The organism is Pseudomonas palleroniana, from assembly GCF_022836895.1.
GTDB lineage: Bacteria > Pseudomonadota > Gammaproteobacteria > Pseudomonadales > Pseudomonadaceae > Aquipseudomonas > Aquipseudomonas palleroniana.
This window is the reverse complement of the sequence record NZ_CP092411.1, coordinates 1,342,110-1,398,475: the sequence shown is the minus strand read 5'-3', so window position 1 is coordinate 1,398,475 and position 56,366 is coordinate 1,342,110. Positions and strand designations below refer to the sequence as shown.

Sequence of the window (56,366 nt, the reverse complement as noted above, 5' to 3'; positions counted from 1 at the left end):
CTCCCGATAGCAGTGTGTCAGTCACTGGCTACTTGACTGATGCCATGCCCCCTCCCACATTTCGGCTCGCGTATATTCAGCTACATCGCATCGCCCGCCCATTCAGGAGCTCAACCAACATGGCTGTTACCTGCACCACCCTCGAAGAAGTCAGAACCCACATCGACCACCTCGACCAACAAATCGTCACCCTGCTGGCCGAGCGCGGCCGCTACGTCTCCCAGGCCGCACGCTTCAAAAAAGACACCGATGGCGTCAAGGCGCCCCAGCGGGTTGAACAGGTGATCGCCAAGGTAAGAGGTTTATCGCAGACCGTGGGCGCCAACCCTGAAGTCACTGAACAGGTGTATCGCGCGATGATTGGGGCGTTTATCGAGCAGGAATTGGCGGAGCATGCGGCGCTGACGAGCAACCCTACACAATAAACTTCTGTGGCGAGGGAGCTTGCTCCCGCTGGACTGCGCAGTAGTCCCAATCTTTTGGGGCCGCTTCGCGCCCCAGCGGGAGCAAGCTCCCTCGCCACACGGGCAGTGCAGGTCTTTAACCCAACGCCCTTTAACCCAACACCGTTCTCACACCCCTTTCACGCCGCCCCGACAAATTCCCTTCTAGACTTCCCCTATCAGCCGTGAAACGGCCAGGGAGCAAGCGATGTGGCGGTATGCGGTAATGCTGTGTGCGGCAGTATGGTTGTCGGGTTGCCAGTCCACCCATCAAGAGTTGCTGGCCAAGGGTTATCCACCGGCCTTTGCCGATGGCTTCGATGATGGCTGCAGCAGCGGGCGCCAGGCTGCCGGGGTGATCACCGGGGAGTTTCGCAAGAACGTGCCGCGTTATCTGAAAGACCGCGAATACGCCGCGGGCTGGGAAGATGGCTTTCGCCAGTGCAAGGCCATGCGTGAGAACGAAGAGCTGCGTGACTACAAGGACAACCACTGGGACGAGCGTGAGCGCGCCTGGCAGCAGGAAAAGGACCGCGACGCCGCCCGGGCTTATCGCTCGCAATAGGTCGCTTTCAGACATCCGCCGAAACTAAAGCGCGGCGAACATGGCCCAAGCTCCATAGAGGGAGAATGTCATGAGCCGAGCTTTTGTTAATGAAGACAGCGCCGCCGCCCAGGCCGACCAGCCGGTGGAGCGTCAGGTCAGCGGCCAGCCCAATCGCCTTACCGCCCAAGGGCTGGCGCAGTTGCAGGCCAGGGTTGCGCAATTGCAGCACGCGTACAGCGCCGAAGCCGCCAAGGGCGAGCAGGCCGACAAACAGCGCCAGGCCGACCTTGAGCGGGATTTGCGTTACTTCAACCAACGCGTCCAGAGCGCTCAGGTGGTGCCTCCCGCCTTGTCGACCGACAAGGTGCAGATCGGCAGTTGGGTGACCTTTGCCAATGAGCAAGACGAGCAGCAACGCATTCAACTGGTCGGAGAAGACCAGGCCGATGCCCACGCCCATTTGATCAACTGGGGCTCGCCGCTGGGCCGCGCATTGCTGGGCGCCCAAGTGGGCGACGAGGTGCTGTGGAAACGCCCCGTCGGCGATCAGTTGATCGAAGTGATGCGTATCGAGCCCGAGGCTTAGACGATGCCTTGGGCCAGCATCGCGTCGGCCACTTTCACGAAGCCTGCGATGTTCGCGCCCTTCACGTAGTTGACCCGGCCGTTTTCTTCGCCGTAGTGCACGCAGGCGTGATGGATCGACTGCATGATGTTGTGCAGCTTGCTGTCCACCTCACCGGCGGTCCACAACAGGCGCATGGCGTTCTGCGACATTTCCAGGCCACTCACGGCCACCCCACCAGCATTGGACGCCTTGCCCGGCGCAAACAGGATGCCCGCGTCGATGAAGATATCCACTGCCTCCAGCGTGGTTGGCATGTTGGCACCTTCGGCCACGCAGAGGCAGCCGTTGCGCAGCAGGGTACGGGCGGCCTCGGCGTCGAGTTCGTTCTGGGTGGCACACGGCAGGGCAATATCGCAGGCCAGTTCCCAAGGGGTTTTGCCCTTACGGAATTCCAGGCCGAAGCGTTCAGCCAGCTCACTGATGCGACCGCGCTGCACGTTTTTCAGCTCCAGCAGCGCCGACCATTGCGTCTCGCTCAAACCGCTTTCGGCGTACAGGGTGCCCTCGGAGTCGGACAGGGAAATCACCTTGCCGCCCAGGTCCATCACCTTACGCGCCGCGTATTGCGCGACGTTGCCGGAACCCGAGATGGCCACGCGCTTGCCTTCAACGCGCTGGCCGTCGCGCTTGAGCATTTCTTCGGCGAAGTACACGCAACCGAAACCGGTGGCTTCAGGTCGGATCAGGCTGCCGCCGTAGGTCATGCCCTTGCCGGTCAGCACGGAGGTGAACTGGTTGCTCAGGCGCTTGTACTGGCCGAACAGGAAGCCGATTTCACGCGCACCCACGCCGATATCGCCGGCGGGTACGTCCACGTCAGCGCCGATATGGCGGTACAACTCGCTCATGAAGGCCTGGCAGAAACGCATGACTTCGGCATCGCTCTTACCTTTCGGGTCGAAGTCCGAGCCGCCTTTGCCGCCGCCCATGGGCAACGAGGTCAGGGAGTTTTTGAAGGTCTGTTCGAAGGCGAGGAATTTCAGTACGCCGAGGTTCACCGACGGGTGAAAACGCAAGCCGCCTTTATAGGGGCCGATGGCACTGTTCATCTGGATGCGGAACCCGCGATTGACCTGGACCTTGCCGTGATCATCCACCCAAGACACCCGGAAGGTAATGGCGCGTTCCGGCTCACAGATGCGCTCGAGAATGCCCGACGTCAGGTAGTGGGGATTGGCTTCAAGAAACGGCCACAGGCTGCGTAGGACCTCTTCCACGGCTTGGTGAAATTCCGGCTGGTCGGGGTCGCGTTTCTTGAGGCGAGCGAGGAAGGATTCGACGGATTCGATCATGAAAAGTCTCGGCAATTTTATTGTAATCAGGGTCGATTTGACCCGGACCTTAACAATTCATATCGCACCTGAAAAGCGCAAAATGTCGCCTTTGTGAATTTAAATGGTGCATTGGATATAAATAACTGGGCTTATTTGCACCAAAAAAGTGATTTCAACCTGGAGCACGCACCAACAGTTGGAGCGCTATCGGGAGCAAGCCCCCTCCCACATTTGATTGGGTTCCAGCCTTTGGAATGCGGTCGAATGTGGGAGCGGGCTTGCTCGCGAACGAATCCACCTCAGTCCCCCTGGAAAAAAGCAAAAAAAAACGGAGCCCGAAGGCTCCGTTCCTTTATCCACCCGCCGAATCAGGCCAGTTTCTTGTGCCGCACACGGTGCGGCTGGGCAGCTGCTTCGCCCAGGCGCTTTTTACGGTCCGCTTCATACTCGGTGTAGTTGCCTTCGAAGAACACCGCTTGGGAGTCATCTTCGTACGCCAGGATGTGGGTCGCGACGCGGTCAAGGAACCACCGGTCGTGAGAGATCACAATGGCGGCGCCCGGGAAGTCCAGCAGGGCTTCTTCCAGGGAACGCAGGGTTTCAACGTCGAGGTCGTTGGACGGTTCGTCGAGCAGCAGCACGTTGCCGCCCTCTTTCAGGGTCAGGGCCAGGTGCAAGCGACCGCGCTCACCACCCGACAGGTCCTTGACGAACTTCTGCTGGTCACCGCCCTTGAAGTTGAAGCGCCCCACGTAGGTACGCGACGGGATTTCATAGTTGCCGATGCGGATCTGGTCGGAACCGTCGGAGATCTGCTGGAACACGGTCTTGCTGCCGTCGAGGTCGTCGCGGCTTTGGTCCACACAGGCAAGCTGCACGGTTTCGCCGATCTCGATGCTCCCGGAGTCCGGTGTCTCCTTGCCCATCAGCATGCGGAACAGCGTTGACTTACCCGCACCGTTACCACCAATAACGCCGACGATCGCGCCTTTTGGCATGGAGAACGACAGGTTGTCGATCAACACGCGGTCGCCATAGCCTTTGGTGACGTTCTTGAATTCGATGACCTTGTCACCCAGGCGCGGGCCGGCCGGGATGTAGATCTCGTTGGTCTCGCTGCGCTTCTGGAATTCCTGCGATTGCATTTCTTCAAAGCGTTGCAGACGTGCCTTGGATTTGGACTGGCGGGCCTTGGCGCCTTTGCGCACCCATTCCAGTTCTTCCTTCATGGCTTTTTCGTGGGCCGATTGCTGCTTGGATTCGGCGGCCAGACGCTCGGACTTGGCTTCCAGCCAACCGGAATAGTTGCCCTCGTAAGGAATACCGGCGCCGCGGTCGAGTTCCAGAATCCAGCCGGCAACGTTGTCCAGGAAGTAGCGGTCGTGCGTGATCGCAACCACGGTGCCCGGGAAATCGTGAAGGAAGTGTTCCAGCCAGGCGACGGAGTCGGCATCCAGGTGGTTGGTCGGTTCGTCGAGCAGCAGCATGTCGGGAGCCGACAGCAGCAGGCGGCACAGGGCCACGCGACGCTTTTCACCACCGGACAGGTGTTCGACCTTGGCGTCCCACGCCGGCAGGCGCAGCGCATCGGCGGCGACTTCCAGCTGGCGCTCCAGGTTATGGCCATCGCCCGCCTGCAAGATGGCTTCGAGCTTGGCCTGTTCGGCGGCAAGCTTGTCGAAGTCGGCATCCGGTTCGGCGTAAGCGGCGTAGACCTCGTCCAGGCGCGCCTGGGCGTCCTTGATCACGCTGACGGCCTCTTCGACCACTTCACGCACGGTCTTGGCCGGGTCCAGTTGCGGCTCCTGCGGCAGGTAGCCAATGTTCAGTTCCGGCATCGGGCGGGCTTCGCCTTCGAACTCGGTGTCGACGCCGGCCATGATTTTCAGCAGCGTGGACTTACCCGAACCGTTGAGGCCGAGCACGCCGATCTTGGCGCCAGGGAAGAAGGACAGCGAAATGTTTTTCAGGATTTCCCGCTTCGGCGGAACAACTTTTCCCAGCCGATGCATGGTGAAGACGTATTGAGCCATGGTAAACCTAGCGTCAGTGACTGATGGATTAAGCGGGCGAAGCCCGTGCAGGCCATGCGCCACGCGGGCCGTTGACGGAAATCAATGCCTGCGTGCGGAAAAAGCCTGAATGTCTGGGGCTGGAACGCCCCCGCGTAACCGGCAAAGCTACCTCAATGCGCTTGGTCAGTCCAGCCAAGCGGGACTGGCACTTTGCCACAACTCAAGGCATGCTAGCCGCCCTTCGGGCGTCCGGCTTATAGTGCACGTCGCGCGCCAGTCCAGCCAAACCGCAGGATCACAGCTTGTCCAAAGTCACGCCGCCAACTCCCTTGCGCGCCGCTCATATTGCGCCGGGAGCGCCCCTGCACGGCACCCTCAAAGGCGCGTTGGCGACGCTTGTCCTCATGCTGCTCGCCCTATTGTTCTGGCAGTTGCTGGACCAACTGCAGCAAAACCAGAAAAACCAGCAGCAGTACACCATCGACTACAGTGCCGACCTGGCTGAACAGATCAGCCTGAACATGGCCCTGAGCGCGCAGATCGCCCTCAACCTGCTGCCCATCGTCGAGCCGCCAAGCACTCCCGAGCAGCAACAGGTCTTGATGCGCAGCTTGCAGCGCTCCTTGCCGGAGCTGCGCAGCTTCGCCCTGCTCGCGCCCAGCGGCGTGATGATCAGCGATACCGCCAGTGACAGCCAGGACAGTGCCTGGCTGGAAGAACTGGTCAAGCGCAGCCATTCCCAGTCCTATTACCTGAGCAACAACAAGGACGGCACCCTCATCTATCTGCTGCTGCACCAGCCCAGCGGCGGCTCGAAGGTGTATTGGGCCTTGCGCCTTGCCCCCGGCTACCTGACCAACCTCACGCCCCAGGACGGCCAGGGGCCGCGCCCGATGTGGGCGATCGAGAATCGCCTGAACCAGCGTGTGGTCAGCCGTGACAGTGGAATGCCGGCTCACTGGCCTGCTGCGCTGACCCCGGACGAGTTGGATAAAAGCGTGCTGGTCACGCCCTTGAGCAAAAGCGACTGGCAATTGCGCGGGCTGTTCGACCGCAGTGCGGTGCTGGAGCAACTGCTGCCGGCGTTTATCGGCAAATGCCTGCTGGGCCTGGCCTTCTCGCTGGTGCCGGTGATCGTGCTGCTGAACATGCGTCGCCGCCAACGCCAGGTGCATGAAGGCCGGCGGCGCTATCAGGACATTTTCGAAGGCACCGGCGTGGCCCTGTGCGTGCTGGACTTGTCGGGCCTCAACAGCTTTTTTGACAAACCCTACCTGCAGACCCGCGAGCAACTGAATCTTTGGTTGCAGGACAACCCCCACGGGCACAAGCAGTTGCTCAAAGAGTTACGCATCACCGAGGTCAACCAGGTTGCGGTGCGCCTGCTCAACGTGTCGTCCTGCGAGGAAGCCTGGCAGCGGTTGATCAATGACTGCCCGGACAACGCCACGTCCATCGGCCACCAGATACTCGAAGCGTTGCGCACTCACCAGAACCAGCTGGAGCTGGAAATCCGCTGCAAGGACCTGGCCGGCAACGAGCAATACCTGTGGCTGGTCATGCGCCTGCCGGAGCAGCAGGACGATTTTAATGCGGTGATCCTGAGCATCAGCGATATCACCAGCCGCAAGCTGATCGAGCTGTCGCTGGTGGAGCGCGAAAGCTTCTGGTCGGACGTGGTGCGCACCGTGCCCGACCACCTGTATGTGCAGGACGTCATCAGCCAGCGCATGATCTTCAGCAACCACCATTTAGGCCACACCCTGGGCTACAACAAGGCCGAACTGCAGCAAATGGGTGAGTATTTCTGGGAAATCCTGCTGAACCCCGAAGACGCCGAGTACTACCACGACCTGCGCCAGCAACAGCGCCAGGCCGGTTATTCGACCCAATTGCAATGCCAGCTGCGCTTTCGCCATCGCAATAACCAATGGCGGCGCTTCGATATCCGCGAGCAAGCCCTGGCACGCGACAAGAGCGCAGTGGTCACGCGGATCATCGGCGTGGCCAAGGACATTACCGACCAGATCGAAGCCAGCGAATCCCTGCGCGACAGCGAGCAACGCTACCGCATGCTGGCCGAGAGCATCAGTGACGTGATCTGCTCCACCGACAGCCAACTGGCCCTCAACTACATCAGCCCGTCGGTCAACGCCGTGCTCGGGTATGACGTGGACTGGGTGTTCAAGAACGGCTGGCAGTCGATTATCGCCAACCCGCAGCAATTGACCGGCATTTATACCCTGATGGAGCAAGTCAGCCGTGCCCTGGGTGATGCCGACGCCCTGAATACCCTGCGCGATGAAGTACAGACCCAGTTGTTCCTGTTCGACTGCCTGCGCGCCGATGGCCGCAAGGTGCCGATCGAGTTGCGCCTGGTGCTGGTGTGGGATGAGCACGGCGCGTTCGAAGGCATCCTCGGCGTGGGCCGCGATATCAGCCAGCAACGCCGCGCGGAGAAAGACCTGCGCATGGCGGCCACGGTATTCGAACACTCGACGTCGGCGATCCTGATTACCGACCCGGCGGGTTATATCGTGCAGGCCAACGAGGCGTTCAGCCGGGTCAGCGGGTATGACGTGGCGGATGTGCTCGACCAGTTGCCCAACATGCTCACCGTCGACGAACAACAGGAAGCTCACCTGCGCTACGTGCTCAAGCAGTTGCACCAGCACAGCACCTGGGAAGGCGAAGTGTGGCTCAAGCGTCGCAACGGCGAACATTATCCGGCCTGGGTAGGCATTACCGCCGTGTTCGACGATGAAGGCGACCTGGCCAGCTACGTGTGCTTCTTCAGTGATATCAGCGAGCGCAAGGCCAGCGAACAACGCATCCACCGCCTGGCGTATTACGACGCCCTGACCCACCTGCCCAACCGCACGCTGTTCCAGGACCGCCTGCATACCGCGTTGCAGTCGGCCGAGCGGCAAAAGTCGTGGGTGGTGCTGATGTTCCTCGACCTCGACCGTTTCAAGCCGATCAACGACTCCCTGGGCCACGCCGCCGGCGACCGCATGCTCAAGGAAATGGCCACCCGCCTGCTGGGCTGTGTCGCCGAGGACGACACCGTGGCACGCATGGGCGGCGACGAGTTCACCTTGCTCCTGCAACCGCGGGTCAGCCGTGAGATGGCGTTGAACCGTGCGATCACGGTGGCCGAGCAGATTCTCGCCAGCCTGGTGCGGCCTTTTGTACTGGAAGGCCGTGAGTTTTTCGTGACCGCCAGTATCGGCATCGCCTTGAGCCCGCAGGACGGCAACGAGCTGAGCCAGCTGATGAAAAATGCCGACACCGCGATGTATCACGCCAAGGAGCGCGGCAAGAACAACTTCCAGTTCTACCAGGCCGACATGAACGCCAGCGCCCTGGAGCGCCTGGAGCTGGAAAGCGACTTGCGCCACGCGCTGGAGCAGAACGAATTCGTACTTTATTACCAACCGCAATTCAGCGGCGACGGCAAACGCCTGACGGGCGCCGAAGCCCTGTTGCGCTGGCGCCACCCCCGTCGCGGCCTGGTGCCACCGGGGGACTTCATCCCGGTGCTGGAAGAGTTGGGCCTGGTGGTGGATGTGGGCGACTGGGTGCTCAGTGAAGCCTGCCGTCAACTCAAGACCTGGCACCACAACAAGGTACGGGTGCCCAAAGTCTCGGTGAACATCTCGGCGCGGCAGTTCTCGGATGGCCAGTTGGGTGAACGCATCGCCACCATCCTCAAGGACACGGGCCTGCCGCCGGCGTGCCTGGAGCTGGAGCTGACCGAAAGTATCCTGATGCGCGAGGTCAACGAAGCCCTGCAAATCCTCGCCGGCCTGAAAAACCTGGGCCTGAGCATTGCGGTGGATGACTTTGGCACCGGCTATTCGTCGCTCAATTACCTCAAGCAGTTTCCCATCGACGTACTGAAGATCGACCGTACCTTTGTCGACGGCCTGCCGTCAGGCGAACAGGATGCCCAGATCGCCCGCGCCATTATCGCCATGGCCCACAGCCTGAACCTGGCGGTGATCGCCGAAGGCGTGGAAACCCACGAGCAACTGGACTTCCTGCGTGAGCATGGCTGTGATGAGGTGCAGGGTTATCTGTTTGGGCGGCCGATGCCGGCCAACCGGTTCGAGGCGCAGTTCAGCAATGATGCGCTGTTCATGTTCGACTGAACTGGCCTCATCGCGAGCAAGCCCCCTCCCACACAATGGCACCGCTGATCCGTGGATGAGCCCCACTTGTCCGCGACATGATGTCCTTTCATATGCCATCTAAAACCCATTGAGTTAGAATGCCTTCCTTTTCTGCCCCCCGATCCTTGAGGACCGCCATGTTCAGCCGTGATTTGACTATTGCCAAGTACGACGCCGATCTCTTCGCCGCCATGGAGCAAGAAGCTCAGCGCCAGGAAGAGCACATTGAGCTGATCGCTTCGGAAAACTACACCAGCCCTGCGGTGATGGAGGCTCAAGGTTCGGTTCTGACCAACAAATACGCCGAAGGCTACCCAGGCAAGCGCTACTACGGTGGTTGCGAGTACGTCGACGTGGTCGAGCAGTTGGCGATTGATCGCGCCAAAGAACTGTTCGGTGCCGATTACGCCAACGTCCAGCCGCACGCCGGCTCCCAAGCCAACAGCGCGGTGTACCTGGCCCTGCTGCAAGGCGGCGACACCATCCTGGGCATGAGCCTGGCCCACGGCGGTCACCTGACCCACGGCGCCAGCGTTTCCTCCTCCGGCAAGCTGTACAACGCCGTTCAATACGGTATCGATGCCAACGGCCTGATCGACTACGACGAAGTCGAGCGCCTGGCGGTTGAACACAAGCCGAAAATGATCGTGGCCGGTTTCTCTGCCTACTCGCAGATCCTGGATTTCCCACGCTTCCGCGCTATCGCTGACAAAGTCGGCGCTTACCTGTTCGTCGACATGGCCCACGTGGCGGGCCTGGTCGCCGCAGGCGTCTACCCGAACCCGGTGCCTTACGCTGATGTGGTCACCACCACCACCCACAAGACCCTGCGCGGTCCACGTGGCGGCCTGATCCTGGCTCGCGCCAACGCCGACATCGAGAAGAAGCTGAACTCCGCCGTCTTCCCAGGCGCCCAGGGTGGCCCGCTGGAGCACGTGATCGCGGCCAAGGCGATCTGCTTCAAGGAAGCCCTGCAGCCTGAGTTCAAGGCTTACCAGCAACAAGTGGTGAAAAACGCCCAGGCCATGGCCAAAGTGTTTATCGACCGCGGCTTTGACGTGGTATCCGGCGGTACTGAAAACCACCTGTTCCTGCTGTCGCTGATCAAGCAGGACATTTCCGGTAAAGATGCTGACGCTGCCCTGGGCAAAGCCTTCATCACCGTGAACAAGAACTCGGTACCGAACGACCCACGTTCGCCGTTCGTCACCTCCGGCCTGCGCTTCGGCACCCCGGCTGTGACCACTCGTGGCTTCAAGGAAGCAGAGTGCAAGGAACTGGCCGGCTGGATCTGCGACATCCTGGCTGACCTGAACAACGAAGCCGTGATCGACGCGGTCCGTGAGAAGGTCAAGGCCATCTGCAAAAAGCTGCCGGTATACGGCGCTTGATTGCAGTGGTTTGAATAAGAAGCCCGGCTCCAGAGCCGGGCTTTTTTATGCCAATTTGAATATGAAATGCCATCAACTGTGGGAGGGGGCTTGCTCCCGATTGGCGGTATGTCAGTGATAGATAACTGCCTGGCACCCCGTCATCGGGAGCAAGCCCCCTCCCACAGTTGCCTGTATTTCAAGTCAGGATTGGTAAACCTGCTGGAACCCGTCGCGAATTTTCTGTTCCGGCAACTCATCGGCAATGAACACGATCACACTCTCCCGCGCCTCGTCCTCGGCCCATTCGGTATCCCAATCGAACCCGTACAGCTTGAGCACGCCCTGGAACACCAGGCGTCGATCCTCCCCGGCAATGTTCAGCACGCCTTTGTAGCGCAGCAGTTGCTTGCCGTGATCTTCGAGCAATTCGTTCATGAACGCGCTGAGACGATCGATATCCAGCGGCTGGTCGGTGCGCAGCACCAGGCTTGAGATGCGGTCGATGGAAGGCGCGGCACTCACCGGGCGCAGTGTCATGCCGGCGTTGAGGTTGAAACCGCGAACATCGAGCAGTTCGGCCAGATCGATGGCGCCATGGTCTACCACACGAATCGGCGCACGGCGGTTGATGCGGGTCAGGCGCTGGCTCAGGGCGTCAAACGTCGCGTCATCCACCAAATCACGCTTGCTCACCAGCAGGCGGTCGGCGAAACCGATCTGGGCCTGGGCGATGGTCTGGGTCAGGTGATGTTCGGCGTGGGCGGCGTCCACCAGGGTGATGATGCCGTCGAGGATGTAGCGCTCGCGCAGTTCTTCGTCGATGAAAAACGTCTGGGCGACGGGCGCGGGGTCGGCCAGGCCGGTGCATTCGATCACCAGGCGGTCGAAGGCGATCTCACCGCTGTCCAGACGTTCCAGCAGCAGGTACAGGGCTTTGGTCAGGTCGGTGTGGATGGTGCAGCACACGCAGCCGTTCGACAGGGTCATGACTTGCACCGGCTCATCACCCAGGAGTTGGGTGTCGATACCGGCGTCGCTGAATTCGTTTTCGATCACGGCGATTTTCAGGCCGTGCTCGGCTTTTAGCAGGTGCCGCAGCAAGGTGGTCTTGCCGGCGCCCAGGAAACCGCTGAGGACCGTGACTGGAATGGGAGAGGACAAGCGCAATTCTCCTGAAGCAATACATAAACAAATGTGGGAGGGGGCTTGCTCCCGATAGCAGTGCTTCAGTTAACACATTCGTCGACTGTCACACCGCTATCGGGAGCAAGCCCCCTCCCACAGTAGAATCACCGCCAACCCGAATTAACGGGTCAGCAGCACTTGGGCCCACCCTTGCCGCCGTAACGGGCCTCCTGGCGTTCCCGGAAGAACGCCTTGTAGTCCATCACCGGTTTGTCCGGGTGTTTGGTTTGCATATGCTCGACGTAAGTGTCGTAGTCGGGCATGCCGACCATCAGGCGCGCGGCCTGACCGAGGTATTTACCGAGGCGACTGATGTCATTGAACATGGTTGCAACCCTCGATTACGCGTCTGGTACAGCCTGGAATGGGGCTTCTTTATCCGTACGTTCCTTGTTGCCCCAGGCGGCGACACCCACCTTGAGCGCATAGAACAGGATACTGAACACCACAAACAGGAACAGCGCCGTCAGCGTTGCGTTGGTGTAGGCGTTGTAGATCACGTGCTGCATCTGGTCGATGCTCTTGGCCGGGGCCAGGATCTGGCCGTTCGCCAGGGCATCGCTGTACTTCTTGGCCAGCGACAGGAAACCGATCGCCGGGTTCGCGTCGAACAGCTTGATGAAGCCTGCGGTGGTCGTGCAGATCAGCAGCCATACCGCCGGCAGTAGGGTGACCCAGATGTAGCGTTGGCGTTTCATCTTGATCAGCACCACGGTGCCCAGCATCAGCGCGATACCCGCGAGCATCTGGTTGGAGATACCGAACAGCGGCCACAAGGTGTTGATGCCGCCCAGTGGGTCGATCACGCCTTGGTACAGCAAGTAACCCCACATCGCTACGCACCCTGCGGTGGCGATCAGGTTGGCGGTCCAGGATTCGGTGCGTTTGAGCGCCGGCACGAAGGAACCCAGCAGGTCCTGCAGCATGAAGCGACCGGCACGGGTGCCCGCGTCGACGGCCGTGAGGATGAACAACGCTTCGAACAGGATCGCAAAGTGGTACCAGAACGCCATGGTGTTTTCACCCGGCAGTACGCTGTGCAGGATCTGCGCGATACCCACCGCCAGGGTCGGCGCACCACCGGCACGGGCCAGGATGGTGGTTTCACCAATGTCGTGGGCCACGGCCTGCAGCGCCTCGGGCGTAATCGCAAAGCCCCAGCTGCTGACGGTTTGCGCCACGGCCATCACATCACCACCGACCACGGCAGCCGGGCTGTTCATGGCGAAGTACACGCCTGGCTCGATCACCGAGGCGGCAACCATGGCCATGATCGCCACGAACGACTCCATCAACATGCCGCCGTAACCGATGTAGCGGGCGTTGGTTTCGTTATCCAGCAGCTTGGGCGTGGTGCCCGAGGAAATCAGTGCGTGGAAACCCGACACTGCGCCACAGGCAATGGTGATGAACAGGAACGGAAACAGGCCGCCCTTCCAGACCGGGCCGGTGCCGTCGATGAATTGGGTCAGGGCCGGCATTTTCAGCTCTGGCATGGTGACCAGGATGCCGATTGCCAGGGCGATGATGGTGCCGATTTTCAGGAAGGTCGACAGGTAGTCACGTGGCGCGAGGATCAGCCACACCGGCAGCACTGCGGCGACGAAACCGTAGCCGATCAGCATCCAGGTGATCTGGATACCGGTGAAGGTAAAGGCTTTGGCCCAGACCGGGTCGGCCGCAATTTGCCCGCCCAGCCAGATCGAACCCAGCAGCAGCAACACCCCGAGGATCGAGATCTCACCAATGCGGCCCGGGCGGATGTAGCGCATGTACACACCCATGAACATCGCGATCGGGATGGTCGCCATCACCGTGAAGATGCCCCATGGGCTCTCGGCCAGTGCCTTGACGACGATCAGCGCCAGCACCGCGAGGATGATGATCATGATCAGGAAGCAGCCGAACAGCGCGATGGTTCCCGGGATGCGGCCCATCTCTTCGCGGACCATGTCGCCCAGCGAACGGCCATTGCGACGGGTGGACAGGAACAGCACCATGAAGTCCTGCACCGCACCGGCCAGTACCACACCGGCAATCAGCCACAGGGTGCCGGGCAGGTAGCCCATTTGCGCCGCCAACACCGGGCCGACCAGCGGGCCTGCACCGGCAATCGCCGCAAAGTGGTGACCGAACAGAATATGTTTGTTGGTCGGCACATAGTCCAGACCGTCATTGTTGAGCACTGCGGGGGTGGCCCGCCGAGGATCGAGTTGCATCACGTTGTTAGCGATGAACAAGCTGTAGTAGCGATAGGCAACCAGATAAATGGCCACCGCCGCGACCACAATCCACAAGGCGTTGATCGCCTCGCCGCGGCGCAAGGCCACTACGCCCAGGGCGCACGCTCCTACAATTGCCAGCACCAGCCAGGGTAGGTGGCGTAGCAGGCTATTATTATTTTTCATTTTTATATTCCAGCCAGGGTGGACAGAAGGACAGCCACCCCGAGTTTAGCGCTGTTGGCTTCAAAGACCACCCCCCTACGTTGGTCTAGAGCCTTGCGATGGCAAAAAAAGCAGAAAACCACGCCCGATGATGGCGCAGGGCTACACTGCTTCTATCCACAGAGGGATTCACCATGACCGAACACCCGCCTGAACGTCGCTGCTTCCGCCGGATCGCAATGGACGCTGTGACCGAACTTCGGCAAAACGGCCACGAATGGCCGGTTAAATTAGTGGACTTGTCGCTGAAGGGTTTGGCAATAAAACGACCCGAAGCCTGGAAGGGTAACAAGGCATTACCGTTCGAGGTCGATATCCGCCTGGACCCAAAGGCGCACATCAAGATGCAGGTGAAACTGGCCCACGATGGCGACGACCAATTAGGGTTTGTGTGCAAGGAAATCGACCTGGAGTCGATCAGCCATCTGCGCCGGCTGATCGAGCTGAACCTGGGTGACCCGGAAGAACTCGAGCGCGAACTCGGCGCCTTACTGGAAGTGTGATCCCTCAGGGAAATGCGGTTCGTGCCGGGAAGTCGCTTTCCGTGTCCCAGTAACCCTGTTTCTGGCTTGAAGTGCTCTGCCATTGCCCGTCGACAAAGCGATAAGTCTGATAACGGGTGGTGAAATCATCCTCTTCACCTTCACCCTCGCCCTCCATGAAGCATGACACCTGCAGCAGCTCATCCGGCCCGCCGCTGGCCGGATGAGCCACTTTCCAGGCCGCCTTGCCCGTGTGGGCCAGGGTCAACGGCTGGACTTTGCCCTCGGCATTCTTGTAGCTCATCGGCTTGAGTTGCTGTGTAGCCGGCTGCAACAGTTGGGTGGCCGGGCCGCTGTAGGTGCCCATCGGCGCGGTTTGATCAACGATCAAAAAATACACAGGTTCGGGCAGCCCGTTGAGCGCAGCTTTCTTGACCTTGGCCAACGGGTAGCCCAGGTCCTGCTGCGCGATCTCCTCACCGGCAGCCGACACCAGCCGCACGCGGGCTTCAAGCAGCGGGTTGTCGACCAGATCGCCAGGCTCGTCAAACGAGTCTTCAAGCTGCCCGTTGCCCCAACTGTCCTTATGCAGCTGCGGGCTGATGCGCTGGTCTTCCAGCACCTGCAACTGACGGCCCTCTTCGATCGTCAGCGTCTGCGCCAGGCGGTAACCGGCCGGTAGCTCCACAGCCCAGGCCATGGCGGGTGCGCCGACCAGCAGGACAAACAGGGCCGCGAGGCCCGGGTAACTGAATCGTTGCATAGCGTCCCTTCCCGATTTATTCGAACAGTGCGTCCAACGCCTGCTCCAGGCGCGTGACAGCAATAATTTGCAAGCCTGCCGGCGACTCTTTCGGCGCGTTGCCCTTGGGCACGATAGCGCGCTTGAAACCATGCTTGGCGGCTTCCTTCAAGCGCTCCTGGCCACTGGGCACCGGGCGTACTTCGCCAGACAGGCCGACTTCGCCAAACACCAGCAGGTCATGGGGCAATGGCCGGTTGCGCAGGCTGGACATCACCGCCGCCATCAACGCAAGGTCGGAGGCGGTTTCCAGTACCTTGACCCCGCCGACCACGTTGAGGAACACGTCCTGGTCATGGGTGGGAATACCGCCGTGACGGTGCAATACCGCCAGGAGCATCGCCAGGCGATTCTGATCCAGGCCGAGGGTGACCCGTCGCGGGTTGGCCAAGTGGCTGTCATCCACCAGCGCCTGGACCTCCACCAGCATCGGGCGGGTGCCCTCCCACGTTGCCATCACCACGCTTCCCGGGACTTCTTCCTGGGCACGCGTCAGAAAAATTGCCGACGGGTTGGAGACTTCTTTCAACCCCCTGTCGGTCATCGCGAACACACCGAGTTCGTTGACCGCGCCAAAGCGGTTCTTCACCGCCCGTAACAAACGCAGACGACCATCGGATTCGCCTTCGAAATACAGCACGGTGTCGACCATGTGCTCAAGTACTCGTGGCCCCGCCAGCGCCCCTTCCTTGGTCACATGGCCGACCAGGAAGATCGCCGTGCCGCTCTGCTTGGCATAACGCACCAGCAGCGCCGCGCTTTCGCGCACCTGGGACACACCGCCCGGCGCCGATTGCAGTTGTTCGGTGAAAATGGTCTGGATCGAGTCGATCACCATGACCTTGGGCTTTTCGATACGGGCCGTGGCGATGATGCTTTCGATGCAGGTCTCGGTCATCACCCGCAGTTGGTCCTGGGGCAAACCGAGCCGTCTAGCGCGCATGGCCACTTGCTGTTGGGACTCTTCACCGGTGACGTACAGCGCCGGCATGCGGCTGGCGATGCTGCACAGGGTTTGCAGCAGGATGGTCGACTTGCCGATGCCCGGGTCGCCACCGATCAACACCACCGAGCCATCCACCAGGCCGCCACCGAGCACGCGGTCCAGCTCACCGGACGCCGTGGAGAAACGCGGGATCTCCTCGACACTGACCTCGGCCAGCGTCTTGATCTGCGCCTGTTGCCCGGTCCAGCCGGCACGCCCGGCAGGCGCCGCCGCACCGCCGCTTTCGATCATGGTTTCAGTCAGGGTATTCCACGCGCCGCACTCGCTGCACTGGCCGGCCCACTTGGGAAAGGTCGCGCCGCACTCCGTGCAGCCGTACATGCGCTTGGCCTTTGCCATTTGAGAACCTCCAACCGAAAAACCGCGATGATAGCTCAGCGCGGCGCCGGGGTCCGGATTTCACCACTGGCCAATCGTGAAGCACTGTTGCCGATCGGGTCCTCGGCGTTGAGATCGGCGCCTTTGGCTTTCAACGCATCCAGCAACTCGACGCGCTTGAACAAGCCGGCGTACATGGCCGCGGTCTGCCCGGCGCCATTGCGTTGGTCGGGGTTGCAGTCGGTGGCCAGCAGGCGCTGGGCGATTTTAAGTTCGCCTTTGAAGATCGCGCCCATCAGCGCGGTGTTGCCGCGTTTGTCCTGCACACAGGCGTCGGCGCCGGCGTTGAGCAAACGTTCCACGAAAGGACCCTGGCCGTGGTAGGCGGCGAGGATCAGCGCGGTGTAACCCTTGTCGTCCTGCGTATTGAGGCTGTAGCCGGACTCGATAAAGGTATTGAGCATGTCGAGGTCGCCACGGCGGGCGGCGTCAAAGTAATAATCCTGAAGCTGCGCCTTGAGTGCCGCAGGTTCTGGGGACTCGGCATGGGCGACAAACGCCAGCATGGCCATCAGCAAACCGATGGAAATTCGCATAGGGTTCTCCTGTCAGAGATCGACGCCCCAGGGAGCGTCGATCGGAACCAACGGATCAGTCAGTCAGTTTTTCAGCCAGCGCCTTCACACGCGCCAAGTCACCCTTGGCGACCTTGGCCACGCCGGTGCCGTACTCCGGGTCGGCTTTGTAGAGGAACGACAGGATGATGTGCTTGCTCTCCTCATCGGTGGTGGCCAGGGAGCCGCCAAAGTTTTCGATCAAGTCCTGACGTTCTTTCTTGCTGTAGGAGCGGTACAGATCACCGGCCTGCTTGAAGTTCTGTTCACGCTGGATCTTCGCCTGCTGAGTGCTGCCCGATAGCGCCAACTGGCTGTAGCGCGCAGTTTGCGGCTCTTCCCGCGGCATCAGGCGGCTCGGCTGGTAGTTCACACCGGTGGTGGTCTTGCCGATATTCATCGCGCCATCCTGGTTACCGTTGTTGACGGTCACCCGGGGGGCGTTGATCGGCAGTTGCAGGGCGTTCGGCCCCAGGCGGTACATTTGTGTGTCGGCATAGGAAAACACCCGACCTTGCAGCAAGCGGTCTTCCGACGGTTCGATGCCCGGTACCAGGTTGGCCGGGGCCATGGCGACTTGCTCGGTTTCCTGGAACACGTTGGCCGGGTTGCGGTTCAGCACCATTTGCCCGACTTTGCGCTCCGGCACATTCGGCCAGATCTTGGTGGCGTCCAGCGGGTCGAAATCAAACTTGGCCAGGTCTTCGGGCTTGAGCACTTGCACATACAAATCCCACTTGGGGAAATCGCCCTTATTGATATGGGTGACCAAGTCATTGGTCATATGGCTGTAATCACGGCCCTGTACTTCGGTGACTTGCTTGGGATCAAGGTTCTTGATGCCTTGCAGGCTCTTCCAGTGGAACTTGACGTAGTGCACTTCACCCTTGGCGTTAATCAACTTGTAGGCATGTACGCCATTACCGTCCATTTCCCGGTAACTGGCCGGGGTGCCGGAGTCAGAGTACAACTCGGTCAACGTACGGGTGGACTCTGGAACATGGGAGAAGAAGTCAAAACGGCGTGAGTCGTCGTCCAGGTTAGTGCGTGGGTCCGGTTTGAAGGCGTGGACCATATCCGGGAACTTGATGGCGTCACGAATGAAGAACGTCGGGAAGTTATTGCCCACCAGGTCCCAATTACCCTCGGCGGTATAGAACTTAGTGGCGAAGCCACGTGGGTCACGCAGGGTTTCCGGGGAATGGTTGCCGTGAACCACCGCAGAGAAGCGCACAAACACGGGGGTGGTTTCACCGGCGGCGAACACCTTGGCCTTGGTCAGGTCGCTGAGGTTATCCGTGACCGTGAAGGTGCCATGGGCGCCGGTGCCACGGGCGTGTACCACACGCTCCGGAATGCGCTCGCGGTCGAAGCGTTGCAGTTTCTGAATCAATTGCACGTCTTGCAGCAGTACCGGGCCGTTGGCGCCGGCGGTTTGTGAGTTCTGGTTGTCACCGACGGCTGCACCGTTGTCACGGGTCAGGTTGGCGGCTTGCACGGAGAGGGAAAGCAGGCTGGCGGTCACCAGTGCCAGCGCACTGCGCGCCGATACCGGCTTGCGGCGAATGAGAGTGTTCATCAAGGTTTCCTCTGGTTTTTTTAGTGCACATTCAGTTGTGCTTGCCAGAGGCTAGTGACCTGGGAGTCAGAAGATAAATAGAAAAACGCCACAGGGCCGATTAAGAAAATAATGTGGTAAACCACTGAATTCAGGCGTATTTCGCGCGCGATTGATGGCACTTTGCAAACTAATTACGATTTAATGTGTCGATAAAAGCCGTCAGTGTTAACAGTTGTGTCAAGCAAGCCTGCTGTGACTGACTTACACTGACCTCCACCCTTCTCATCTGTAACAAGGAATAACCTATGGGCGTGATCAGTGAGTTCAAGGCCTTCGCGGTCAAAGGCAATGTCGTCGACATGGCCGTCGGTATCATCATCGGTGCCGCCTTCGGTAAAATTGTTTCCTCGTTTGTAGGCGACGTGGTGATGCCTCCTATCGGCCTGCTGATCGGTGGCGTGGACTTCGCGGACCTGGCGGTGCAACTCAAGGCCGCACAAGGCGGCGCTCCGGCGGTGGTACTGGCCTATGGCAAGTTCATCCAGAGCATCATCGACTTTGTGATCATCGCGTTCGCGATCTTCATGGGGGTGAAGGCCATCAATCGTCTCAAGCGCGAAGAGGCGGTGGCTCCAACCTTGCCACCGACGCCGACCAAAGAAGAAGAGTTGCTCACCGAGATCCGCGACTTGCTCAAGGCTCAGAACAACAAGCCGCTTTAACCGGTGGAATCCAAAAGGCGCCCTTCAAGGCGCCTTTTTTCTACCAGTAGTTTTCCACGGCCACCTGGCCCGGACGACGGCTCAGGCTCAGTTGCAGATCACGCTGCTTGAGCAATTGGCGTGTGTCGTCGACCATTTGCGGGTTACCGCAGATCAGTACGCGAGAGTGTTCCGGGGTTAACTCGACACCGGCCGCACGCTCCAGCTCACCATTTTCGATCAAGGTGGTGATGCGCCCATTCAGCGCGCCCGGGTGCTGTTCACGGGTGACAATGGGGATATAAGTCAACTTGTGGGCGTGCTCAGCCAGGTACTCCCGCTCGCCCAGGGTGTGGATCAACGATTGGTAGGCCAACTCCTTGGCCTCGCGGGCGCTGTACACCAGCACGATACGCTCAAATTTCTCCCAGACTTCGAAGTCCTGCAGCATCGACAGGAAGGGTGCAACACCGGTCCCCGTGCCCAGCAGCCAGAGATCACGCCCATCCACAAAGCGGTTTAGGGTCAGGAAGCCGGTGGCCTGACGCTCCACCATCAGCGTATCCCCCACCTGCAGGCGGCTCAGCTCGCTGGTGAATTCGCCCCCCGGGACGACAATCGAAAAAAAGTCCAAGTGCTCGTCAAAGGGCGCAGACACGATGGAATAGGCGCGCCATACGGTGCTGCCATCCGCCTTGGTCACCCCCAAGCGCACGAACTGGCCGGCGGTAAACCGAAAGCCGGAGTCGCGCGTGGTGCGCAGGGTAAACAGACTGGGGGTCAGCGACTGCACGTCGAGCAAGGTCTGGCGGGTAAATTTCTCAGCACTGGCCGTCATGGGGAACTCCGTTTTGCACAGAGCCCTAGTGTCCCTCAAAGCAGCCTGCGCAAACACCGCTGATTTGTACTGGCATTGCCGAAGGGGTCGCAATGCGCACCGGTACAGATTTTGTCAATATCAAAAACAGTTGCCGATAACGGCACATTAGTTCAAACAAACTATTTAGCTATTAGCCCAGCGACCTTCTAACGACAGATGGAACAGCGCCCCAACGCGCCATCAGTCTGACACTATCCACAACTCATTAAATTCCATAAAGAAGTTATTGGGGAGAAAAATTCTTGTACACGCCAGCAATAGCCGTACAAGACAATACTCAACTCACGTCTAGTTAAACAGAACATTTTTTCCACGGCCCTGTAGGCGATGTCCTACACTAATTTTCGTGCAGCGTAGGGATGAGGACGTACCCACGCCACGCAAAATCCATGGAGAGTTACAAATGGTGAAATGGCGCAATACCCGGCTCCCCAAACTGGAAGGTGAAAACGAGATTACCAGTGTATTTGACATGGTCCTTAACCGTACCAATGAACTCGGCTTCCAATTCTGTTCCTTTACTATGAGTACCCAACTCGCTGACGACCAAACAAAACCCATTCAAGTCAATAACTACCCAGAGAAATGGAACGAGCTGTATCAACAGGCGCACTTCTTCCCCATCGACCCTGTTGTTGCGCACTGTAAACGCTGTGTACTGCCTTTCGTCTGGGGCGAAAAAGCATTCGACTCCTCACCCAACTTATGGTCGTTGGCCCAGACGTATGGTGTGGACTGTGCCTGGACACAGCCGGTGCACGACTTCCAGGGTGTCTACAGCATGCTGACCCTCGCACGCAGCAGTGGTGAAGTGAGCCCGCAGGAGCTGTATGAAAAAGCCGGCCAGGTGTTATGGCTTTGCCATGCAATGCACTCGGTGGTCGCACGCAAGTACACCGATGAGCCCAGTGCATCGCCCTGCTGCAAACTGACCCCTCGGGAGACGGAAATCCTCAAATGGTCAGCCTTGGGCAAGACCGCCGGGGATATTGCGACCATTCTGTGCCTGTCAGAGCGCACCGTAGGCTTTCACATCAAAAGCACGTTCAACAAACTGGGGGTCAACAACAAGATCGCCGCCGTCCTCAGAGCCTCCAAAGCGGGGTTGTTTTAGCCAGCACGGAAACACCGCATGTCATCAGGCTCAAAAAAAAGTACCATTTACGACCCATTCTGAGTGTTGAGCGGCGCCTTCAGGTGTCACCTCGTAGTTCACTCAGACGGTTCCGCCGATGATCACCCAGAGCCTCCCCCGCCATGCCCCTGCTCCACAGCCCGTTCGCCCAGCTCGATCTGATCCGCCAACCCGAGCAACATAACGATCCGCTGCAAGCCTTCGATGCCGCCGACGAGTACCTGCTCGACTATCTGGCGCAGCAGCAGCCGGCGGCAGCCACTCGCGTGCTGGTGCTCAATGACAGCTTTGGCGCCTTGGCTGCCAGCCTCCAGGGGCAGGTGGAAGTGACCTCCAGCGGTGATTCGTTTCTTGCAGCCTTGGGGTTGGAAAAAAACCTGGTGCGCAACGGCAAGACGTTTGATGCGGTGCCGTTCATCCCGGCCAGCCAGGTGCCCACGGGGCCGTTCGACCGGGTGCTGATCCGCGTGCCGAAAACCCTGGCCTTACTGGAGGAACAATTGATCCGCCTGCAGGGTCAGCTGGCACCGGGTGCCGAAGTGATCGCCGGGGCGATGGTCAAGCACCTGCCACGGGCTGCGGGGGAATTGCTGGAGCGCTACATCGGGCCAATGCACGCCTCACTGGCGGTCAAGAAGGCACGCTTGTTGATCGCGACCGTCGACCAACGGCCCACCGCCCTCTCGCCCTACCCCACCCTCTACGCCCTCGACGCCCCGGCCATCGAACTGCTCAACCACGCCAACGTATTCTGCCGTGAAGGCCTGGATATCGGCACCCGCGCCTTCCTGCCCCATCTGCCGAAAAACCTCGGCAACGCCCACGTGGCGGACCTGGGCTGTGGCAACGGTGTATTGGCAATCGCCAGCGCCTTGCAAAACCCCGTTGCGCACTACACCTTGGTGGACGAGTCCTTTATGGCGGTGCAATCGGCCGCCGAGAACTGGCGCGCCGCGCTGGGTGAGCGCGACGTGGTGATACGCGCGGGCGACGGCCTGGCCGGCCAGGAGGCACAGTCGCTGGACGTGGTGCTCTGCAACCCGCCTTTTCATCAGCAACAGGTAGTCGGCGATTTCCTCGCGTGGCGCATGTTCCAGCAGGCGCGGGAAACCCTGGTCGTCGGCGGTGCTCTTTACATCGTCGGCAACCGTCACTTGGGCTACCACACCAAACTGGCCCGGTTGTTCCGGGGTGTCGAGCAAATCGCCACCACGCCAAAATTCGTGATTATCAAAGCGCGCAAATAAAAAAACCCTGCCACTCGTGCAAATGGCAGGGCTGAAAGCCGGGCCGTGAGGCCCGGATTGGGATGTCAGTGCGTGGTCAAGCCGGCCGCGTTCATGAACAGGCGCATCAGGCTGGCCACGATGAACAGGGCCAGCACGCTGCCGGTCCAGATCATCGCCAACCACCCCAGGCGCCGCCACAACGGCTGTTTCTCGGCCTGTTCAATCTCGTGCAACGTCGGTTTGCCGGACATGGGACGACCCTCCTAGTGGTAACCGTCTTCATGGGTGACCTTGCCGCGGAACACGTAGTAGCTCCAGAAGGTGTAGCCCAGGATGAACGGAATGATGAACAACGTGCCCACCAGCATGAAACCCTGGCTCTGCGGCGGTGCGGCGGCATCCCAGATCGAAACTGATGGCGGGATGATATTTGGCCACAGGCTGATCCCCAGGCCGCTGTAGCCGAGGAAGATCAACACCAGCGTCAGCAGGAACGGCGTGTAATGGGCATTACGTGCCACTGCGCGAATCAGCCCGTACATGGTCACCAACACCAGGATCGGCACCGGCAGGAACCAGAACAGGTTCGGCAAGGTGAACCAGCGCGAGGCGATTTCCGGGTGCGACAGAGGTGTCCACAGGCTGACGATACCGATCACCGCCAACACCACGAAGGCCAATGGCCGCGCCAGGTTGTGCATCTGCTCCTGCAACTTGCCTTCGGTTTTCATGATCAGCCAGGTGCAACCCAGCAGGGCATACGCAACCACCAGGGCGACACCGCAGAACATCGTGAACGGCGTCAACCAGTCCAGCGAGCCGCCGGCGAACTGACGATTCACCACCGGGATGCCGTCAATGAACGCCCCCAGCGCCACGCCCTGGAAGAACGTCGCGGCAATCGAGCCGCCGATAAACGCTTTGTCCCACAGGTGGCGCTTGTGGTCCTTGGCCTTGAAGCGGAACTCGAACGCCACGCCACGGAAGATCAGCCCGACCAGCATCAGGATCAGCGGCAGGTACAGCGCCGACAACACCACCGAATAGGCCAGCGGGAAAGCGCCGAACAACGCCGCGCCGCCCAGTACCAGCCAGGTCTCGTTGCCGTCCCATACCGGGGCGACGGTGTTCATCATGACGTCACGGTCGACTTTGCCCGGAATAAACGGGAAGAGGATGCCGATACCCAGGTCGAAGCCGTCCATCACCACGTACATCATGATGCCGAAGATGATGATCACGGCCCAGATCAGCGGAAGATCAATACCCATCTCAATTCCCCTTGTGCTGGATGTCGGCGTGTTGGTCATCACTGCCGTCATCGGCCGCCGACAACGGACGCGCCGGTGTACGTTTCTGGCCAGGGCCACCGTGGGTTGGCTCGGTACTTTCGTGGGTAACCGGACCTTTGCGTACCAGACGCATCATGTAACCCAGACCTGCGCCAAACAGCGCGAAGTACACCACCACGAACAACACCAGAGTGATCGTCATCTGCGCCAAGCTGTGTCCGGAGGACGCATCCGCCGTGCGCATCAAACCGTACACCACCCACGGCTGACGGCCGATTTCGGTGGTGAACCAGCCGGCGAGAATCGCGATCAACCCGGACGGGCCCATCCACAACGCCAGGTACAGGAACGGTTTGCACGAGTACATTTTGTCGCCCTTGCGCAGCCAGAGGCTGAACAAGCCGGTGAAGATCATCAGGAAGCCCAGGCCAACCATGACCCGGAACGACCAGAACACGATGGTCGAGTTGGGGCGGTCCTCAGGCGGGAACTCCTTGAGCGCCGGCACCTGCTTGTCCAGGGAGTGGGTCAGGATCAGGCTGCCCAGGTACGGAATTTCCACCGCGTACTTGGTTTTTTCGGCCTTCATGTCCGGCCAGCCGAACAGGATCAGCGGCGTCGGTTCGTTGCCGACGTTTTCCCAGTGGCCTTCAATCGCGGCAATCTTTGCCGGTTGGTGCTTGAGGGTGTTGAGGCCATGGAAGTCGCCGATGACCGCCTGGATAGGCGCGACGATCAGGGCCATCCACATGGCCATCGACAACATGGTGCGGATTGCCGGGTTGTCCTTGCCGCGCAACAAGTGCCAGGCCGCCGAGGAGCCGACGAAGAACGCGGTGGCCACGAAGGCCGCCGTGGCCATGTGTGCCAGGCGGTAAGGGAACGACGGGTTGAAGACCACCGCGAACCAATCGGTCGGGATCACGCGTCCGTCAACGATCTCAAAGCCCTGAGGCGTCTGCATCCAGCTGTTGGACGACAGGATCCAGAAGGTGGAGATCAACGTACCGACGGCCACCATCACCGTGGCGAAGAAGTGCAGCTTGCGCCCCACTTTGTTCCAGCCGAACAGCATCACCCCCAGGAAGCCTGCTTCCAGGAAGAACGCCGTGAGCACTTCATACGTCAACAGCGGGCCGGTAACGGAGCCGGCGAAGTCCGAGAAGCGGCTCCAGTTGGTGCCGAACTGGTAGGCCATGACCAACCCGGAGACCACGCCCATGCCGAAGTTGACGGCAAAGATCTTCGACCAGAAGTGGTAGAGGTCACGGTAGGTGTCGTTGTGGGTCTTGAGCCACAAACCTTCCAGCACCGCAAGGTAACTGGCCAGGCCGATGGTGATCGCCGGGAACAGGATGTGAAACGAGATGGTGAACGCAAATTGAATTCGGGCGAGATCTAGCGCCTCCAAACCGAACATAAGTTTTCCTCTGTCAGGTAATACCGGCTGCTGGCGGGAGCCTGCACCCACTGCCCCCACGGATATGGAGCCTGGCGAATTTCAATTCGTTTCTTTTTTTTACCCACCACGCGGGGAATCTGGCCTTGCGGCCGCCAGAACAATTCCGGGGCCGGTTTTGATCTGGATCAAGCATTGCTGAAAGAGTAGTCCCATTTTCGTTGCAGGACGGCGTGGTCTTTTGCCGCGTGACAGACTGCCTCAGCTCAGTTCCTGCAACCATCTGTTACAACTTGATGATAATCTCGGCCTTTCTCCGGCCCTGACCTGAACTCCCGATGCCAAGCGAACCCGTGTTGCTGTTGCGCCATCACCGCCCTTTCATCGCGTTCTGGCTGGCGCGGATCTTTACCGCCAGCGGCTTCCAGATGCTCACCGTGGCGATTGGCTGGAACCTCTACCAATTGACCGGCAACGTGCTGGACCTGGGCTTGGTAGGTCTGGTCGAATTTGTGCCACGCGTACTGTTCATGCTGCATACCGGGCATGTGGCCGACCGTTACGAGCGCCGCAAGGTGGCCGCCATCTGCCAGACCGTGCAGGCATTGATTGCCCTGAGCCTGGCCATCGGCGGCCTGACCGGCCACGTGACCCGCGAGATGATCTTCATCCTCGCGTTCCTGTTGGGCGCCGCACGCTCTTTTGAAATGCCCACCACCCAGGCGCTGCTGCCAAGCATCGTGCCCAGCGCATTGTTCCCACGGGCGGTGGCGTCATCCCAGTCGGCCCAGCAACTGGCGACCATCGTCGCGCCGGCGCTTGGCGGTTTGCTGTATGCATTCGGCAGCGTGTGGGTCTACGGGCCTACCGTGGTGCTTTACCTGATTGCCTGCACGCTGACCCTCAACCTGCCCGCCCGCCAGACCCCACTCAATAAAGGCAAGGCCACCCTGGATTCGCTGCTGGCCGGCATCCGTTTCATCCGCAGCCGCCCGGACATCCTCGGCGCCATTTCCCTGGACCTGTTCGCCGTGCTGCTGGGCGGCGCCACCGCGTTGCTGCCGGTGTTCGCCAAGGACATCCTGCTGACCGGTGCCTGGGGCCTGGGCCTGCTGCGCTCGGCACCGGCGGTGGGTGCGTTGTTGATGTCGTTGTGGCTGGCGCGGTTTGCCGTGGACCGGCACGTGGGACGCGTGATGTTCACCGCCGTAGGCGTATTCGGCGTGGCGACTATCGCCTTCGGCCTGTCGACCTCGTTCTGGTTCTCCCTGGGGGTGCTAGTGGTGTTGGGCGCGGCGGACATGATCAGCATGGTGATCCGCGCCTCGTTCGTGCAACTGGAGACGCCGGATGAAATGCGCGGGCGCGTCAGTGCGGTCAACGGCCTGTTCATCGGCGCGTCCAATCAACTCGGCGAGTTCGAGTCCGGGATCACCGCCCACTGGTTCGGCACGGTTCCCGCCGTGGTCATGGGCGGGGTCGGGACATTGCTGGTCACCGGGGTTTGGATCAAGCTGTTCCCGACCCTGGCCAACCGCGACCGGATGCATGTTCCGGTCGAAGAGGCCAAGGTTTAAAGCACCTTATCCAGGGTGATCGGGAAGTCCCTGACCCGCTTGCCGGTGGCGTGGTAGACCGCATTCGCGACGGCTGCCGCCACCCCGACAATGCCGATTTCACCGACCCCCTTGGAACCCAGGGCATTGACGATCTCGTCGTGTTCTTCGACGAACAGCACGTCAATGTCACCGATATCGGCGTTTACCGGAATGTGGTACTCGGCCAGGCTGTGGTTCATGTAACGACCCAGCTGGTGGTCGACCTGGGTTTCTTCATGCAGCGCCATGCCGATGCCCCACACCACCCCACCGAGAATCTGGCTGCGGGCCATCTTGGGGTTGACCACACGCCCGGCCGCAACGGCGCTGACCACCCGGCTGACGTGGACAGTGCCGAGGTCTTCGTCCACCCGCACTTCCACGAACACCGCTGAATGGGTGGCGGTGGCGTAGCCTTCGCGCTTTTTGTCGGGCTCGCTGTCGACCTGGACTTCCAACGCCTCTTCACCGCTGTCCTTGACCAACTGGGCCAGTGAAACACTGACATCCCCGCAGTGCAGTTGGCCGTCTTCGAAGCGCACCGCTTCAGCCCCTTTAAAAACCGGGTAAGTCTGCCGGGCGATTTTCAGCAACTTGGCGTTCAACGCTTCGCACGCTTGCTGAACGGCGGTCCCGACGGAAGACACAGTAAACGAGCCCCCTTGCAGCGGCGCCGTAGGCAACGATGAATCCCCCAACAGAAACGCCACGTCCTTGACCGCCACCCCACTGGCCTGCGCCGCGATCTGGGTCATCACGGTATAAGTTCCGGTGCCGATATCCGTGGTGGCGCTGCTCACCGTCAGCTTGCCTTGCGCGTCGATCCGCGCCTTGGCGCTGGCCTTCATCTGCATGGCCTCCCACACACCGCCGGCCATGCCCCAGCCGATCAACTGCCGCCCCTCCCGCATGCTGCGCGGCTCCGGGTTGCGCCGCTGCCAGCCGAAACGTTCGGCGCCTTCGCGGTAGCATTCACGCAGCGCTTTACTCGACCAGGGTTTGTCTTCGTTCTGGTTGCGCTCGGCGTAATTGATCAGGCGCAGTTGCACCGGGTCCATGCCCAAGGCACACGCCAGTTCATCCATGGCGCATTCCAGGCCGATCACACCCAGGGCGGCGCCGGGTGCGCGCATGTCCAGCGGGGTAAATACATCGAGCGGCACCAGTTTGTACGTCAGTTGCACGTTGTCGCAGTGGTAAAGCATGCCGCTCCATTCGACCACGTGCTCACTGAAGTCCTCGAAACGCGAAGTCTGGCCGATTGCGGTATGCCCAAGTGCCAGCAATTGCCCGTTGGCGGCGGCGCCCATTTGCAGGCGCTGCAAGGTGCGCGGGCGGTAGCCGAACGTGAACATCTGCTGACGCGTCAGGGTCACCCGTACCGAACGCTTGAGCGCCAGCGACGCCATCACCGCCAGCGGCAATTGATATTGCGGACGCAAGCCCGAGCCGAACGCCCCGCCGACGAAAGCGGCAAAGATGCGCACCTGGCTTTTATCCAGGCCGAACACCTTTTGCACATAGGCCTGGCAGTTCTGGGGCCCTTGGGTTTTGTCATGGATATGCAGGGTGCCATCCGCCTGATACAGCACCGTACTGGCATGTGGCTCCATAGGGTTGTGATGCTCGATGGGCGTGCTGTAGTGCAGATCCAGGCTGACGGCGGCGGCGCTCCACTGCGCCTGAAAGTTGCCACGCGGCTTGGGCGGCGTTTGCGGCGAAGCGTGGGCCTGCTCCTGCATCGCCAGCAAATCGGTGTCGAAAGCCTCGCGCTCGTACTCGATATGCACCAGCGAACCGGCATGCCGCGCCAGCTCCAGGTTATCGGCGATCACCAGGGCCAATGGCTGGCCGCTATAGAGCACGCGGTCGTTGTACAACGGGCGAAACGGCGAACCGTCCGCGGCATCGGCATCGGCAAACGCGTCGTCGTAACTGGCGAGTTTCGGCCGGTTGAGGTGATCGAGCACCATGACCACGCCGGGCAATGCCAGGGCCCTGGACGCATCAATCCTGACCACTCGCCCCTTGGCAATAGTGCTGGACACCACGCTGCCGTGGAGCAGGTCCTGACCGGCAAACTCACCGGCATAACGTGCCTGACCCGTCACCTTGAGCAGACCCTCGACGCGGTCCAGGGGTTTTCCGATAGCGGTCATGAGCGTTCTCCTGCGACAGCGGCATCACTCAGGGCGCGGATAATCGCCCGACGCGCCAGCTTGATCTTGAAGGCGTTGTGTTCCAGCGGCTCGGCATCCTGCAACAAGGCGTCAGCGGCACTGCTGAAGGTTTCGCGGCTGACCGTACGGCCGGTCAGCGCGGTTTCCACCGCACGGTCCCGCCAGGGTTTGTGCGCCACGCCGCCGAGGGCCAGGCGGGCGTCGACGATGGTGTCACCGTCCAGCTCCAATGCGGCGGCAACCGACACCAGGGCAAACGCGTATGACGCACGGTCGCGCACTTTCAAATAATGACTGTGGCCCGCCAGACGGTCGGCCGGTAACTCAATGGCCGTGATCAGCTCGTCATCGGCCAACAGGTTGTCGCGCTGCGGCGTGTCGCCCGGCAAGCGATGGAAATCGGCAAACTCAATCACACGCGAACCGCCACGCCCCTCCACATGCACCCGTGCCTCCAGGGCGGCCAGGGCGACACACATGTCAGACGGATGGGTCGCCACGCACTGCTCGCTGGCACCGAGAATGGCATGAATGCGGTTCAAGCCGGTTCGCGCCGGGCAGCCACTGCCCGGCTCGCGCTTGTTGCAGGGCACGCCGGTGTCATAGAAGTAATAGCAACGGGTGCGCTGCAACAGGTTGCCGCCGGTACTGGCCATGTTGCGCAACTGCGGTGACGCACCGGCGAGGATCGCCTGGGACAGCAAAGGGTAACGGGCTTCGATCAACGGGTGCCAGGCCAGGTCAGCGTTGCTGACCAAGGCGCCGATCATCATGCCACCACTGGCCGTAGGTTCAACGCCATGCAGTGGCAGGCCGGTGATATCGATCAAGTGTTCGGGCCGGCTGATGTTCTCTTTCATCAGGTCCAGTAAATTGGTGCCGCCGGCAATAAAGCGCGAGGCGGCGCTACTCAGCCGCACCGCTTCATGTACGTCGGTCGGCTTGCTGTACTGGAAAGGGTTCATGGTTTGTCTCCCAGCACGACCGCTTCAATCGCATCGCGGATGTTGCTGTAGGCACCACAGCGGCACAGATTGCCGCTCATCAGTTCCTGGATCTGCGCGGGGTCCTGGGCCCGCCCCTCATTGGCCAGGCCAACGGCAGAGCAAATCTGCCCGGGCGTGCAATAGCCACACTGGAACGCGTCATGCTTGATAAACGCCTGCTGCATCGGATGCAACTCGTCGCCGTCAGCCAAGCCCTCGATGGTGGTCAACTCGGCACCGTCGCACATCACCGCCAGGGTCAGGCAGGCATTCACGCGTTTGCCGTCACGCAACACGGTGCAGGCACCACATTGGCCGTGGTCGCAGCCCTTTTTGCTGCCGACCAGGTCAAGTTGTTCGCGCAGCAGGTCGAGCAAGGTGGTCCAGGGCAACACGTTCAGCTGACGCTGCTGGCCGTTCAGGGTCAGGCGTATCGGGTGGCTGACGAACGGTTGAGCCGCCGCGTCATTGGGGGTTGCGCTCATAAACACCTCACGGGTTGAAGTCCGTTCGCGGCGTTCGGGAAAGTCGCCGTCTCTGGGGTACGACTACCCGTGGTTATGAGCGTTCAAGAGGATTGATCAGCGGATATTGAGCATCACCTTCAAGGTATTTTGCGGGCCGTTGATCGACGTATTGCTGAACTCGAACCACCCCTGGGCTTCGACATTCAAGTCAAACACATAGATGTAGCCCATCAGCGTGCCCACGCCATTGCACGCCTCGCTGATATTGCCGACCTGGCACACCGGCGTGCGCCGCCCGTCCAGCTCGGCGCCATTGAAGCGACCCATGGGGCTGTTACCCAGGCCGACTTCCATCACCGAAACCTGGGTCGGGCCACGGTGCTCGCACATCTGGGTACTCTGGGCGCCTTCCGCGACTTTCTCGCTGCAACGCGCCGACTCGACCTTGAACACCCGCACCTCGCTCAAGGGCGGTGCAGCTGCGCCCCACGCTGGTGCCGCGCCCCACCACAGGCTGAGACTGGCGATCAGAGCTAGACTCCACGCGTTGGCTTTTTTCATGCTGTTAACGACCCTGCCTTGAACGTCGGCGCAGTATGCCTCAAGGCCATGATCCACAGCCATGCATCGCCAAGCCAACCCCGTGCGCCACACGGCCTCGGCTGCTGGTATGATGCGCCGCTTTTTCCGATCCTCTCTGAAACCACAGGCGCTTGGCGCAGTTTGTGCTTTGACTTAGAGGTCAACAAATAACGACGCAAGATAGCGTCACAGGGAGCCGGCATGCTGGAAAAGCTGTTTCAACTCAAAGCACACAACACCAACGTGCGCACCGAGATTCTCGCGGGTATCACCACGTTCCTGGCGATGGCCTACATCCTGTTCGTGAACCCGAGCATCCTCGGCGAAACCGGCATGGACAAGGGCGCCGTGTTCGTCGCGACCTGCCTGGCGGCCGCCATCGGTTCGACCGTGATGGGCCTGATCGCCAACTACCCGATCGCCCTGGCACCGGGCATGGGCCTCAACGCCTTCTTTACCTACACCGTGGTGCTGCACATGGGCCACACCTGGCAGGTTGCCCTGGGTGCGGTATTCATTTCGGCAGTGCTGTTCTTCCTGCTGTCGATCTTCCGTATCCGTGAGTGGATCATCAACAGCATCCCGCTGCCGCTGCGCTCGGCGATTGCCGCCGGTATCGGCCTGTTCCTGGCGCTGATCGCCCTGCATAACGCCGGTATCGTGGTCAGCAACCCGGCCACCATGGTCGGCCTGGGCGACCTGAAACAACCGGCGCCGATCCTCGCCACCCTCGGTTTCGCGCTGATCGTGGCGCTGGAAGCCCTGGCCGTGCGCGGCGCGGTGCTGATCGGCATCCTGGCGGTGACCATCGTCTCCATCGTCATGGGCTTCACCCCGTTCGGCGGCGTGACCTCGATGCCACCCTCGCTGGCCCCGACCTTCCTGCAACTGGATATTAAAGGCGCGTTGGATATCGGCCTGGTCAGCGTGATCTTCGCGTTCCTGTTCGTCGACCTGTTCGACAACTCCGGCACCCTGATCGGCGTCGCCAAGCGCGCCGGGCTGATGGGCAAGGATGGCCACATGCCGAAAATGGGCCGTGCGCTGATCGCCGACAGCACCGCCGCCATGGCCGGTTCCCTGCTGGGCACCTCGACCACCACCAGCTACATCGAGTCCGCCGCAGGCGTAAGCGCCGGTGGCCGTACCGGCTTGACCGCCATCGTGGTGGCGATCCTGTTCCTGCTGGCGCTGTTCTTCTCGCCACTGGCCGCCAGCGTACCGGCCTTCGCCACCGCACCGGCGCTGCTGTTCGTGGCCGTGTTGATGACGTCGGGCCTGGCGGAAATCGACTGGGATGACATTACCGTGGCAGCACCGGTGGTGATCACCGCCCTGGCGATGCCTTTCACTTACTCCATCGCCAACGGCATCGCCTTCGGTTTCATCGCCTGGACCGCCATCAAGCTGCTTTCGGGCCGCTACCGTGAGCTGAACCCGGCACTGGTGATCCTGTCGATTCTGTTCGTGATCAAGCTGGGCTGGTTCAACGCATGACTTTTGACGCCGCACGCTACACCGCTCAACTGCAAGACAAGGTCACGCGCTTGCGTGACCTGCTGGCACCGTTCGACGCACCCGAGCCACAGGTCTTCGATTCGCCGCTGCAGAACTTCCGCCTGCGGGCGGAGTTCCGCCTGTGGCGCGAAGGTGGTGAACGCCACTACGCGATGTTCTCCCAGGACGACAAGCGCACGCCGATCCTGATCGAAGAGTTCCCCATCGCCAGCCACCGCATCAACCAGTTGATGCCGCAACTCAAGGCCGCCTGGCAAGCCAGCGCCGCCCTGAGCCACAAGCTGTTCCAGGTGGAGTTCCTCACCACACTGGCTGGCGACGCGATGATCACCCTGTGCTATCACCGCCCACTGGATGAGCATTGGCACACCGCCGCCAAACAGCTGGCCGCCGACTTGAATGTCAGCATCATCGGCCGCTCCAAGGGCAAGCGCGATGTGATCGGCCATGACTACGTGGTGGAAAAACTCGAAGTCGGCGGCCGTACCTTCAGCTATCGCCAACCCGAAGGCGCGTTCACCCAGCCCAACGGCACGGTGAACCAGAAGATGCTCAATTGGGCGTATGAAGCCTTGGGCGATCGCCCGGATGACTTGCTGGAACTGTACTGCGGCAACGGCAACTTCACCCTGCCGCTGGCCACCCGCGTGCGTAAGGTGCTGGCCACCGAGATCAGCAAAACCTCCGTGAACGCAGCGCTGGCCAACCTCGATGAAAACGCTGTGGATAACGTCACCCTGGTGCGCCTGTCTGCCGAAGAACTCACCGAGGCGCTCAATGAAGTGCGTCCGTTCCGTCGCTTGCAAGGTATAGACCTGAAGAGCTATGAATTCGGCAGCGTGTTCGTCGACCCGCCCCGCGCCGGCATGGACCCGGACACCTGCGAGCTGACCCGGCGCTTCGACAACATCCTGTACATCTCCTGCAACCCGGAGACCCTGGCCGCGAACATTGCGCAACTGCATGACACGCACCGCATTACCCGCTGTGCAATGTTTGACCAGTTCCCGTGGACGCACCACATGGAATCCGGCGTGTTGTTGACCCGACGCTGACCCGTGCGCCGCCCGTATTCGGGCGGCGCACCTTCTGCAGCGACTACCCTGGATTAATGGTTCGATAATCGAACACATGCCAACTCGGGCACACTGCCGTCGATTGACCAAATTAACCATTCAGTACATTTTACCTCCACAACGAACAATAATTGTGGAGACACCCCATGCCGCCCCTCATCCTGGTGCTCAACGGCCCCAATCTCAATCTGCTCGGCACCCGTGAGCCGGCCACCTACGGGCATGAAACCCTGGCCGACATCGCTGCCCTATGTGGCCGCAGCGCTGAACAACTGGGGTTGAAACTGGAGTTTCGCCAGACCAACCACGAAGGCGAACTGCTCGACTGGATCCACGGCGCCCGCGCCCGTTGCGCCGGGATCGTGATCAACCCGGCCGCCTGGACCCACACCTCGGTCGCGATTCGCGACGCACTGGTGGCCAGTGAAGTGCCGGTGATCGAAGTGCACTTATCCAATGTGCATGCGCGTGAGGCGTTTCGGCATCACTCCTTTGTATCGCCCGTCGCCACCGCAGTGCTGGCCGGCTTCGGCAGCCACGGCTACCACTTGGCCCTGAGCCACTTCAGCCAGTTGCTAAAAGGATCGACCCGATGAAACCGCGCATCCTAGCCGGCCTGATCGGCTCGGGCATCCAGGCCTCCCGCACCCCGGCGCTGCATGAGCAGGAAGGCGACGCCCAAGGCCTGCGTTACCTGTATCGCCTGATCGATCTTGCACCGTTGCACCTGGACATCAACGCCCTGCCCGACCTGCTGCGCGCCGCCGAGTTGATGCACTTCACAGGGCTGAACATTACCTACCCGTGCAAGCAGGCGATCCTGCCGTTGCTCGATGAACTCTCCGACGAAGCCCGAGGCATAGGCGCGGTCAACACCGTGGTATTCAAGGCCGGCAAGCGCATCGGCCACAACACCGACTGCCTGGGGTTTGCCGAAGGGTTTCGGCGCAACTTCAATGATGTCGCGCGCCAACGCGTGGTCCAGATGGGCGCCGGCGGTGCGGGAGCGGCAGTGGCCCACGCACTGTTGGCCGAAGGCGTACAGCACTTGAGTATTTTTGACGTTGAGATCAGCCGCGCCCGCGACCTTGTCGATAACCTTGCGCAGCGTTTCGGCAGCGGGCGTGCCCAGGTCGGCAGCCACCTGGAAAGCGCCATGGCCGAAGCCGATGGGTTGGTCAACACCACACCGATGGGCATGGCCAAACTGCCGGGCACGCCAGTGCCGCCCGCGCTGTTGCGGGCTGAGTTATGGGTCGCGGAAATTGTGTACTTCCCCCCTGGAAACCGAACTGCTGCGCGACGCCCGCGCCTTGGGTTGCCGCACCCTGGATGGCGGCAACATGGCGGTGTTTCAGGCGGTGAAGGCGTTTGAGTTGTTCAGTGGCAAGGCGCCAGACGCCGACCGCATGCTGGCGCACTTCCAGAGCATGAATACCTGACTGGCAAAAAAATCCCAATGTGGGAGCGGCTTGCCCTAATGCCAGTCAGTTAAGCGATAGAGCGGACGATGGTTAAACTGTGGGAGGGGGCTTGCTCCCGATAGCGGCAAGTCAGTCGATAAATTGCTGACTGGCACAACGCTATCGGGAGCAAGCCCCCTCCCACATGGGTCCTGTTTCAGCCTTAAGCCTGCAAGTAACGCATCACCGAATCACAAATCATCTCGCGGTGGCGCTGCTTGATCGCCTCGTCCGACAGCTCGATCTGAAAAATCTCACTGAACGTATGGCGGTTGGACACCCGGTAAAAGCTGAAAGAGTTGATCAGCAGGTGCACGTCCAACGGCTCCAGCCCCTCGCGGAACAGCCCCATCTCGGCCCCCCGACGCAAAGTGGCGCCCAGCGCTTCAAGGATGTTGCTGTTCATCGCCTTGATCGCATCCGAACGCTTCACGTATTCGGCGTTGTGGATATTCTCGATGCTGACGATACGCACGAAATCCACGTTTTGGTCGTGGTGATCAAAGGTGAACTCCACCAGGCGCCGGATCGCTTCACGAGGCTCCAGCGCGGTGAGATTCATACGGGTTTCGGTATTACGGATGTCGCCGTAGAGCTTCTCCAGTACTTCGACGTAGAGCTGCTCCTTACTGCCAAAGTAGTAATAGATCATACGTTTGGAAGTGTGGATGCGCTCGGCGATCGCATCCACGCGAGCGCCGGACAGGCCCTGTTGAACGAACTCGACGATGGCTTCCTGAAGGATGTTTTCGCGGGTCTTTTCCGGATTGTTCTTACGACTCTTGCGCGGTGCTTCGGAGGTCATGGTGCGCTCACGGCCAGTGTTATGCAGGCGGTGATTATGGGCCGCGCCGCCCGCCGAAGGAAGCACCTGACACGCCGTTATAAACGTGCCTGCCGCGCCGCGCCGCTACGGGATTTGGCCATCGCCGCCAGACGTACCGCCACGTTGGCCGCGCCATAGCCGGCGTAACCGTTCTTGCGCTGGATAATCTCGAAGAAAAACCGCCCTTCGAACGCCTCGGTGTACACATGAAACAACTCACCGCCCTGGGCGTCGCGGTCGTACAACACGTTGTAGTACGCCAACTCGCTGAGGAACTCATCGTCGAAATCAAACCGCGCCGCCAGGTCGTCATAGTAGTTGAGCGGGATATCCAGCAACGGCACACCCACCGCCTTCGCCCGGCTGACCTCGGCGAAAATATCCGCGCAGTCGAACGCAATGTGGTGCACCCCCGAGCCTCGATAGCTCGATAGTGCGTGGGAAATGGCGGTGTTGCGGTTCTCGGAAATATTCAACGGCAGGCGGATCGAGCTGCAACGGCTGCGCAGTGCACGGCTTTTCACCAGGCCGTAAGGGTCGGGCAATACCACTTCGTCATCGGCCTCGAAATCCAGCAGGCTCTTGTAGAACAGCACCCAACTGTCGAGGCTGTCGGCCGGCAAGGCCATCGCCATATGGTCAATGCGCAACAGGCCGCCGCTGGAAAGTGCTGCCGGCTGCAAGTTGAAATCAGTGTCGTACAAATCGCCTTCGCTTGGGTCCACCAGGTAGATCAGGCTGCCATCCGGTGCGCGCACCGCGCCCAGTTCCAGCTCGTTGGGCCCCACCAATCCGCGATACGGCTGGCCTTTGTAGGCCACTGCCCGTGCCATCGCCTTGGCACTGTCCTTGACCCGAATCGCCGTGGCACACAACGATGGCCCATGGGCCTCGAAAAAATTGTGCGCAAAGGAATACGGCTCACAGTTGAGGATCAGGTTGATATCCCCCTGGCGCAACAGGCTCACACTCTTGGAACGGTGCTGTCCAGCCTTGACGAAGCCCAGGCGCTCCAGCCATTGAGTGAGCCTGGCCCCGAGGTTTTCATCCACGGCGAACTCCAGGAACTCGATGCCACCGTATTCGCTGGCGGGCGGAGTATCGAACAGGATATCGACGGGTTGAGCAGGCGCTTGCTGCTGGAGGCGTTCACGGGTTTTCTCTTCCAGGTACAGCAGCGAGCGCAAGCCGTCCGCCGCATTCGCCCGGGTGGGTGCCGCGCGGAAACCATCGTTGAAGATCTCCAGGGATAACGGCCCGGTGTAGCCGCTCTGGATGATCGGTGCGAGGAACCCCGCCAGGTCGAATTCGCCCTGCCCGGGGAAGCAACGGAAGTGCCGGCTCCACTCCAGCACATCCATGGCCAGGATCGGCGCGTCAGCCATTTGCACAAAGAAGATCTTGTCGCCGGGGATCTGCGCGATCGCGCTCGGGTCGCCCTTGAGCGACAAGGTGTGGAAGCTGTCGAGCAGCACGCCGAGGCTGGGGTGATCGACCTGGCGCACCAGGTTCCACACCTGCTGCCAGGTGTTGACATGCTTGCCCCAGGCCAGCGCTTCATAACCAATGCGCAGTCCACGGCGCCCGGCGTGTTCGGCCAGCAGGCTCAAGTCGTCGAGCAAAATGCGTTCATCGCCCACGCAATCGGCCGAAGCATTACTGCACACCAGCACCAGGTCGGTGCCCAGCTCCTGCATCAAATCGAACTTGCGCTCGGCCCGCTCAAGGTTGCGCGCCAGGCGGTCGCGGCGGCAGCCTTCGAAGTCGCGGAAGGGCTGGAACAAGGTGATGGCAATGCCCAGGTCGGCACACATTTGCCTGACTTCCCGCGGGCTGCCGTCGTAATACAACAAGTCGTTCTCGAAGATCTCGACCCCGTCAAACCCGGCGGCGGCAATGGCTTCAAGCTTTTCCGGCAGAGTACCGCTCAAGGAAACGGTGGCAATTGAACGTTGCATGGGGCGACTCCCGGCAATTGTTGTTTGTGGCAAATTATTCGCCCCCAGCCTACACGCAGCAATTAAAATGTACGAACCGGTTAGTTTTTGGTGCGATTATCGAACACTAAGCCCCTTTGGCGAATTGACGATTTTTTAACCGCTACGCACCATCGTTCTCGCAGCTACACCCGAAAAAGAAGCCCAGCACACACCATAACAATTTCAAAAACGGGTACCACCTCATGCCTTCGCAAAACTCCGTCCTGGCCGCGCGCCCGGGCAACCCGCACGCCGGCATCGGCGACAAGATCCGCGGCGCCCTGGCCGTGGGTAAAACCCGCTGGGGCATGCTGGCCCTGGTGTTCTTCGCCACCACACTGAACTACATCGACCGCGCCGCCCTGGGCGTGATGCAACCGATCCTGGCCAAGGAAATGAGCTGGACGGCGATGGACTACGCCAACATCAACTTCTGGTTCCAGGTGGGTTATGCCATCGGTTTTGTACTGCAAGGCCGGCTGATCGACCGCATCGGCGTCAAGCGCGTGTTCTTCTGCGCGGTCTTGCTGTGGAGCCTGGCCACCGGCGCCCACGGCCTGGCCACCTCGGCGGTCGGCTTTATGGTCTGCCGCTTTATCCTCGGCATCACCGAAGCCGCCAACTACCCGGCCTGCGTCAAGACCACGCGCCTGTGGTTCCCGGCGGGTGAGCGCGCAGTCGCCACCGGCATCTTCAACGCCGGCACCAACGTCGGTGCGATGCTGACGCCGATGCTGCTGCCGTTGATCCTGCACGTGTGGGGCTGGCAGGCGGCGTTCCTGTGCATGTCGGCACTCGGCGGGATCTGGCTGGTGTGCTGGGGCCTGAAGTACTACAACCCGGAAGACCACCCCACCGTTAAACAATCCGAACTGGATTACGTGCAACAGGAACTCGAACCGGAGCAACCTCGCGTCCCGTTCAGCCGCATCCTGCGCATGCGTGGCACCTGGGCCTTCGCCCTCGCCTACGCAATGACTGCACCAGTGTTCTGGTTCTACCTGTACTGGCTGCCGCCGTTCCTGAACCAGCAATACAACCTGGGCATCAACGTGACCCAGATGGGCATTCCGCTGATCATCATTTACCTGACCGCCGACTTCGGCAGTGTGGGTGGGGGCATTCTGTCGTCGTTCCTGATCGGCCGTGGGATGAACCCGATCAAGGCGCGGTTGCTGTCGATGCTGCTGTTTGCCTGCTGCATCATCGGTGTGATCATGGCCGCCGGTTCCAGCCAGCTATGGGTAGCAGTGTTTGCCATTTCCCTGGCCATCGGCGCGCACCAGGCCTGGACCGCCAATATCTGGAGCCTGGTGATGGACTACACGCCCAAGCACATGATGAGCACGGTGTTCGGTTTCGGTGGTATGTGCGCGGCGATCGGCGGCATGTTCATGACCCAGATCGTCGGGCATATCCTCACGGTCACGAACAACAACTACACGGTACTGTTCACCCTGATCCCGGCGATGTACTTCATTGCCCTGACCTGGATGTACTTCATGGCACCGCGCAGGATTCCTACCGTAGACGTCTGAGCTACCACCCTCTGAACTATCTGCGCCGCTGCTGCCAGGCAGCGGCCAGCCCGCTCATGCAGATCACCCCGATCCCAACCACCGTGGTCAGGTCCGGGGTGTGATTGAACACCAGCCAGCCCAACAACCCTGCGAACACGATCTGGCAATAGCCGAATGGTGCCAGCAAGGCCGGCGCCGCGAAGCGGAACGCCTGGGTCAACAGCAGGTGCGCCGTCATACCGCACGTACCCAGCGCCAGCATCAGCACTGCGTGCCATAGCGTGGGGATTTGCCAGAAGAACGGCACCATGGCACTCATCACCAGGGTATTGCACAGGCCGGCGAAGAAGTTGCTGGTGGTCGGTGTGTCGTATTGGCTGAGGATGCGCGTGAGCAGTTGGTAGAAGCAGAAAAACAGCGCCGAACACAGCGGCAACAACACCGCCGGGGTAAACAACTCGCCCCCCGGATGGATGATCACCAGCACGCCGACAAACCCGCAGATCACCGCCAGCCACTGGCCGCGCGTGACATGCTCGCCGAGCAGCGGCACGGACAGTGCCGTCACCAGGATCGGCGCGAGGAAGTTCACCGCCGTGGCTTCCGCCAACGGGATGTAATGCAGCGCCGTGGTGAAAAACAGGCTGGTGCCTAGCAGGCACAAAGCGCGCACCACCTGCATCCCTGGCCGTTTGCTGCGCAATACCCGCAAGCCCGATTGCGGCAGGAAGATCCCGGCCATCAACAGGGTGTGCACCAGGTAACGCGCCCACACCACCATCACGATCGGATAGAACCCGGCCAGGTATTTGGACAAGGCGTCGTGGCTGGAAAACAGAAAGGTCGCCACCACAATCAGCAAAATGCCTTTGAAGGGACGGTTGACGCCGGAAAGGGGGGTGCTGACGGTCATTGAATTCTCTTGCATGGCGGGCTGAACGCTGAGCACTGAACATGGCAGCACTCAACCCGGTAATCTAGCAGCCGGGTCGGAGTCTGCCCCAAGAGCATAACCAAACACCGTGCGAACAGCGCACTAAATCACGGTATTCGAGTCCAACGCAGCACGTTTGCCCAAGGGCTGCACACTTTTTGATCAAGGCCATGTCGCTATGAAAAAAATACTCTTTGTTCTGCCTGCCCTTGCCCTGCTCACCGCCTGCAATAAAGAGCCGACGCCCGCGCCCAAACCCGCTCCCGCCTCGGTACAAGCCACGCTGGTACCGGCAACCCCGCCGACCGATAAATGGGTCGGCAAGTGGATCGGCGTCGAAGGCTTGAGCCTGACCATCGCCAAGGACGACAGCATCGGCCGTGGCCATTACCTGCTGACCATGAAATACGGCCTGGATGACGACGACGCCGGCACCTTCAAAGGGGAAGCCAACGAAGACGGCATTACCTTTACCCGCCCCGACGGTCCGCAGCAATTGAGCGCCGGCGACGGCGAGGCCACCGGCCTGAAATGGCTGGCGGATAAAAAGGACTGCTTGATTGTCGATACCGGCGAAGGTTATTGCCGCGATTAACGGCCATACTCTTTCCCAATTAATGTAAGACCGTTTACCGAGAGGATTGCCCCCATGCTATGGAAAAAAGGCCGACGCAGCGACAACGTGGTGGATGCCCGCGATGACAGTGGCGGCGGTGGTGGAGGCATGCGCTTTGGTGGCGGCAAGGGCCTGAGCCTCACCGCGATTGTGCTGATCGTCGGCATAGGCTGGCTGACCGGCCAGGACCCGCTGCAGATCCTCGGCCAGTTGACCGGCCAGATGGAACAAGCGCCCTCGGTGAGCACGCAAACCCGCCAGGCCCCGCCGGCCAACGACCAACAGGCTGACTTCGTGCGCGCGGTCCTGGGCGACACTGAGGACACCTGGGGCCAGGTATTCAAGGAAAATGGCCTGGTCTACAAAAACCCCAAGCTGATTCTGTTCCGTGGCCGGGTCAACTCCGCGTGTGGTAGCGCCACCTCGGCCAGCGGCCCGTTCTACTGCCCGGCCGACCAACAGGTGTATCTGGACCTGGATTTCTTCCGGGAAATGTCGCAACGTTTCCAGGCCGCCGGAGAGTTCGCCCAGGCATATGTGATCGCCCACGAAGTCGGGCACCACGTGCAGACACTGCTGGGCATCTCATCCAAGATCCAGGCCGCGCGCCAGCAAGGCCGGCAAATGCAAGGTGACGGCGGTTTGCTGGTACGCCAGGAGCTGCAGGCCGACTGCTTCGCCGGGGTGTGGGCCAACCGTGCGCAAAAACGCCTGAACTGGCTGGAGCCCGGCGACATTGAAGCCGCACTGAACGCCGCCAACGCCATTGGCGATGACCGCTTGCAGCAACAGGGTCAAGGGCGCGTCGTGCCGGACTCGTTTACCCACGGCACCTCGGCACAGCGCGTGCGCTGGTTCAAGACCGGCTTTACCGAGGGGCAGATCACTCAATGCGATACCTTTGCCGCCAAGAGCCTCTAAATGAACCAACGACTGGGTCTACTGCTGGGCTTGATGATCAGCTGTTCCGCCAACGCCTGGGCCGCCGAGAAAGAGCACGGCGTCAAAGTGGTCAGCCCCGAGCGTTTCCATCTGCAGGCGGGTGACCTGAGCCTGGGCCTGAGCCAGGACTGGCGCCAGCCGCTGCCCGACGTCACCCGTGCACTGATCATCGTGCACGGTCGCTTGCGCAATGCGCAGACCTATCTCAAAAGTGGCGAAGATGCCGCCGCACACGCAGGCGTTGCCAGCCATACCCTGGTGATCGCACCGCAGTTTCTCAACGAGCTGGACGTGCAACGCAATCACCTGGATAAGCAGGTGCTGCGCTGGCACGGCAATGACTGGATGGCCGGCGAACTGTCGACCGGCCCGGGCCAACTCAGCTCCTACGGTGCGCTGGACCAGGTCATCAAGCACCTGAGCAACCGCAAACTGTTCCCGGCGCTGAAAGAGATCGTGGTCGCCGGCCACTCCGGCGGCGGTCAAGTGGTGCAGCGTTTTGCCCTTACCGGCCACGATCACCCGCTGCTGCAAACCGAAGGCATCAGCCTGCGTTACGTGGTGGCGAACCCCTCGTCGTACGCCTATTTCAGCCCGCAGCGCCCAGTGAAGTTCGATGTGACCAGTTGCCCAAGCTTCAACGAATGGAAGTACGGCATGCAGCACCTGCCCGCCTACGCAACGGGCCAGGGCGCCGAGCAGCTTGAGCAGGCTTACGTGTCACGCGACATCACCTACCTGCTGGGCCAGCAGGACACCGACCCGAACCACCCGGCCCTGGATAAAAGCTGCGAAGCCGAGACCCAGGGCGCGTACCGGCTGGTTCGTGGGCACAACTACTTTGACTACCTCAAGACGCGCCATCCGCAACTGAGCCATAAGCTGGTGGAAGTACCGGGCGTGGGCCATGACGGCGACAAGATGTTCACCTCGCCTGAGGGCGAGAAGGTGCTGTTTACCCAGTAAGCACTGAATAAACCAACTCAAAATGTGGGAGGGGGCTTGCTCCCGATGGACTGCGTAGCAGGCCCATTTTTGAGGCCGCTGCGCGGCCTATCGGGAGCAAGCCCCCTCCCACAGGTTATCCATCGTCCGCTCTATCTCTTAACTGACAGGCATTAGGGCTTGCCCCCTCCCACACTTCGCTTTTTCAGTGGCTGGCCTGGATCATCCGGCGCAATGCCACACAGTCTGCGGCATGCCAATCCGCCAACGCTGGCCACGGGTTCTCCGGCAAGTTCACCAACACCGTCCGGGCTCCCGCCGCCCGGCCGCAATCCAGATCAAAGCGGTAATCTCCCACCATCACCATCCGGCTCGGCGAAACATCCCAGGCCGCCGCCAGCTTCAGCAAGCCGCCCGGGTCTGGTTTGGGCGGCGCATCATCACGGCCTAATACATCCTCGGCGGCAAAGCAGTCCGCCAAGCCAATCGCCTCCAGGGTGATATGCGCCAGCTCCCGCGCATTGCGGGTCAGGATGCCCAGGCGATAACCACGCCCGGCCAGCTCGCGCACCAGCTCCACCGCGCCTGGCGCGGCAACCGAGCCCACCGCCAACTCGCGCTCATGCTCTAGCAACCAGGCATGCTTGGCCGCTGCCACATCGGCCGGCAACGCCGCCAGGTGGGTGAGGATGTCGTCCTCCGGCGGAATGTCCAGGGCCACGCGAATGGCCGCAAAATCATGCACGGCCACCGTGAGGGTGCCGTCCATGTCAAAGACCCAATGTTGGATATGCGCCAGGCTCATGCCCAATCCTTGCGATGACGAATCAAGCCTTCCTGGGTCACCGAGGCCACCAGCTGCCCGGCGCGGTTGTACACGCTGCCACGGGAGAAACCACGGGAGTTGCCCGCCCATGGGCTGTCCATGGCGTAAAGCAGCCAGTCATCGGCACGCAGGTCCGCGTGGAACCACAGCGCATGATCGAGGCTGGCTACCTGCATATCTTTCTGCCACACGGTCTTGCCGTGGGGTAGCAGCGAGGTGGTCAGCAGACCGAAGTCCGAGGCGTAGGCCAGCAGGTATTTATGCAGCGCGGGCAAGTCGGCCAGGGCGCCGTCGGCACGAAACCATACGTACTTGACCGGATCGGACGGCTGCGGGTTGAACGGGTCTTTCTCGGTCACCGGGCGCACTTCGATCGGCTTGGGGCACAGCAGCTTGTCGCGCATGTGCTCGGGGATCAGGTGGGCGCGTTGCTGGGTCAGTTCCAGCTCGGAGGGCAGGTTTTCCGGGCCGACCACCACAGGCATCGTGCTCTGGTGCGTAAAACCTTCCTCGTCATATTGGAACGAGGCGCTGCAGGTGAAGATCGGGTTGCCCTTCTGGATCGCGGTCACGCGGCGTGTGCTGAAACTGCCGCCGTCACGTACGCGGTCCACCGAGTACACCACCGGCAATGCGGCATCGCCCGGGCGCAGGAAATAGCCATGCAGGGAATGCACATGCCGCGCGTCTTCTACGGTCTGGCTGGCCGCCGACAGCGACTGGCCGAGCACCTGGCCGCCGAACAGTTGGCGAAAACCCAGGTCCTGGCTGCGGCCACGAAAGAGGTTTTCCTCGATCGGCTCCAGGGTCAGCAGGTCCACCAGATCTTCCAATACTTGGCTCATAGAGCAACTCCTACAATCTATGGGGCATTCCGGTCTGCTTATCCGTGCAGCGTGTCCAACCATTGGGCGCGGGTGATGCGATACAAAACATGATGGCGCAGCGGGTCATCGGCTGCGACCTTGGGGTGTTCAAAATCTGCCTGGGGATCGTAATGCATACCGATGGCCTGCATGACTTTTTGTGATGGCAGATTGGACTCAGTGGTGAAAGCCAGGATCTCATCCACCTGCAAACGATCGAAGCCGCAACGCAAGGCGGTCCAAGCCGCCTCGCTGGCATAACCCAGGCCCCAGTGTTCGCGGGCCAGGCGCCAGCCAATCTCCACGGCCGGGGTAAAGTCAGCCTCGAAGTTGACATTCTGCAGCCCGGTCAGGCCGATAAACTCGCGAGTGTCCTTGCGCTGCAAGGCCCAAAAACCAAAGCCGTACTCGGCAAAGTGCCCGCGAATCCGCCCGATCAACGCAGCCGTTTCCAGGTGGCTCAATTTAGCCGGGAAATAGCGCATCACCTGCGGGTCCGCGCACATGCGCGCAAATTCCGGCAGGTCGCTGTCGCGCCATTGGCGCAGCACCAGGCGTGCGCTTTCCAATTCCAGTATCGGCTCCATGGGTCCCCTCCCTTGCCATGTGCGTGAGTGTACAACGCGGGTAAGATGCGTCGCAGGTTCCCGTCAGAAAATCCCATGCCCCTGCCATTGATCTATCACGATGACTACAGCCCCGAGTTCCCGGCGGACCATCGGTTCCCCATGGACAAATTCCGCCTGCTGCGCGACCACCTGGTCGACAGCGGCCTGACCGAAGACCGCCAGTTGCTGCGCCCGCAACTGTGCCCACCCGAGATTCTGGCCCTGGCGCATGACCGTGGATATATCGAGCGCTATATGAGCGGCGAGTTGTCCCGTGAAGACCAGCGGCGCCTCGGCCTGCCCTGGAGCGAAGCCCTGGCCCGGCGCACCGTGCGGGCGGTCGGCGGCTCGCTACTGGCGGCGGAGCAGGCATTGGAACACGGCCTGGCCTGCCACTTGGCGGGCGGCACCCATCACGCCCATTACGATTACCCGGCGGGCTTTTGCATCTTCAACGACCTGGCGGTGATCAGCCATTACCTACTGGCCAGCGGCCGGGTCAACCGCGTGCTGATCTTCGACTGCGACGTGCATCAGGGCGACGGCACCGCGCGTATCCTCCACGACACGCCGGAGGCGATCACGGTGTCGCTGCATTGCGAAAAGAACTTCCCGGCACGCAAGGCCCAAAGCGACTGGGACATCCCGCTGCCCATGGGCATGGGGGACGCCGACTACCTCAAGGTGGTGGACGACGCACTCAACTACCTGTTGCCGCTCTACCAGCCGGACCTGGTGCTGTACGACGCCGGTGTCGACGTGCACAAGGACGACGCCCTCGGTTACCTGAAGCTGACCGACGCAGGTGTCGCCGCCCGCGACGAAAGCGTGATGCGCCACTGCCTGGGCCGTGATATTGCGGTGATGGGCGTGATCGGCGGCGGTTACAGCAAAGACCGCCCCGCCCTGGCCCGCCGCCACGGCATCTTGCATCACAGCGCCCAGCGGGTGTGGGCGTCATCAGGTTGTCATTGAACCCTGGGCGTTACCCACAATGCCTGTGGAACCACCTGTGGATAACTTGAGCGTAAGCGTCTGAACGCTGCTTTACATAAGGCTTGTAGGAAGCTGTATGTTTTTTGATCAGGCGTTTGCGCTGTCGTCGGGTAGAATGCTCGGCCTATTGAAGCGACCGTAGCCCTGCCCCATGCCCGATACCCCTTCCCAACACGTCATCATTATCGGCGGCGGCCCTGCCGGGCTGATGGCCGCTGAAGTCTTGAGCCAGGCAGGCGTGCGGGTCGACCTCTACGACGGCATGCCGTCGGTGGGGCGCAAGTTCCTGCTGGCGGGTGTAGGCGGCATGAACATCACCCATTCGGAAGCGTACCCGGCGTTCCTGTCGCGTTATGCCGAACGCGCCCCGCAAATGGCGCCATTGTTGCGCGCGTTTGGTGCCCAGGCGTTGTGCGAATGGATTCACGGCCTGGGCATACAGACCTTTGTCGGCACTTCGGGCCGCGTCTTTCCTACGGACATGAAGGCTGCGCCGCTGCTGCGCGCCTGGCTCAAGCGCTTGCGCGACCAGGGCGTGGTTATCCACACCCGCCATCGCTGGGTGGGTTGGGCCGCAGACGGCGGGCTGGTTATCCACAGCCCGGACGGCGAAAAAACTGTCCACAGCCCTGCCGTATTGTTGGCCCTCGGTGGCGGCAGTTGGTCGCGCCTGGGTTCCGACGGAGCCTGGCTTAAGCTGTTCGAAGATCAAGGCGTGCCGTACGCCCCTTTGCAGCCGAGCAATTGTGGTTTCGAGGTGTCGGCCTGGAGCGACTTGATGATCAGCAAATTCGCCGGTGCACCACTGAAAAACGTCGCCATCGGCCTGGCGGATGACAAGCCGCGGCTGGGGGAATGTGTGGTCACCGCCACGGGCATCGAGGGCAGCTTGATCTATGCGCTGTCAGCACCGATTCGCGAAGCGATCAATCGCGACGGTTCAGCCACCGTGCATATCGACCTGCTACCGAGCAAGCCGCTGGACAAGGTGCAAGCCGCCTTGGCCAAGCCCCGTGGCTCGCGTTCGATGAGCAAGCACTTGCACAGCCAGTTGGGCCTGGATGGGGTCAAGTCGGCCTTGTTGCGTGAGCTGACACCGGCAGGCCACTTCAATGATCCGGCGCAGTTGGCGGTGGCTATCAAGGCGCTGCCGTTGACCCTGGTTAAAACCCGGCCAATCGATGAAGCGATCAGCACCGCGGGCGGCGTGCCGTTTGAGGCGTTGGATGAGCGCTTGATGCTCAAGCAGTTACCGGGCGTGTTCTGTGCGGGAGAGATGCTGGACTGGGAAGCACCGACGGGCGGGTACTTGCTGACGGGGTGTTTTGCCAGCGGCAAAGCGGCGGGGCATGGGATGCTGGAGTGGCTCAAGCGCTGAGATTTGTGGTGATTTTAATGCCACCATCGGGGGCAAGCCCCTCCCACATTTTGAACGGTGAACAGATTCAAAATGTGGGGGCTTGCTTCCAATGAGGCTATCAGCCACGCAGCAAATTACTTCTTCTTACGCGGCCCGGTGTTAAACACCGGCACCTTGCGCACCGGTTTGATCGATGGCTCCGCCGGCGCCACTTCGCCACTGTCCACCCATTTGCCCAGGTTACGTTTGCCGCCACCGCCCGAAGCCTTGGGCTTCTTCGGTTTTTTCGGTTTCTTTACCACCTGCCCACTGGCATCGGTGTCCGGCACGCGGTGCTCGGGCTCGAAATCCGGCTCGACTTTGCGGGTCAAGGTCTGACGCGTCAGCATCTCGATGGCCGACAGCATGTTCACTTCATCGGCGCACACCAAAGAGATCGCCTCACCGGTGTTGCCCGCACGCCCGGTGCGGCCAATGCGGTGGATGTAATCTTCGGCGACGATCGGCAGGTCGAAGTTGACCACCAGCGGCAAGTCTTCGATATCCAGGCCACGGGCGGCCACATCGGTGGCCACCAGGATCTGCACCTCGCCGGCCTTGAAGCGGTCCAGCGCCCGTTGGCGGGTGGCCTGCGGTTTGTCACCGTGAATGCCATCGGCATTGACGCCCAGGCCCTGCAATTTATCCACCAGTGCATCCACGCCGTTGCGGGTCTTGGCGAACACCAGTACCTGCTTCCAGCGGCCTTTGCGCATCAGGTGCACAAACAGCTCTGGCTTGCGCTTCTTGTCCACCGGCACCACCCATTGCTTGACGGTGTTGGCGGCGACGTTACGCGGGCTGACTTCGACACTCAGCGGGTCGTTGAGCATCTGCCCGGCGAGCAGGCGGATGTCATCGGAGAAGGTCGCGGAGAACAGCAGCGTCTGACGCTTTTTCGGCAGCATGCGGTAGATGTTCGCCAGTTCTTCGGAAAAGCCCAGGTCGAGCATGCGGTCGGCTTCATCCAGCACCAGGGTTTGCAGCTGATTGAGTTTCAGCGCGTTCTGGCGGAACAGGTCGATCAGGCGGCCAGGGGTGGCGACCAGAATGTCGACACCTTTGCGCAGCTTCATCATCTGCGGGTTGATACTCACGCCGCCGTACACCGCATAAGTGGTCAGCGGCAGATGTTGAGCGTACTCGGCGACACTGGCGTGAACCTGCTCGGCCAGCTCGCGGGTCGGGCACAGGATCAGCGCGCGCGCCGAGTTGGGGGCGACTTTCGGCCCTTCCAGGGTCAGCAATTGCAGGAGCGGCACAGCGAAACCTGCGGTCTTGCCGGTGCCGGTCTGGGCCGCGGCCATCAGGTCACGACCGGCCAGCACCGCTGGAATGGCCTGCGCCTGCACCGGCGTCGGGGTCTGGTAGCCAAGCGTCTCAAGGGCGCGCAGCAAGGGTTCGATCAGGCCAAGGGTGGCGAAAGTCATGTGTCTACCGTAAGAAAATTCAGCGCATGAGCGGGTAAAAAAACCGCAATTCGGCGCAGTTTACCTTATTCCGGCCGGGGCTTTCGCCACTGGGGCAGGCTGATCAACAGCACCGCGCTGATGATCACCAGCATTGCCAAGGCTTCTTCCATGCCGATGGTCTCACCGACAAACACGATCCCCAGCAACACGGCCACTGCCGGGTTCACATAGGCATAGCTGGTCGCCGCCGCCGGCCGCACGTGCTTGAGCAGGTACATGTAGGCGTTGAAGGCAATGATCGAACCGAACACGGTCAGGTAGGCCAGCGCCAGCCAGCCTTCCAGTGGCGGCACGGCCTGCAGGCGCTCACCGGAAAGCGCGCTGACCAGCAGCAGCGCCACACCGGCGACCAGCATCTCCGCAGCACTGGCCATGGCGCCCTGGGGCAGCGGCAATTGCCGGCTCCACACCGAACCGAACGCCCACGACGCGGCCGCCACCAACAGCAGAACCGCGCCCATGGGGCTCGACTGCAACGTGCTGCCCATGTTGAGCATGGCAATGCCGATAATACCCAGGATCACCCCGGCCCATTCCAGACGGGTATTACGTGCGCCCCAGAAATACCCACAGAGCAAAGTGAACAACGGCACGGTCGCCACGGCCAACGCCGCCACGCCGGACGACACGCCCATATGTTCAGCCATGCTCACGCCACCATTGCCGATGGTGAGCAACAAGATGCCAATCATCCCGGCCGCTTTCCACTGAGCCCAGGTCGGCGCCGGCACCCCGCGCCACCTGAGGAAGCCATACATCAATACACCGGCCGTGCAAAACCGAATCCCGGCCAGCAACAACGGCGGCCAATACTCCACGCCGACACGAATCACCAGGTAGGTGGACCCCCAGATCACGTACAACGCAAAAAAGGCGGCGATCAACGGTAAGGGAAAGCGACGTGGGCCAGGCATTGGGCGGCTCTATGGCAGGAGGACAGAAGACATATTCTAAAAAGGCAGGTTGATAAACATAAGTTACAAAACCTGTTTAAAACGCCAATACACTTTTCAAAACACGGTTATGAGGGATATAAACCATAGATTCGAAAGCCACACATTACGGAGCCTTATCATTGGACAAATACGACCGCATGCTCCTCAGTGCCTTGCTCGAAGACGGCCGCGCCTCGTTTGCGCAACTGGCTCGCACGGTCAACCTCTCCGCCCCCGCCGTGGCTGAGCGCGTGGCCAAGCTGGAGGCCAGTGGCGTGATCACCGGGTATCAGGCCAAGGTGGATCTGTCCAAAGTGGGTTTGCCGATTCAGTGTGTGATTGAGCTGCGCCTGACCAATCACGGCAGCCAGAAGGTGTATGACGCCTTATCCGAAATTCCCGAGCTCACCGAATGCCACCGCGTCACCGGTGACCCGTGCGTGATCATGCAAGCCGCCGTGGGCTCGATGCCGGAGTTGGAGAACCTGATCAACCGGATCGCAAAATTCGGGTTCAGCAAGACCTCGATCATTTTGTCGAGCGCGATAGAGCGGCGGGTGCCGCTGGGGCAGTTGGAGGCCAGAAATGCTGGATAAACAGCGCAAGGTCATCAGCCTCAGCCACCCGGTCAGCCCACGTATCCCGCTATGGCCGGGCGACCCTCCGGTGGTTTTTGCAGAGGTCGCCGCCCTGGAAAAGGATGGCTATTTCCTGCGACGTTTCAGCCTGGGTGAACACAGCGCCACGCATATGAATGCGCCGAACAGCTTCTACGCCGACGCAATGGGGATCGACGGTTATCAACCCGAAGACCTGGTGCGGCCGGCAGTGGTAGTGGACGTGCGCAGTAAAACCCAGGGCAACCCCGATTACGCAGTCAGCCCGCAGGATATTGAAGAGTGGGAACGCCAACACGGGCCAATCGAGCCCGGCTCGGTGGTCTTGATGTACACCGGCTGGCAACATCTTTGGCATGACCCGGTGGCGTTCTTCGGGCTGGACGCGCAAGGCTCGCACTTTCCGGGGATCGGCGAGGCGGCGATTGGTTTTTTGCTTGAGCAGCGTCGGATCGCCGGGGTCGGTATTGATACCCATGGGGTTGATCCGGGGCAGAGCACTGCATTCGCGACCAATCGTGCGGTGCTGGCCAGGAATGGGATTGTGCTGGAGTGTTTGACCCATCTCGACCGCCTGCCGGCCAAGGGTGCAACATTGGTGATAGGTGTCTTGGCGCTCGAAGGCGGATCAGGGTCGCCCGCATCGGTGATGGCGTTTATTCCCTGACGACACTGTGGGAGGGGGCTTGCTCCCGATGGCGGTGGACCAGCCCGCTAATCTGGAGCTGACACACCGCTATCGGGAGCAAGCCCCCTCCCACAGTTGGAGTTTCATTGTCAGGGGCTCAGAACCCGCGGTGCTTCTTCAGGTGTTCGGTGATCTTCGCCGCCGGCACTTTCTGCAGGGTGCACAGCAGGTCGTGGGAGAGTTCGCGCAAGCCGTGAGTCCCGCGCAGTTCCTGGGCCAGGTACGCCGTGAGGTTGGCCGCCATCTCCGCATCCGCCAGCGCCCGGTGAGCCTTGCCGGTATGGGGCAACTGGGCGTAGCTGTTGAGGGTGCCGAGTTTGTGGTTGGGCGCCGCGGGCATCAGGCGGCGGGCGAGTAACAGCGAGCAGGCGAATTTCTGCAGGCGGGTGCGGCGGATCAGGCCCAGCTCATAGTCCCAGAACTTCTGGTCGAATGCCGCGTTGTGCGCCAGCAGTGGCGTCGTGCCGACGAACTCGTTGACCTCGTTCATCACACGCTCGGCCGGCGGTGCGCTGCGCAGCATGGCGTTACTGATGCCGGTGAGTTGCTCGATAAAGCCCGGCACACGCACACCGGCGTTCATCAGGCTCTGGTAGCGATCCACGATCTGGCCGCGCTCGAGGATGACCACCGCGATTTCCGTGGCCCGGCAGTGGCTGCTCGGGGTGATGCCGGTGGTTTCAAAGTCGATGACCGCTATACGTTCCAAACCCGTTCCAACTCCGTCTAACTGTTTATCAAGCCGCAGCGTTCTATTTGAGCAGCAGCGCGCCTTCGATCGGCACATAGCGGCTGGCGGCGCGTATCAGTGAGTTGGCCGTCAACCCCGGGACACCGTAGGCCACGGCTTCGACGCCATGCTTGTGGATAACGCGCTCGAGCAGCATGTCGAAATCACCGTCGCCGGAGGCCAGTACGATTTCGTCGACGTGGTCGGCGGCATCCATGATGTCGAGGGTGATGCCCACGTCCCAGTCGCCCTTGGCCGAGCCATCGCTGCGCTGGATGTAGGGCTTGAGTTTTACCGTAAAGCCCAGGTTGCGCAGGATCTGCTGGAATTGCTGCTGCTTGCTGTCGCCACGGTCGATGGCATAGGCATACGCCTCTACGATCTGCCCGCGTGAACCGATGTCAGCCCACAAGGCGGCGTAGTTGAAGTGGCAACCATAGGCTTGGCGCACGGTGTAATAGAGGTTTTGTACATCGGCGAACACCGCAATTTTTTTCACCGCACTTCCCCAGGCTTACCACTTGGACGCCGGACACGAAGGTCCGCAAAGGCGCCAGTATGCCAGCCACGGGAAAGTTTCCGAGAAAAATCAGCCCGGGGCGACGAAGCGCCCCGGTTGAATGCAGGTCAGACGTAGGAATCGTCGTCGTCAAAAGACGAGGGATCGTCGGAATAATTGCTGTCTGAAAAGTTGTCAGCGTTGTTGCCGCCCCAACTGTCATTCCCGGCGAAACGCTGGTCGTCATTGCCCCAGTTGCCGTTGTCACTGGCCGGCGCGGGCTCTTCGCGGATGATTTCTTCCACGACCTGCGGCTGTTGAGAGTTGTGGTTGAACAAGCTGCTGATGCCTTCGGCCAGCATCACACCACCGGCCACACCAGCGGCGGTTTTCAAGGCGCCACCGAGAAAACCACTGCCAATCGGCGCTGCCGGTGCCTGTTGCGGCTGTTGATAGTTCTGCGGCGGTGCAGCGTAGTTTTGTTGCGGCGCAGGTTGGCCGAACGATGGCCGCCCCGGCTCACGCCAGCCGCCACCCGTCGACGCCGGCGCGCTCTGAGCCGGTTGCGGATCGCGGGAGCCGCCGCCAAAGATACTCGACAGGAAACCGCCACTGCTCGGCGCAGGCTGGGCCGCCTGGGAACGGGCTTGTTGCAGCTCATCCTGCAATTGCTGGATCTGCTGTGCCTGCTGCTTGTTCTGCGCGTCGAGACTCTTGATCGCGTGTTCCTGCACCAGGATCGACTGGGTCATGTAGTACCCGGCGGCCGGTTGGCGAGTCATGTGCTCCTTGATCCGCGCTTCGGCCAGTGCGTCGCGGGGGGCTGAGTCCTTTTCGGCTTGTTGCAACCGTGAAAACAGTCCATCGATCAGGGTTTGCTCTTCGCTGTTCATGGCGACCTCGTTAGATTGCCGGTAGAAATCATGGGCCTGCCTGGGACCAGGCAAGCTACGCGACTAGTTATGGGGCTGTTACCAGACGTTTCAATAGTCTTTACCTAAGGTTTACGTTTGCTTAACGCCAGCGCTGATCGGTTAAAGTGTGGGCCTTGCTTTTTGGCCTGCGATGAACCTGATGAATCCGTTAGACGTACTGCGCGACTCCTTCCGTTTCACCCAACGCAACCTGGGCGCCATCGTCCAGCTGTGCCTGCCGCTGGTGATCCTCGAAGCCCTGCTGCAACAGGTGCTGGACCACACGCTGGGGCCGGATGCGTTCCCCGGTTACAGCGTGGTCGTCGGGCTGCTGGTGTATCCGCTGTACACCGGCGCCCTGATCCTGTTTCTGGATGCGCGCACCCGCGGCGAGTCGCCGCGCACTAAAGATGTCTGGGCCATGGCCCTGACCCTGTGGCCACGCTTCGCCCTGCTGACGGCCATGAGCACGCTGCTGATTCTGCTGGGCTTGTCGTTGTACTTCCTGCCCGGCCTGTGGCTGATGGTGGTGCTGGCGTTTGCCGAGTACCTGCTGGTGCTGCGCGGCATGCCGGCACTGGACGCGATGAAGGAAAGCTTTCGCCTGAGCCGTGGGCACTTCTGGCGAATCCTGGTCTGCCTGCTGTGCGTGATGACGCCGCTGTGGTTGCTCAAAGGCGCCAGCGCTGCGGCCTATCCAGACCCGGGTCCGTTACTGGGGCTGTTGATGGACAGCGCCCACAGTTTCCTGCAGTTGTTTACCAGTGTGGTGTTGTTCCGTTTATTCATGCTGATCGGTGGCGACGCCGACGCACGGTGATATGCTCCGTGCCTGTCCTGACACGCTGATAAGCCGAGCCAATGACCCGTTTATTGCGCATCTTCCTGCTGGGCCTGCTGATCATCGCAGGCCTGCTCACTGCCCTGATCTACAGCCTGACCTGGCGCCCCGCCGACAAGCAAACCCTGCCCGTCAGCTGTGGCGCCCCCCGCGCGCCGACCCTGCTGCCGGGGCAGGCGCTCAAGGTGATGACCTGGAACGTGCAATACCTGGCCGGCAAAAACTACGTGTTCTGGTACGACACTCCCGACGGCAGCGGCCCGGACGACCGTCCGACCGTGGAAGACATGGCCTACAGCCTCGATGAAGTGGCGCGGGTGATCCGTGACGAACAACCCGACATCCTGCTGCTGCAGGAACTCGACGAAAACGCCAAGCCATCCCACTATCAAGACCAACTGGCCCTGTTGCAGGAACGCCTGGTCGACCTTTACCCGTGCAGCGCCCAGGCGTTCGACTGGAAAGCCGACTTCATCCCCAGCCTGCATATTTTCGGCAGTGTCGGCCGCAAACTGGCGACCCTGAGCCGCTACCAGATCGAACACGCCGAACGCCTGCAACTGCCGGTATCGCCCGGCAACTTCATCAGCCGCCAGTTCCAACCCAAGCCGGCCTTGCTGCTGACGTACCTGCCGCTGAGCGATGGCGGCCAACTGGCGGTGCTCAATACGCGTCTGGGTCGCGATATGCCTGGGCGCTCGGCGGTCGATGAGCAAGTCAAGGCAACGGTGAAGCTGCTGGATAAGCTCGAAGGCCGAGGCACGCCCTGGTTGATCGGCGGGGATTTCAACCTGCTGCCGCTGGGGCAGTTCCTGCGCCTGGAAGCGGGCAAGCGCGGTCAGTATTCGCCGGACAGCGAGTTGCATTTGCTGTGGGACAAATACCCGATGATCCCCAGCAACAACGAAGCCAGCGGCATCGACCGTGCGAAATGGCTGACGCACTACCCCAACGACCCAAGCCTCGACGGCCCGGATCGCACCTTGGACTATCTGTTCTACAGCCCACGCATCAAGCGGGTCGAAGCCAAGGTGCGGCAGGAGGATACGTTGCGCATTTCCAACCATTTGCCGGTGATTGCCCGGTTCCTGCTGCCCGCCGCGCCCTGACAGGCACCCCCGAAATAATGTGGGAGGGAGCTTGCCCCCTCCCACAGTTGTTCTCTGTTGTGGCTACTTGCGGGGTTTGATCCGGGCCGTCGCCTCGGCGACCAATGGATCATCCGGCCAGTAATGCTTTGGATAGCGCCCTTTCAAATCCTTCTTCACCTCGGCATAGGTGCTGCGCCAGAAGTTCGCCAGGTCCTGCGTCACCTGCACCGGGCGCCGCGCAGGCGACAACAAGTGCAGCTTCACCACCTGCCGCCCACCGGCAATGCGCGGCGTATCCGCCAACCCGAACAATTCCTGCAGGCGCACCGCCAGGATCGGCGGCTGTTCGCTGTAGTCCAGTCGCACCGACGAACCCGATGGCACCTTCACATGCTGCGGTGCCAGTTCGTCCAGGCGCTGTGGCAGCGGCCAGGGCAGCAGGTTGTGGAGAAAACTGGAGATATCCAGGTTGGAAAAATGACTGAGGCGCGAGACCTTGCCCAAGTACGGCATCAGCCAGTGCTCCAGGCTGGCGAGCAAGGCGCTGTCGCTAAGGTCGGGCCATTCGCTGGTTTTTCCGGCGTCCAGCTGGCGCAGCAGCATGACACGGGCCTGCCATTGGCGCAGCTCCGGGGTCCAGGGCAACAGCGCCAGCCCCTTGCGGCGGATAAGGTTGACCAACGCCTGGCTGCGGGCGGACTCATCCAGGCCGGTCAGGGGCTCGCGGCTGAGCACCAGTTCGCCGA

The 56,366-nt window shown here is 61.0% G+C and carries 52 protein-coding genes and 1 pseudogene (1 of these 53 only partly in view); 24 read left to right on the top strand and 29 right to left on the bottom strand.

What is annotated here, in order from left to right; genetic code table 11:
- Window positions 1-119 precede the first annotated feature (119 nt).
- The 3 genes from MJP36_RS06335 to MJP36_RS06325 all read left to right on the top strand — a co-directional run bounded on the left by MJP36_RS06335 (window position 120) and on the right by MJP36_RS06325 (window position 1,576).
- On the top strand, window positions 120-425 hold the full coding sequence (locus tag MJP36_RS06335; RefSeq protein ID WP_244385054.1) for a chorismate mutase: 306 nt from the start codon (window positions 120-122) through the stop codon (window positions 423-425).
- A gap of 226 nt (window positions 426-651) precedes the next feature.
- Window positions 652-1,008 (top strand): hypothetical protein, encoded by a 357-nt coding sequence (locus tag MJP36_RS06330; RefSeq protein ID WP_244385053.1) that lies wholly within the window; start codon window positions 652-654, stop codon window positions 1,006-1,008.
- A 70-nt stretch (window positions 1,009-1,078) separates the two neighbouring features.
- On the top strand, window positions 1,079-1,576 hold the full coding sequence (locus MJP36_RS06325; protein WP_060752301.1) for a GreA/GreB family elongation factor: 498 nt from the start codon (window positions 1,079-1,081) through the stop codon (window positions 1,574-1,576).
- Here the strand turns inward: MJP36_RS06325 and gdhA are convergent.
- Together gdhA and ettA are read right to left on the bottom strand one after the other, a co-directional pair.
- Window positions 1,573-2,910 carry an NADP-specific glutamate dehydrogenase gene (gdhA, locus tag MJP36_RS06320; protein WP_244385052.1) on the bottom strand — a complete coding sequence of 446 codons (1,338 nt, stop codon included), beginning with the start codon at window positions 2,908-2,910 and terminating at the stop codon, window positions 1,573-1,575. The two genes, MJP36_RS06325 and gdhA, sit on opposite strands and share 4 nt — an antisense overlap.
- A 350-nt stretch (window positions 2,911-3,260) precedes the next feature.
- A complete protein-coding gene (gene ettA, locus MJP36_RS06315) occupies window positions 3,261-4,925 on the bottom strand; it encodes an energy-dependent translational throttle protein EttA (protein WP_060752303.1) in 1,665 nt (554 codons plus the stop codon).
- A 284-nt stretch (window positions 4,926-5,209) separates the two neighbouring features.
- Between ettA and MJP36_RS06310 the strand changes: the two genes are divergently transcribed.
- Both MJP36_RS06310 and glyA read left to right on the top strand, forming a co-directional pair.
- Complete coding sequence (locus tag MJP36_RS06310; protein ID WP_279613750.1) at window positions 5,210-9,061, top strand: sensor domain-containing protein; 3,852 nt, start codon at window positions 5,210-5,212, stop codon at window positions 9,059-9,061.
- A gap of 158 nt (window positions 9,062-9,219) precedes the next feature.
- Complete coding sequence (gene glyA / locus MJP36_RS06305; RefSeq protein ID WP_060752305.1) at window positions 9,220-10,473, top strand: serine hydroxymethyltransferase; 1,254 nt, start codon at window positions 9,220-9,222, stop codon at window positions 10,471-10,473.
- Window positions 10,474-10,656: 183 nt separating this feature from the next.
- On the opposite strand, the gene yjiA is transcribed toward glyA, so the two are convergent.
- From yjiA to MJP36_RS06290, 3 genes are all read right to left on the bottom strand, one after another.
- Window positions 10,657-11,616, bottom strand: a complete 960-nt coding sequence (gene yjiA / locus MJP36_RS06300) for a GTPase (RefSeq protein WP_244385051.1) — start codon at window positions 11,614-11,616, stop codon at window positions 10,657-10,659.
- A gap of 152 nt (window positions 11,617-11,768) precedes the next feature.
- Window positions 11,769-11,966 (bottom strand): YbdD/YjiX family protein, encoded by a 198-nt coding sequence (locus tag MJP36_RS06295; protein WP_003194308.1) that lies wholly within the window; start codon window positions 11,964-11,966, stop codon window positions 11,769-11,771.
- A 15-nt stretch (window positions 11,967-11,981) separates the two neighbouring features.
- On the bottom strand, window positions 11,982-14,048 hold the full coding sequence (locus tag MJP36_RS06290) for a carbon starvation CstA family protein (RefSeq protein WP_198762435.1): 2,067 nt from the start codon (window positions 14,046-14,048) through the stop codon (window positions 11,982-11,984).
- A 173-nt stretch (window positions 14,049-14,221) separates the two neighbouring features.
- Here MJP36_RS06290 and MJP36_RS06285 point away from each other — a divergent pair, with 173 nt between their 5' ends.
- Window positions 14,222-14,590: a PilZ domain-containing protein gene (locus MJP36_RS06285; RefSeq protein ID WP_205344966.1), complete on the top strand. Its 369-nt coding sequence runs from the start codon at window positions 14,222-14,224 to the stop codon at window positions 14,588-14,590.
- Between the two features lie 4 nt (window positions 14,591-14,594).
- Here the strand turns inward: MJP36_RS06285 and MJP36_RS06280 are convergent, their stop codons facing one another.
- Genes MJP36_RS06280 through katB form a run of 4 tightly spaced genes read right to left on the bottom strand, consistent with a single transcriptional unit; the run spans window position 14,595 to window position 18,888 of the window.
- Window positions 14,595-15,332: a hypothetical protein gene (locus MJP36_RS06280; protein ID WP_244385050.1), complete on the bottom strand. Its 738-nt coding sequence runs from the start codon at window positions 15,330-15,332 to the stop codon at window positions 14,595-14,597.
- A 16-nt stretch (window positions 15,333-15,348) separates the two neighbouring features.
- Window positions 15,349-16,716 (bottom strand): DNA repair protein RadA, encoded by a 1,368-nt coding sequence (radA, locus tag MJP36_RS06275; protein WP_060752310.1) that lies wholly within the window; start codon window positions 16,714-16,716, stop codon window positions 15,349-15,351.
- A gap of 35 nt (window positions 16,717-16,751) precedes the next feature.
- On the bottom strand, window positions 16,752-17,291 hold the full coding sequence (locus MJP36_RS06270; protein ID WP_060752311.1) for an ankyrin repeat domain-containing protein: 540 nt from the start codon (window positions 17,289-17,291) through the stop codon (window positions 16,752-16,754).
- A gap of 55 nt (window positions 17,292-17,346) precedes the next feature.
- On the bottom strand, window positions 17,347-18,888 hold the full coding sequence (katB, locus tag MJP36_RS06265) for a catalase KatB (protein ID WP_244385049.1): 1,542 nt from the start codon (window positions 18,886-18,888) through the stop codon (window positions 17,347-17,349).
- A 287-nt stretch (window positions 18,889-19,175) separates the two neighbouring features.
- Here katB and mscL point away from each other — a divergent pair, with 287 nt between their 5' ends.
- Complete coding sequence (mscL, locus tag MJP36_RS06260) at window positions 19,176-19,592, top strand: large-conductance mechanosensitive channel protein MscL (RefSeq protein WP_060752313.1); 417 nt, start codon at window positions 19,176-19,178, stop codon at window positions 19,590-19,592.
- 40 nt (window positions 19,593-19,632) lie between these two features.
- On the opposite strand, the gene MJP36_RS06255 is transcribed toward mscL, so the two are convergent.
- Window positions 19,633-20,409, bottom strand: coding sequence for a ferredoxin--NADP reductase (locus tag MJP36_RS06255; RefSeq protein WP_060752314.1), 777 nt, complete (start codon window positions 20,407-20,409; stop codon window positions 19,633-19,635).
- Window positions 20,410-20,854: 445 nt separating this feature from the next.
- Between MJP36_RS06255 and MJP36_RS06250 the strand changes: the two genes are divergently transcribed.
- Together MJP36_RS06250 and MJP36_RS06245 are read left to right on the top strand one after the other, a co-directional pair.
- Complete coding sequence (locus MJP36_RS06250) at window positions 20,855-21,565, top strand: helix-turn-helix transcriptional regulator (protein WP_244385048.1); 711 nt, start codon at window positions 20,855-20,857, stop codon at window positions 21,563-21,565.
- Window positions 21,566-21,708: 143 nt separating this feature from the next.
- A complete protein-coding gene (locus tag MJP36_RS06245; RefSeq protein ID WP_244385047.1) occupies window positions 21,709-22,833 on the top strand; it encodes a methyltransferase in 1,125 nt (374 codons plus the stop codon).
- A 65-nt stretch (window positions 22,834-22,898) separates the two neighbouring features.
- On the opposite strand, the gene MJP36_RS06240 is transcribed toward MJP36_RS06245, so the two are convergent.
- Genes MJP36_RS06240 through MJP36_RS06230 form a run of 3 tightly spaced genes read right to left on the bottom strand, consistent with a single transcriptional unit; the run spans window position 22,899 to window position 25,527 of the window.
- A complete protein-coding gene (locus MJP36_RS06240) occupies window positions 22,899-23,066 on the bottom strand; it encodes a DUF2474 domain-containing protein (RefSeq protein WP_081086932.1) in 168 nt (55 codons plus the stop codon).
- A gap of 12 nt (window positions 23,067-23,078) precedes the next feature.
- Window positions 23,079-24,086 (bottom strand): cytochrome d ubiquinol oxidase subunit II, encoded by a 1,008-nt coding sequence (gene cydB, locus MJP36_RS06235; RefSeq protein ID WP_060752317.1) that lies wholly within the window; start codon window positions 24,084-24,086, stop codon window positions 23,079-23,081.
- A 1-nt stretch (window position 24,087) separates the two neighbouring features.
- Window positions 24,088-25,527: a cytochrome ubiquinol oxidase subunit I gene (locus MJP36_RS06230; protein WP_060752318.1), complete on the bottom strand. Its 1,440-nt coding sequence runs from the start codon at window positions 25,525-25,527 to the stop codon at window positions 24,088-24,090.
- A gap of 317 nt (window positions 25,528-25,844) precedes the next feature.
- On the opposite strand from MJP36_RS06230, the gene MJP36_RS06225 reads away from it, so the two are divergent.
- Complete coding sequence (locus tag MJP36_RS06225; protein WP_104996037.1) at window positions 25,845-27,083, top strand: MFS transporter; 1,239 nt, start codon at window positions 25,845-25,847, stop codon at window positions 27,081-27,083.
- Here the strand turns inward: MJP36_RS06225 and MJP36_RS06220 are convergent.
- From MJP36_RS06220 to MJP36_RS06205, 4 genes are all read right to left on the bottom strand, one after another.
- A complete protein-coding gene (locus tag MJP36_RS06220) occupies window positions 27,080-29,263 on the bottom strand; it encodes a xanthine dehydrogenase family protein molybdopterin-binding subunit (protein ID WP_244385046.1) in 2,184 nt (727 codons plus the stop codon). The two genes, MJP36_RS06225 and MJP36_RS06220, sit on opposite strands and share 4 nt — an antisense overlap.
- Entirely contained in the window at window positions 29,260-30,249 is a 990-nt protein-coding gene (locus tag MJP36_RS06215; protein WP_244385045.1) for an FAD binding domain-containing protein, read from the bottom strand. The genes MJP36_RS06220 and MJP36_RS06215 overlap by 4 nt, the downstream gene beginning before the upstream one ends.
- Window positions 30,246-30,755, bottom strand: a complete 510-nt coding sequence (locus MJP36_RS06210) for a (2Fe-2S)-binding protein (protein ID WP_104996039.1) — start codon at window positions 30,753-30,755, stop codon at window positions 30,246-30,248. The genes MJP36_RS06215 and MJP36_RS06210 overlap by 4 nt, the downstream gene beginning before the upstream one ends.
- A 96-nt stretch (window positions 30,756-30,851) precedes the next feature.
- Entirely contained in the window at window positions 30,852-31,298 is a 447-nt protein-coding gene (locus MJP36_RS06205) for a DUF4879 domain-containing protein (RefSeq protein ID WP_090365702.1), read from the bottom strand.
- 222 nt (window positions 31,299-31,520) lie between these two features.
- On the opposite strand from MJP36_RS06205, the gene MJP36_RS06200 reads away from it, so the two are divergent.
- From MJP36_RS06200 to MJP36_RS06185, 4 genes and pseudogenes are all read left to right on the top strand, one after another.
- Window positions 31,521-32,816: an NCS2 family permease gene (locus MJP36_RS06200; protein WP_034100857.1), complete on the top strand. Its 1,296-nt coding sequence runs from the start codon at window positions 31,521-31,523 to the stop codon at window positions 32,814-32,816.
- Window positions 32,813-33,892, top strand: coding sequence for a tRNA (uridine(54)-C5)-methyltransferase TrmA (gene trmA, locus MJP36_RS06195; RefSeq protein WP_090365700.1), 1,080 nt, complete (start codon window positions 32,813-32,815; stop codon window positions 33,890-33,892). The genes MJP36_RS06200 and trmA overlap by 4 nt, the downstream gene beginning before the upstream one ends.
- Before the next feature lie 167 nt (window positions 33,893-34,059).
- Entirely contained in the window at window positions 34,060-34,509 is a 450-nt protein-coding gene (aroQ, locus tag MJP36_RS06190) for a type II 3-dehydroquinate dehydratase (RefSeq protein ID WP_060752326.1), read from the top strand.
- Window positions 34,506-35,355, top strand: a pseudogene (locus MJP36_RS06185) (shikimate dehydrogenase). The gene aroQ and the pseudogene MJP36_RS06185 overlap by 4 nt, the downstream one beginning before the upstream one ends.
- A gap of 184 nt (window positions 35,356-35,539) precedes the next feature.
- On the opposite strand, the gene MJP36_RS06180 reads toward MJP36_RS06185, so the two are convergent.
- Both MJP36_RS06180 and quiC read right to left on the bottom strand, forming a co-directional pair.
- Window positions 35,540-36,181: a TetR/AcrR family transcriptional regulator gene (locus MJP36_RS06180; RefSeq protein ID WP_060752328.1), complete on the bottom strand. Its 642-nt coding sequence runs from the start codon at window positions 36,179-36,181 to the stop codon at window positions 35,540-35,542.
- Window positions 36,182-36,258: 77 nt separating this feature from the next.
- A complete protein-coding gene (quiC, locus tag MJP36_RS06175) occupies window positions 36,259-38,160 on the bottom strand; it encodes a 3-dehydroshikimate dehydratase QuiC (protein ID WP_244385044.1) in 1,902 nt (633 codons plus the stop codon).
- 224 nt (window positions 38,161-38,384) lie between these two features.
- Here quiC and MJP36_RS06170 point away from each other — a divergent pair, with 224 nt between their 5' ends.
- Window positions 38,385-39,719 (top strand): MFS transporter, encoded by a 1,335-nt coding sequence (locus tag MJP36_RS06170; RefSeq protein ID WP_244385043.1) that lies wholly within the window; start codon window positions 38,385-38,387, stop codon window positions 39,717-39,719.
- A 16-nt stretch (window positions 39,720-39,735) separates the two neighbouring features.
- Here MJP36_RS06170 and MJP36_RS06165 read toward each other — a convergent pair whose 3' ends face one another.
- Window positions 39,736-40,614 (bottom strand): DMT family transporter, encoded by an 879-nt coding sequence (locus MJP36_RS06165; protein WP_090365694.1) that lies wholly within the window; start codon window positions 40,612-40,614, stop codon window positions 39,736-39,738.
- A gap of 199 nt (window positions 40,615-40,813) precedes the next feature.
- Here MJP36_RS06165 and MJP36_RS06160 point away from each other — a divergent pair, with 199 nt between their 5' ends.
- The 3 genes from MJP36_RS06160 to MJP36_RS06150 are packed head-to-tail and all read left to right on the top strand — an operon-like array spanning window position 40,814 to window position 43,159.
- Window positions 40,814-41,230, top strand: coding sequence for a membrane lipoprotein lipid attachment site-containing protein (locus MJP36_RS06160; RefSeq protein ID WP_244385042.1), 417 nt, complete (start codon window positions 40,814-40,816; stop codon window positions 41,228-41,230).
- Between the two features lie 54 nt (window positions 41,231-41,284).
- A complete protein-coding gene (gene ypfJ / locus MJP36_RS06155; RefSeq protein ID WP_060752333.1) occupies window positions 41,285-42,172 on the top strand; it encodes a KPN_02809 family neutral zinc metallopeptidase in 888 nt (295 codons plus the stop codon).
- Window positions 42,173-43,159 carry an alpha/beta hydrolase gene (locus tag MJP36_RS06150; RefSeq protein ID WP_244385041.1) on the top strand — a complete coding sequence of 329 codons (987 nt, stop codon included), beginning with the start codon at window positions 42,173-42,175 and terminating at the stop codon, window positions 43,157-43,159.
- 184 nt (window positions 43,160-43,343) lie between these two features.
- Here the strand turns inward: MJP36_RS06150 and MJP36_RS06145 are convergent, their stop codons facing one another.
- The 3 genes from MJP36_RS06145 to MJP36_RS06135 are packed head-to-tail and all read right to left on the bottom strand — an operon-like array spanning window position 43,344 to window position 45,417.
- Window positions 43,344-43,943: an HAD family hydrolase gene (locus tag MJP36_RS06145; protein ID WP_244385040.1), complete on the bottom strand. Its 600-nt coding sequence runs from the start codon at window positions 43,941-43,943 to the stop codon at window positions 43,344-43,346.
- Window positions 43,940-44,809, bottom strand: coding sequence for an acyl-CoA thioesterase II (tesB, locus tag MJP36_RS06140; protein ID WP_060752336.1), 870 nt, complete (start codon window positions 44,807-44,809; stop codon window positions 43,940-43,942). The genes MJP36_RS06145 and tesB overlap by 4 nt, the downstream gene beginning before the upstream one ends.
- Before the next feature lie 38 nt (window positions 44,810-44,847).
- Complete coding sequence (locus MJP36_RS06135) at window positions 44,848-45,417, bottom strand: GNAT family N-acetyltransferase (RefSeq protein ID WP_060752337.1); 570 nt, start codon at window positions 45,415-45,417, stop codon at window positions 44,848-44,850.
- Between the two features lie 75 nt (window positions 45,418-45,492).
- Here MJP36_RS06135 and MJP36_RS06130 point away from each other — a divergent pair, with 75 nt between their 5' ends.
- Both MJP36_RS06130 and MJP36_RS06125 read left to right on the top strand, forming a co-directional pair.
- A complete protein-coding gene (locus MJP36_RS06130) occupies window positions 45,493-46,413 on the top strand; it encodes a histone deacetylase family protein (protein WP_060752338.1) in 921 nt (306 codons plus the stop codon).
- 172 nt (window positions 46,414-46,585) lie between these two features.
- Complete coding sequence (locus tag MJP36_RS06125) at window positions 46,586-47,812, top strand: TIGR03862 family flavoprotein (protein ID WP_090365690.1); 1,227 nt, start codon at window positions 46,586-46,588, stop codon at window positions 47,810-47,812.
- Between the two features lie 116 nt (window positions 47,813-47,928).
- Here the strand turns inward: MJP36_RS06125 and rhlE1 are convergent, their stop codons facing one another.
- Window positions 47,929-49,263: an RNA helicase RhlE1 gene (gene rhlE1, locus MJP36_RS06120; RefSeq protein WP_198762418.1), complete on the bottom strand. Its 1,335-nt coding sequence runs from the start codon at window positions 49,261-49,263 to the stop codon at window positions 47,929-47,931.
- A 65-nt stretch (window positions 49,264-49,328) separates the two neighbouring features.
- A complete protein-coding gene (gene yedA, locus MJP36_RS06115; RefSeq protein WP_090365686.1) occupies window positions 49,329-50,219 on the bottom strand; it encodes a drug/metabolite exporter YedA in 891 nt (296 codons plus the stop codon).
- 161 nt (window positions 50,220-50,380) lie between these two features.
- On the opposite strand from yedA, the gene MJP36_RS06110 reads away from it, so the two are divergent.
- Complete coding sequence (locus tag MJP36_RS06110; protein ID WP_090365685.1) at window positions 50,381-50,836, top strand: Lrp/AsnC family transcriptional regulator; 456 nt, start codon at window positions 50,381-50,383, stop codon at window positions 50,834-50,836.
- Window positions 50,826-51,524, top strand: coding sequence for a cyclase family protein (locus MJP36_RS06105; RefSeq protein WP_244385039.1), 699 nt, complete (start codon window positions 50,826-50,828; stop codon window positions 51,522-51,524). The genes MJP36_RS06110 and MJP36_RS06105 overlap by 11 nt, the downstream gene beginning before the upstream one ends.
- A 118-nt stretch (window positions 51,525-51,642) precedes the next feature.
- Here MJP36_RS06105 and MJP36_RS06100 read toward each other — a convergent pair whose 3' ends face one another.
- The 3 genes from MJP36_RS06100 to MJP36_RS06090 all read right to left on the bottom strand — a co-directional run bounded on the left by MJP36_RS06100 (window position 51,643) and on the right by MJP36_RS06090 (window position 53,667).
- On the bottom strand, window positions 51,643-52,254 hold the full coding sequence (locus MJP36_RS06100; RefSeq protein ID WP_104996048.1) for a 3'-5' exonuclease: 612 nt from the start codon (window positions 52,252-52,254) through the stop codon (window positions 51,643-51,645).
- 43 nt (window positions 52,255-52,297) lie between these two features.
- Complete coding sequence (locus MJP36_RS06095; RefSeq protein WP_104996049.1) at window positions 52,298-52,774, bottom strand: LabA-like NYN domain-containing protein; 477 nt, start codon at window positions 52,772-52,774, stop codon at window positions 52,298-52,300.
- Window positions 52,775-52,902: 128 nt separating this feature from the next.
- A complete protein-coding gene (locus MJP36_RS06090) occupies window positions 52,903-53,667 on the bottom strand; it encodes a DUF2076 domain-containing protein (protein ID WP_161548418.1) in 765 nt (254 codons plus the stop codon).
- 181 nt (window positions 53,668-53,848) lie between these two features.
- On the opposite strand from MJP36_RS06090, the gene MJP36_RS06085 reads away from it, so the two are divergent.
- Window positions 53,849-54,508, top strand: coding sequence for a YciC family protein (locus MJP36_RS06085; protein ID WP_126870832.1), 660 nt, complete (start codon window positions 53,849-53,851; stop codon window positions 54,506-54,508).
- Between the two features lie 41 nt (window positions 54,509-54,549).
- A complete protein-coding gene (locus MJP36_RS06080) occupies window positions 54,550-55,638 on the top strand; it encodes an endonuclease/exonuclease/phosphatase family protein (protein WP_244385038.1) in 1,089 nt (362 codons plus the stop codon).
- Window positions 55,639-55,701: 63 nt separating this feature from the next.
- Here MJP36_RS06080 and hrpB read toward each other — a convergent pair whose 3' ends face one another.
- Window positions 55,702-56,366, bottom strand: the final stretch of a protein-coding gene (gene hrpB, locus MJP36_RS06075; protein WP_244385037.1) for an ATP-dependent helicase HrpB. Its footprint extends 1,843 nt past the window's final position; the window shows 665 of its 2,508 coding nt (coding positions 1,844-2,508); its start codon lies beyond the right edge, outside the window; it ends in the stop codon at window positions 55,702-55,704.

What these genes read in the sequence shown, in the direction of transcription:
- MJP36_RS06335 (WP_244385054.1), top strand. Translation starts at nt 120, where the DNA reads ATGGCTGTTACCTGCACCACCCTCGAAGAAGTCAGAACCCACATCGAC.
- MJP36_RS06330 (WP_244385053.1), top strand. Translation starts at nt 652, where the DNA reads ATGTGGCGGTATGCGGTAATGCTGTGTGCGGCAGTATGGTTGTCGGGT.
- MJP36_RS06325 (WP_060752301.1), top strand. Translation starts at nt 1,079, where the DNA reads ATGAGCCGAGCTTTTGTTAATGAAGACAGCGCCGCCGCCCAGGCCGAC.
- gdhA (WP_244385052.1), bottom strand. Translation starts at nt 2,910, where the DNA reads ATGATCGAATCCGTCGAATCCTTCCTCGCTCGCCTCAAGAAACGCGAC.
- ettA (WP_060752303.1), bottom strand. Translation starts at nt 4,925, where the DNA reads ATGGCTCAATACGTCTTCACCATGCATCGGCTGGGAAAAGTTGTTCCG.
- glyA (WP_060752305.1), top strand. Translation starts at nt 9,220, where the DNA reads ATGTTCAGCCGTGATTTGACTATTGCCAAGTACGACGCCGATCTCTTC.
- MJP36_RS06295 (WP_003194308.1), bottom strand. Translation starts at nt 11,966, where the DNA reads ATGTTCAATGACATCAGTCGCCTCGGTAAATACCTCGGTCAGGCCGCG.
- MJP36_RS06290 (WP_198762435.1), bottom strand. Translation starts at nt 14,048, where the DNA reads ATGAAAAATAATAATAGCCTGCTACGCCACCTACCCTGGCTGGTGCTG.
- MJP36_RS06285 (WP_205344966.1), top strand. Translation starts at nt 14,222, where the DNA reads ATGACCGAACACCCGCCTGAACGTCGCTGCTTCCGCCGGATCGCAATG.
- MJP36_RS06280 (WP_244385050.1), bottom strand. Translation starts at nt 15,332, where the DNA reads ATGCAACGATTCAGTTACCCGGGCCTCGCGGCCCTGTTTGTCCTGCTG.
- radA (WP_060752310.1), bottom strand. Translation starts at nt 16,716, where the DNA reads ATGGCAAAGGCCAAGCGCATGTACGGCTGCACGGAGTGCGGCGCGACC.
- MJP36_RS06270 (WP_060752311.1), bottom strand. Translation starts at nt 17,291, where the DNA reads ATGCGAATTTCCATCGGTTTGCTGATGGCCATGCTGGCGTTTGTCGCC.
- katB (WP_244385049.1), bottom strand. Translation starts at nt 18,888, where the DNA reads ATGAACACTCTCATTCGCCGCAAGCCGGTATCGGCGCGCAGTGCGCTG.
- mscL (WP_060752313.1), top strand. Translation starts at nt 19,176, where the DNA reads ATGGGCGTGATCAGTGAGTTCAAGGCCTTCGCGGTCAAAGGCAATGTC.
- MJP36_RS06255 (WP_060752314.1), bottom strand. Translation starts at nt 20,409, where the DNA reads ATGACGGCCAGTGCTGAGAAATTTACCCGCCAGACCTTGCTCGACGTG.
- MJP36_RS06250 (WP_244385048.1), top strand. Translation starts at nt 20,855, where the DNA reads ATGGTGAAATGGCGCAATACCCGGCTCCCCAAACTGGAAGGTGAAAAC.
- MJP36_RS06245 (WP_244385047.1), top strand. Translation starts at nt 21,709, where the DNA reads ATGCCCCTGCTCCACAGCCCGTTCGCCCAGCTCGATCTGATCCGCCAA.
- MJP36_RS06240 (WP_081086932.1), bottom strand. Translation starts at nt 23,066, where the DNA reads ATGTCCGGCAAACCGACGTTGCACGAGATTGAACAGGCCGAGAAACAG.
- cydB (WP_060752317.1), bottom strand. Translation starts at nt 24,086, where the DNA reads ATGGGTATTGATCTTCCGCTGATCTGGGCCGTGATCATCATCTTCGGC.
- MJP36_RS06230 (WP_060752318.1), bottom strand. Translation starts at nt 25,527, where the DNA reads ATGTTCGGTTTGGAGGCGCTAGATCTCGCCCGAATTCAATTTGCGTTC.
- MJP36_RS06225 (WP_104996037.1), top strand. Translation starts at nt 25,845, where the DNA reads ATGCCAAGCGAACCCGTGTTGCTGTTGCGCCATCACCGCCCTTTCATC.
- MJP36_RS06220 (WP_244385046.1), bottom strand. Translation starts at nt 29,263, where the DNA reads ATGACCGCTATCGGAAAACCCCTGGACCGCGTCGAGGGTCTGCTCAAG.
- MJP36_RS06215 (WP_244385045.1), bottom strand. Translation starts at nt 30,249, where the DNA reads ATGAACCCTTTCCAGTACAGCAAGCCGACCGACGTACATGAAGCGGTG.
- MJP36_RS06210 (WP_104996039.1), bottom strand. Translation starts at nt 30,755, where the DNA reads ATGAGCGCAACCCCCAATGACGCGGCGGCTCAACCGTTCGTCAGCCAC.
- MJP36_RS06205 (WP_090365702.1), bottom strand. Translation starts at nt 31,298, where the DNA reads ATGAAAAAAGCCAACGCGTGGAGTCTAGCTCTGATCGCCAGTCTCAGC.
- MJP36_RS06200 (WP_034100857.1), top strand. Translation starts at nt 31,521, where the DNA reads ATGCTGGAAAAGCTGTTTCAACTCAAAGCACACAACACCAACGTGCGC.
- trmA (WP_090365700.1), top strand. Translation starts at nt 32,813, where the DNA reads ATGACTTTTGACGCCGCACGCTACACCGCTCAACTGCAAGACAAGGTC.
- aroQ (WP_060752326.1), top strand. Translation starts at nt 34,060, where the DNA reads ATGCCGCCCCTCATCCTGGTGCTCAACGGCCCCAATCTCAATCTGCTC.
- MJP36_RS06180 (WP_060752328.1), bottom strand. Translation starts at nt 36,181, where the DNA reads ATGACCTCCGAAGCACCGCGCAAGAGTCGTAAGAACAATCCGGAAAAG.
- quiC (WP_244385044.1), bottom strand. Translation starts at nt 38,160, where the DNA reads ATGCAACGTTCAATTGCCACCGTTTCCTTGAGCGGTACTCTGCCGGAA.
- MJP36_RS06170 (WP_244385043.1), top strand. Translation starts at nt 38,385, where the DNA reads ATGCCTTCGCAAAACTCCGTCCTGGCCGCGCGCCCGGGCAACCCGCAC.
- MJP36_RS06165 (WP_090365694.1), bottom strand. Translation starts at nt 40,614, where the DNA reads ATGACCGTCAGCACCCCCCTTTCCGGCGTCAACCGTCCCTTCAAAGGC.
- MJP36_RS06160 (WP_244385042.1), top strand. Translation starts at nt 40,814, where the DNA reads ATGAAAAAAATACTCTTTGTTCTGCCTGCCCTTGCCCTGCTCACCGCC.
- ypfJ (WP_060752333.1), top strand. Translation starts at nt 41,285, where the DNA reads ATGCTATGGAAAAAAGGCCGACGCAGCGACAACGTGGTGGATGCCCGC.
- MJP36_RS06150 (WP_244385041.1), top strand. Translation starts at nt 42,173, where the DNA reads ATGAACCAACGACTGGGTCTACTGCTGGGCTTGATGATCAGCTGTTCC.
- MJP36_RS06145 (WP_244385040.1), bottom strand. Translation starts at nt 43,943, where the DNA reads ATGAGCCTGGCGCATATCCAACATTGGGTCTTTGACATGGACGGCACC.
- tesB (WP_060752336.1), bottom strand. Translation starts at nt 44,809, where the DNA reads ATGAGCCAAGTATTGGAAGATCTGGTGGACCTGCTGACCCTGGAGCCG.
- MJP36_RS06135 (WP_060752337.1), bottom strand. Translation starts at nt 45,417, where the DNA reads ATGGAGCCGATACTGGAATTGGAAAGCGCACGCCTGGTGCTGCGCCAA.
- MJP36_RS06130 (WP_060752338.1), top strand. Translation starts at nt 45,493, where the DNA reads ATGCCCCTGCCATTGATCTATCACGATGACTACAGCCCCGAGTTCCCG.
- MJP36_RS06125 (WP_090365690.1), top strand. Translation starts at nt 46,586, where the DNA reads ATGCCCGATACCCCTTCCCAACACGTCATCATTATCGGCGGCGGCCCT.
- rhlE1 (WP_198762418.1), bottom strand. Translation starts at nt 49,263, where the DNA reads ATGACTTTCGCCACCCTTGGCCTGATCGAACCCTTGCTGCGCGCCCTT.
- yedA (WP_090365686.1), bottom strand. Translation starts at nt 50,219, where the DNA reads ATGCCTGGCCCACGTCGCTTTCCCTTACCGTTGATCGCCGCCTTTTTT.
- MJP36_RS06105 (WP_244385039.1), top strand. Translation starts at nt 50,826, where the DNA reads ATGCTGGATAAACAGCGCAAGGTCATCAGCCTCAGCCACCCGGTCAGC.
- MJP36_RS06090 (WP_161548418.1), bottom strand. Translation starts at nt 53,667, where the DNA reads ATGAACAGCGAAGAGCAAACCCTGATCGATGGACTGTTTTCACGGTTG.
- MJP36_RS06085 (WP_126870832.1), top strand. Translation starts at nt 53,849, where the DNA reads ATGAATCCGTTAGACGTACTGCGCGACTCCTTCCGTTTCACCCAACGC.
- MJP36_RS06080 (WP_244385038.1), top strand. Translation starts at nt 54,550, where the DNA reads ATGACCCGTTTATTGCGCATCTTCCTGCTGGGCCTGCTGATCATCGCA.